Source organism: Pseudomonas sp. V88_4 (assembly GCF_029967985.1).
In the GTDB taxonomy this organism is placed as follows: domain Bacteria; phylum Pseudomonadota; class Gammaproteobacteria; order Pseudomonadales; family Pseudomonadaceae; genus Aquipseudomonas; species Aquipseudomonas glycinae.
This window is the reverse complement of the sequence record NZ_JASCAF010000040.1, coordinates 166,042-220,927: the sequence shown is the minus strand read 5'-3', so window position 1 is coordinate 220,927 and position 54,886 is coordinate 166,042. Positions and strand designations below refer to the sequence as shown.

Sequence of the window (54,886 nt, the reverse complement as noted above, 5' to 3'; positions counted from 1 at the left end):
ACCCGGTGCACCCGGCTGACCGTCACTGCCGTTGCTGCCATCAAAACCGTGTCCCGCCTGACCCCAGGTGCAACCCGGCTCCTGACCGTTAGCGCCATCGAGCCCGACAAAACCCGGCGCACCGGTGCCACCACGGGCATCGACCACCAGTTTGGGCGCATTCAACGCCTTGAATTGCAGGTTCAGATTACGCCCGGCGCGGGCGGCCTTTTCGTACGTGCCCGGTGCACCACGGGCGGTGATCTGGCTGCCCTCGCCGAGTTCGGCGCGGATGACTTTCATATCCAGCGCCTGTTCGCTTGGCACAATGGCAATGCGCGCCTCATGGCCCAGTTGCAATTCGCCGACACTCAGCTCGGTCACGTTCGAGGGAATCAGCAAGGTGCCGTAATCGGCGACCACCAGCTTCTCCAGTTGCAAGGTACTGGCGGTGTTCGGCAGACGCATCAGGGAGTTGGTTTCGACGCTGACCACCTGAGCACAGGCCAGGGGGCTGATGAATGCAGCGAGCAGGCAGAGTTTACGCATGGGAAGCCTCCGGAGCGGCCGGGGCCGGGATGGTTTGCAGGTGGAATACGCCGAACAACAGGATGCGGCCACGATCACGCCAAGGGTGCGGACGGCCCTGGAGGCTGCGGTTGCACAGCAGCACTTCGAGCACATGGATCGCCAGCAGCAGACCGCCGGCCAGATTGACCAGCAGGTGCAGCGGATGAACAAACGGCACCAGCTGATTGGCCAGCACCACGCAGCAGAACAGCAGGGTCAACAATCGCCCCAGCCCACAGAACACCTTCATACGCTCCCCCGTGTTGCGAATTATTCTTTGGGCGCACAGTAACGGCTTCTGCAGGGGATAAGCCAGAGGGAAAAATGAAAAAAACCGATCCACCGCCGGATGGCTGCCGGTTCGACGATGATCATCGACCGACAGCTCTAGCCTGCGGACTACAGACGTATCCTAACGATTGATGTGCAATTCCACCCGACGGTTTTGCGCACGCCCCTCATCCGTGTTGTTATCGGCGACCGGTTCGCTCTCGCCACGCCCTTCACTGGTGAGTTTGTTCGGCGCCAGGCCCTGACTCAGCAAATACTCCGCCACACTGCTGGCGCGGCGCTCCGAAAGTGCCTGGTTATAAGCATCCGAACCCTTGCTGTCGGTGTGACCGATGACCTTGATGCTCACCACGTCGGCATTGCGCAGTTTGTCCATCAGCGTGTCCAGCTGGCTTTTCGCGGCCGGTTTCAGATCGGACTTGTCGAAATCGAACAGCACGTTGCCGGCATCGTTGAGGGTGATGACTTCGGTTTGCGGGGCCGGTTCGGCAGGTTTCTCGGTGACCGGATATTGCGGCAGCGGACAGCCACGGTGGTCGACCGGGGTGTTGGCCGGGGTATCGGGGCAACGGTCGCGGCGATCGAACACGCCGTCGTCGTCTTCATCGCCATCCTGGGCATAGCAGATCAATCCGCCGGTGAGGATCCCCAGTGCAGCGCCACCGCCGGCCCAGCCGCCACTTTCGAGCGCGCCGAGACCGCCGCCGACCAGTCCGCCAATAACGCTGCAGATCGGCCAGGTACGTTGATTGAGGGGAGCGGTGCCATCGCTGTGGGTGGCGCAACCGGTCAACAGGCTGCCCAGCAGCAGAACCGGCAAGACGGACCTTGTAAGAACACTCATCGTTAAAGCTCCTGTGTCACCGGCCCATACCGGTTACACAGGAGTAAAGACCCGCATCTGCGACTGCACAAGCCGCGGATGCGAGGGGGCTAGCGGTTGATTTTGATTTCGGTACGACGGTTCAGCGCGCGACCGTCGGCAGTTTTGTTGTCTGCCACCGGCTGGCTTTCACCGGCACCGGTCACCGACACGAAGCTGCTTTGCGGTACGCCGCTTTCGACCAGGTACTTGACCACCGAGTGCGCGCGGCGATCCGACAGTTTCTGGTTGTAGGCATCGCTGCCGACGCTGTCGGTATGGCCGGTCACGGTCAGTCGCGCCGTGCTGGATTCCTGTTTCAGGCGCGAGGCGACTTTATCCAGGACCAGTTTGTCGGCCGGAGTCAGCGTGGCCTTGTCGAACTGGAAGTGAACATCGCGGATGACAATGGTTTCTTCCTTGACCACTACAGCTTCTTCGACCACTGGCGCAGGGGCTGGTGGAGGGCAGCCGTCAGCATCGACATGTACGCCTTTAGGCGTGCCCGGGCACTTGTCGCGACTGTCCGGCACACCATCGCCGTCTTCATCGCCATCACCGTGAACCCAGCAATAGGCTGCCGCCGTACCGCCGACGAGTAACGCGCCATACCCCGCCCATGCGGAGCTTTCGGTCGCGCCGAGACCCGCACCGACGATACCACCGACTGCCGCACAGGTCGGCCAGTCGGTTTTCTGCAAACCTGCGCAACCAGTCAACACACTGGTTAGCAGAACCAAGGGTAATGCTGTCCGAACTATGCTCATCTAGTTTTCTCCTGAGGGATCGGCTTAGAACCGATTCAGGGAGTAAAGACCGGAGTTTTAATCTCCGCCAGCAATAGGCCATTGCTGTTTGTGCGCCTGTTCACGGGACTTCGACGAATTTGCCGCAAACCCGCAGGACAGAGATCTAGGCCTTGGCGTCCGGGCAGGCTAGTCTTGGCGCTCTGATTGAGGAGCTTCGATGAACGTCGCCATTTCTTCCCGCACGCCGCAGCAGGCATTGGCCGCCCTGCTCGACCGCTACGCCCCGGCACGACTGCTGCTGATCGGCGCCAGCGAGTTCCCGGCGCTGGCTGCCTTTAAGGAAGCGCACCCGGACACCTGCGTCGCGCACGCCGCGCCCGGTGCGTTGCCGGCGGAACTGGCGGCCCGGCGTTTCGACCTGGCGCTGGTGGTCGATTGCCTGGAACATTTGCCCAAGCGCGACGGCCTGAATCTGTTGGGCGGGATCCGCAACCTCAACGCCAGCCGCATCGCCGTGCTGGCGGATCTGCCGGCCAGCGGCTGGCAGGAGACCGATTTTTACTCCCTGGCCCTGCAGGCCAGCGAACGCTTCGCCCGCGACGAGCAGGTACTGACCCTGTTCACTTACGATCTGCTTGACTACAAACAAGTCCCCGACTGGCTCAACTCTCGGTTCTGGGCCAATCCGGAAAACTTCGGGAAATACTGGTGGTAATGCAATGAGTACAGCCATTTGCCCCTGCGGCAGCGGCAACCTGCTGGATGCCTGCTGCGGTCACTATCACGCCGGCCACCCGGCCCCGTGCGCCGAAGCCCTGATGCGCTCGCGCTACAGTGCCTATGTGCTTGGCCTGATCGATTATCTGGTGGCGACCACCCTGCCCGCCCAGCAAGCGGGGCTGGATCGCCAGTCGATCAGCGACTGGAGCGCCCGGAGCACCTGGCTCGGGCTGGACGTGGAAAGCTCGGAAGTGCTCGGCGGCCAGCCGGAACACGCGTTCGTCACCTTCACCGCACGCTGGCATGACGGTCAGGGCGAGCACAGCCACCGCGAGCGCTCGTCGTTCGTGCAGAACAGCGGGCGCTGGTACTTCATCGACCCGACCGTGCAACTGAAGCTGGGCCGCAACGACGCCTGCCCGTGCGCCAGCGGCCAGAAGTTCAAGAAATGCTGTGCGGGGTATTTCGGCAGCTGAAGCTAGACTGGGCAGCAAAGGGAGTTAAACCATGCTCGGTCATTGGCGCACATTTCAGGCTTTCTCACTGCTCATGCTCTTGGGGATCAGCTTCTCGGGGCTCGGCGGCTGCGCGTCCTGGTTCAGCGACGACACCCGCGACCCCGCCGTGCACCTGGTGAAAGTCGAAGTGGTGCGCGCCAAGTTGCTGGAACAGAAATTCATTCTGCACTTTCGCATCGACAACCCCAACGACAGCGACCTGACCGTGCGCGGCCTGGAATACCGCATACACCTGGCCGACATGCTGCTGGCCGAAGGCGAACACGAACACTGGATCACGGTGAACCCCAAAAGCAGCGCGTTTTACAAGGTGCCGATCCGTACCAACCTGTGGCCGAAGGTCAAAGAGGTGGTGAAAATGCTGAAAAACCCCAACCAGCAGATTCCCTATCGACTGGAGGGCGAGATGGAAACCGGTTTATTCATCGCGCACTACGTGCACCTGGCGCGCAATGGCGTGATAATCCCCGCCGATTTGATTACGGAGTGACCCCGATGACCCAGCAACCTCATGTCCATGGCCCTGACTGCAACCACGATCATGACCATCACCACCATGATCACGACCATGGCCATGTCCACGGCCCGAACTGCGGCCACGCTCACCAGGAACCGGTGCGCAACGCCCTGAAAGACGTCGGCCGCAACGATCCCTGCCCATGCGGCAATGGCAAGAAATTCAAGAAGTGCCACGGCGCTTGATGCCTTGGGCGGAGAGCATCTTCGCCTGAGATACCGCCTTCGCGAGCAAGCCCGCTCCCACAAGGATCGCGCTCCATCAGGAGCAACTCGGTCGAATGTGGGAGCTGGCTTGCCAGCGATGAGGCCGGCGCATTCCCCGATCCGTATCAGACTGCCTCAAGAATCCCGGCACTGCTGACCACCGTCGCATACTCCCCGTGCAAATTCCCCAGCGACATCGCATGTACCTCCTCAGCCGAACGCAACGTGCCGAAAAAGTCGGCCTTGTCGAAGGTAAAGCACGCATCCTCCGCCACCCACGCGTCAAACCCCAGATTGCCCGCCGTGCGCGCCGTGGATTCCACCGAGTTGTTCGTCGCCACGCCGACAATGATCAACTGCCCGATCGCCGACTCACGCAACTTCGCCTCAAGCCCTGTGGCACAAAACGCATCCGGTACCTGCTTCTGGATCAGCCACTCGCCGTCCTGCGGCGAAAACCTTTCCTGAAACTCCACCCCTGACTGCTCGGGCCAGAACACCGAATCCGGCGAGCGCGACAAGTGCTGCACATGGATTACGGGACGCCCGCTGCGCCGCCAGAAAGTCAGCAAATCGAAAATCCGCTCTTCGGCCAACGGGTTATTTCTTCGCCCCAGACGCGGCTCCAGAATGCCTTTTTGCTGGTCGATGATGATCAGTGCAGCGTTGGCCTGAAGCTCCATGGCGATTTTTCTCACGCGGGGTCATTGAATTTCCCGTACTTGAGCATCACCTCCTGTGACTAGGCAAGCTATCGAACGCACACAGGACAACCTGAAGCCGGCGTTTGCTGTCCGCACGCAAGCCATTTTCCTGATTTGGAGCTTTCCATGATCGACCTGTATTACTGGACCACGCCCAACGGCCACAAGATTTCCCTGTTCCTCGAAGAGGCCGGCCTGCGCTACAACGTGCACCCGATCAACATCAGCCAGGGCGAGCAGTTCCAGCCGCACTTTCTGAAAATATCCCCGAACAACCGCATCCCGGCCATCGTCGATCATGAGCCGGCTGATGGCGGCGAGCCGTTGTCGCTGTTCGAGTCTGGCGCCATCTTGCTGTACCTCGCGGAAAAGACCGGCAAGTTCCTGCCCAAGGATCTGCGTGGCCGCCAGGTGGCGCTGCAATGGCTGTTCTGGCAAATGGGCGGGCTGGGGCCGATGGCCGGGCAGAACCATCACTTCAGCCAGTTCGCCCCGGAAAAAATCCCCTACGCGATCAAGCGCTACGTCGATGAAACCGCCCGTTTGTACGGGGTGCTGGACAAGCAACTGGCCAACAACGAGTTCGTCGCCGGCAGCGAATACAGCATCGCCGACATGGCGATCTACCCGTGGATCGTCTCCCATAAATGGCAGAGCCAGAACCTGGAAGACTTCCCGAACGTGCAGCGCTGGTTCAATCACATCAAGGATCGCCCGGCGACCTTGAAGGCCTACGCGCTGGTGCAGAAGATCAATCCGCCGAAGGCTTGAGTCACCCGGCCTGATCGTTCCCGTGCGCGGGAACGATCAACGAGAAGAAATAACCGCTCGCCCCGCTTGCGCGGCCCCCTCCTGCTCACTAACGTAGCGGCTTTATTGCGCCCCCAGCCTCTACACCCCCGCAGGAGCTTTGCCATGGCCTCGCCAGCCCTTTCACATTTTCTTCCCCGGTTCGGCGTTGCCGCAGCAGTGGCCGGTGTTCTGAGCCTGACCGGTTGTCAGACCTGGAACGCCCAGGACACCCTCCCGCCGACCTCCGGTGTGCAGCCGCTCAAGGGCCTGGCGCAGAACGTTTCGGTACGCCGCAATGCCATGGGCATGCCGCTGATCGAAAGCAACAGCTTCCACGACGCACTGTTCGCCCTCGGCTATGTGCACGCCAGCGACCGGATCAATCAGATGGTCACCCTGCGCCTGCTGGCTCAGGGCCGTCTGGCGGAAATGTCCGGTTCATCGATGCTCGACGCCGACCGTTACATGCGCGCCGTCAACCTGAAGAAAAGCGCCGGCGAGCTTTACAAGGCCTCGTCGCCACGGCTCAAGCGTTTCTTCGAAGTCTATGCCCGGGGCGTCAACGCCTACCTGTTCCGCTACGCCGACAAATTGCCGGGGGATCTGGCTTCCAGCGGCTACAAGCCTGAGTACTGGAAACCGGAAGATTCGGCGCTGATCTTCTGCCTGCTGAACTTCAGCCAGTCGGCCAACCTGCCGGAAGAAATCGCTTCGCTGGTGCTGGCGCAGACCGTGACCAACGACAAACTGGCGTGGCTGACCCCGTCCGCTCCCGACGAAAACCTGCCGCTGGCCGAGGCCGACAAGCTGCAAGGCATCAAGCTCAACGGGCAGATTCCGGGGCTGACGGAACTGAGCAACGCCAGCGAACAACTGGCCGCCCTCAACCTGCTGGGCACTCAGTCGTCGAACAACTGGGCCATCGCCCCGCAGCGCAGCCGCAGCGGCAAGAGCCTGCTGGCCAGCGACAGCCATGGCCCGCTGGCCGCGCCGTCGCTGTGGAGTTTCGTACAAATTCGCGCACCGAAATACCAAGCCGCCGGCGTAACTGTGGCCGGTCTGCCGATGGTGCTCGGCGGTTTCAACGGCAAAGTGGCGTGGAGCCTGACCAGCGTGCTCGGCGATAACCAGGACCTGTTCCTGGAAAAAATCCGGCGTCAGGGCAGCACGTTGTCCTACGAGGTCAACGGCAAGTGGCAACCGGTTGCGGTGCGCAACGAAACCTACTTCGTCAAAGGCCAGCGGCCGATTCGCGAAGCGGTGTACGAAACCCGCCATGGCGCGCTGCTCAACAGCACCCAGGCTGCCGCTCAGGGCGCAGGCTTTGGCCTGGCCTTGCAGACCCCGAGCTTCACCGACGACAAGTCCCTCGATGCATTTTTCGATCTGAGCCGTGCCCAGAACGTTGAGCGCGCCTCGGACGCCAGCCGGGAAATCCGCGCCATCGCGCTGAATCTGGTGTTTGCCGACGCCAGCAACATTGGCTGGCAAGTCACCGGGCGCTTCCCCAACCGCCGTGAAGGAGAAGGTTTGCTGCCGTCGCCGGGCTGGGAAGGTCGCTACGACTGGGACGGTTACGCCGACCCGATGCTGCACCCGTACGATCAGGATCCGGCCCAGGGCTGGCTCGGCACCGCCAACCAGCGGGTCATTCCCCATGGCTATGGCATGCAACTGTCGAATTCCTGGGCGGCGCCGGAACGCGGCGAGCGCCTGGCCGAACTGGCCGGCAGCGGCAAACATGACGGTCGCAGCGTGATCGCCATGCAGTACGACCAGACCACCACCTTCGCCGCCAAATTGAAGAAAATGTTCGAGGCACCGGGCATGGCGCAGCCGCTGAAACAGGCGATCGACGCCCTGCCGGAAGCCGAGCGCAGCAAGGCGCGCGAGGCCTACACCCGCTTGATGGCGTTCGACGGCAAGCTCAGCCCGACCTCCGCCGACGCGGCGATCTACGAGCTGTTCCTGCAGGAAAGCATGAAGCAGATCTTCCTCGACGAACTCGGCCCGCAAAACAGTCCGGCGTGGAAAGCGTTCATCGCCAATGGCGACTTGTCCTACGCCGCCCAGGCCGATCACTTGCTCGGCCGCGAAGACAGTCCGTTCTGGGACGACGCCCGAACCCCGCAAAAAGAAGACAAACCGACCATCCTCGCCCGCAGCCTGGCGGCAGCGATCAGCGCCGGCGACAGCCAACTGGGCGGCGACCGCCGGGCCTGGCAGTGGGGCAAACTGCACCGTTACGAGTGGAAGAATGCCAACGGCCAGAGCGTTCGCGGCCCAATTGCGGCGGGCGGCGACCACACCACACTCAACACCGCGGCGTTTGCCTGGGGCCAGGACTTCAACACCACGCGTGCGCCGTCGATGCGCTTTCTCGTCGACTTCGGTCAGAGCGAACCGCTGATGGGGCAGAACGGGGCGGGGCAATCCGGGAATCCGGTAAGCCCGAACTACCTGAACGGCATCGATCCGTGGCTCAAAGGCCAGTACATCGGCTTGCCGATGCAGCCGCAGAACTTTGACCGGGTGTATGGCAAGACGCGGTTGACCCTGACTCCCGGGAAATAGGCGCGACTCCCCAAAAGATCAAAAGCCCCCTCACCCTAACCCTCTCCCTCAGGGAGAGGGGACTGATTGGGGGATGCTTGAGCCTTACATCGACCTGACAGTGCGTCTTCGAATCCATAATCGACTGGATTCCACAGGTCGATGTACCTCGCCAGACACCTCCGTAGGCTCCCTCTCCCTACGGGAGAGGGCTGGGGTGAGGGCTGGATTTTCGCGCCAGCCAAATTCTTCGTTCCCACCGCAAAATCAATAGAACTTCTGACTTCGCGCCAACCTCATAGCTAACAAGTCCCTCCATTCCGGTAACGCCATGGACCTTGTTATCGCCCGCCCCGAAGGCCTCTACTGCCCCGCCGGGGATTTCTACATTGACCCGTGGCGACCCGTCGAGCGCTCAGTCATCACTCATGCCCACGGCGATCATGCCCGTGGCGGCAACCAGCATTACCTGGCCACCAGCGCCGGCGAAGGGATTCTGCGTGCGCGTCTGGGCCAGGACATCAACCTGCAAACCCTCGACTACGGCCAGCGCCTGACCCACCACGGCGTCACCTTAAGTTTTCATCCCGCCGGTCATGTGCTCGGCTCGGCTCAGGTGCGGCTGGAATACGGCGGCGAAGTCTGGGTCGCCTCCGGCGACTACAAGATCGAGCCCGACGGAACCTGCGCGCCGTTCGAACCGGTGCGCTGCCACACCTTCATCACCGAATCGACCTTCGGCCTGCCGATCTACCGCTGGCAGCCGCAGGCGCAGGTATTCTCCGAGATCAATCAGTGGTGGCAGGCCAACATCGAGGCCGGCAAGGCCAGCGTGCTGTTCTGCTATTCGTTCGGCAAGGCCCAGCGGATTCTCCACGGCATCGACGAAACCCTAGGTCCGATCCTCAGCCACGGTGCGGTCGAGCCGCTGAACCGCGTGTACCGCGAGGCCGGCGTCTACCTGCCGCCAACGATCTACGCTGGCGAGGTAAAAAAGAACGACCCGATGATGCGCCAGGCGCTGGTCATCGCCCCGCCTTCGGCCGGCGGCAGCAGCTGGATGCGCCGTTTCGGCGATTACAGCGACAGCTTCGCCAGCGGCTGGATGCGCTTGCGCGGCACCCGTCGGCGGCGCGGGGTTGATCGCGGTTTCGTGCTCTCGGATCACGCCGACTGGCCCGGCCTGTTGTGGGCCATCGAACAGACCGGCGCCGAGCGGGTGATGGTCACCCACGGTTCGATTGGCGTGCTGGTGCGCCATCTGCGCGAAAAAGGGCTGGACGCACAAGGGTTCAACACCGAATACGGTGACGATGAGGAAGAGCTTCCTGCCGCCACGCCCGCCGTTGCCGAGGTGCAACCATGAAAGACTTCGCCGGGTTGTACGCCGAACTCGACGCCACCACCTCCAGCAACGCCAAACTGGCGGCCATGCAAACCTACTTCGCCCAGGCGCAACCGCAGGATGCCGCTTGGGCGGTGTACTTCTTGTCCGGCGGGCGGCCGCGGCAACTGGTGCCGGTGCGGATCCTGCGCGATCTCGCGGTCGAAATGTCCGGGTTGGCGCCTTGGCTGTTCGAGGAGAGCTATCAAGCGGTCGGCGACCTGGCGGAAACCATCTCGCTGGTGTTGCCGGAACATCCATACACCTCCGAGGCCGGCCTCGCCGAATGGATCGAAGACAAACTGCTGCCCCTGCGCGGTGAAACCCCGGAATACCTCGCCCGTCAGTTGCCCGCACTGTGGGCGCAACTGGATCGGCCGAGCCTGATGTTGTGCATCAAACTGATCACCGGCAGTTTCCGGGTCGGTGTATCCAAACTGCTGGTGACCCGCGCCCTTGCCTCCATGGCCGGGCTGGACAGCAAACGCGTGGCGCAACGGCTGGTGGGTTATACCGACCTGTCCAACCGGCCGAACGCTGCCAGCTACCTGAAACTGATCGCCCCCGAATCCAGCGAAGAGCACGCCCAACGCGGCGGCCAGCCCTACCCGTTCTTCCTCGCCCACGCGCTGGCGCAACCGGTGGAAACCTTCGAGGCCCTGCTCGGGCCGCCGAGCAACTGGCAGGTGGAATGGAAGTGGGACGGCATTCGGGCGCAAGTGGTCAAGCGCGACGGAAAACTGTGGGTCTGGTCGCGCGGCGAGGAGTTGGTCACCGAGCGTTTTCCCGAATTCGACACGCTGCTGCACGGATTGCCCGACGGCACGGTGATCGACGGCGAGATCGTGGTCTGGAAAAACCGGCGCCCGGTCACCGAAGACGCATTCGACCCACAGTCGACAGAGGCCCCGGCGGTGCAACCGTTCGCGCTGTTGCAGCAGCGGATCGGCCGCAAGTCGCTGGACCGCAAAATCCTCGAAGACGCGCCGGTGGTGATACTCGCCTACGACTTGCTCGAATGGCAGGGCGAAGACTGGCGCAATCAGCCTCAGGCCAAGCGTCGTGAGCAACTGGAGCAGATCATCGCCCGCTGCAACAACCCGGTGCTGCTACCCTCGCCGATCCTGACGGGAGATGACTGGTTCGACCTCGCCCGTCAGCGCGAGGCCTCCAGGCGCCTGGGAGTCGAAGGCATGATGCTCAAGGCACGGGACGCGATGTACGGCGTCGGCCGGACCAAGGACATGGGCGTGTGGTGGAAATGGAAGGTCGATCCATTCAGCGTCGATGCGGTGCTGATCTACGCCCAGCGCGGCCATGGTCGCCGCGCCAGTCTCTACAGCGATTACACCTTTGCGGTGTGGGACGGCCCGCCCGGTGCCAGTGCGCGGGCCCTGGTGCCCTTCGCCAAGGCCTATTCCGGGCTGACCGATGCGGAAATGCGCGAAGTCGACAGCATTGTGCGCAAGACCACCGTGGAAAAATTCGGTCCGGTCAGCAGCGTGAAGCCGAGCCTGGTGTTCGAACTGGGCTTCGAAGGCATCGCCCTCTCCCGTCGGCACAAGAGCGGCATCGCCGTGCGCTTCCCGCGCATGCTGCGTTGGCGCCAGGACAAGACCGTGGAAGAGGCCGACAGCCTGGCGACCTTGCAGAACCTGTTGGTCTGATCCCTTCCCCCGATGCTCCCCCCCCTCACCCCGATCGTTCCCCTGAACCATCCTGGTGCAGCTTTTGCGGCGCGCCCGTTTTCGTGCACTCACCGGCCCCGGCATGCACTTGCTGCACCTTTTAAAACACTTGTTCGGGACTCTGGTTCGGAAATTGCTACTTTCTATAAGTCGTAAGCGCTCCAGTAACAATCATTCCGCGCCACAAGCGCTCATATTGGTTCTTAGGGATTGAATAATGAAAAAAGCATTGCTGACCCTTTCTGCACTGGCGTTGTGCATGGCCGCCGGCTCCGCGCTGGCCAAGGAATACAAAGAACTGCGGTTTGGCGTTGACCCTTCCTACGCACCGTTCGAGTCGAAAGCGGCAGACGGCAGCCTGGTTGGCTTCGACATCGATCTGGGCAACGCGATCTGCGCCGAGCTGAAGGTCAAGTGCAAATGGGTTGAAAGTGACTTCGACGGCATGATTCCGGGCCTCAAGGCCAATAAATTCGACGGTGTGATCTCGTCGATGACCGTTACCGAAGCCCGTGAAAAAGTCATCGACTTCTCCAGCGAGCTGTTCTCCGGCCCGACGGCCTACGTGTCGAAAAAAGGTTCGGGTATCACCGACGACGTCGCTTCCCTGAAAGGCAAAACCGTCGGTTACGAGCAAGGCACCATCCAGGAAGCCTATGCCAAAGCCGTGCTGGACAAGGCCGGCGTGAAAACCCAGGCCTATCAGAATCAGGACCAGGTGTATTCCGACCTGACTTCCGGCCGTCTCGATGCGGGCATTCAGGACATGCTGCAGGCCGAACTGGGCTTCCTGAAGTCGCCGCAAGGCGCTGATTATGAAGTCAGCAAGCCGGTCGACAACCACTTGCTGCCAGCCAAGACCGCTGTCGGTATTAAGAAAGGTAACACCGAGCTGAAAGCGCTTTTGGATAAAGGTATCAAAGCGTTACACGATGACGGCAAATACGCCGAGATTCAAAAGAAACACTTTGGCGATCTGAATCTGTACAGCGGCAAATAATGCCCCGGCGCCCATCCTCGATGGGCGCCTTTTTCATTCAGTCAGGTTGCTGATTTATGTTCGAAACCCTCTTACAAAATCTGGGGCTCTCCGCCTTCAGCCTCAAGGGCTTTGGCCCGTTGCTGTTGGAAGGCACCTGGATGACCATCAAATTGTCGGCGTTGTCGCTGCTGGTGGCCGTGTTGCTCGGCCTGCTCGGTGCCAGTGCCAAGCTGTCAAAAATCAAACTGCTGCGCCTGCCCGCCCAGCTCTACACCACGCTGATTCGCGGGGTGCCGGACCTGGTGCTGATGCTGCTGATCTTCTACAGCCTGCAAACCTGGCTGACGACGCTCACCGATTACCTGGAATGGGAATACATCGAGATCGACCCGTTCAGCGCCGGGGTCCTGACCCTGGGCTTCATTTATGGCGCGTACTTCACTGAAACCTTTCGCGGGGCGATTCTTGCCGTGCCGCGCGGTCAGGTCGAAGCCGCCACCGCCTATGGCCTCAAGCGCGGCCAGCGCTTTCGCTTCGTGGTGTTCCCGCAAATGATGCGCTTCGCCCTGCCGGGCATCGGCAACAACTGGATGGTGATGCTCAAAGCCACCGCGCTGGTTTCGATCATCGGCCTGGCCGATCTGGTCAAGGCCGCACAGGACGCCGGCAAGAGCACCTATCAGCTGTTTTACTTCCTGGTGCTCGCCGCGTTGATTTACCTGCTGATCACCAGTGCCTCGAACTTCATCCTGCGCTGGCTCGAACGCCGCTACGCCGCCGGTGCCCGGGAGGCCGTACGATGATCGAACTCCTGCAGGAATACTGGAAAGCCTTCCTTTATACCGACGGTCAGAACATCACTGGCCTTGCGATGACGATGTGGCTGCTCAGCGCCTCGATCTTCTTCGGTTTCATCGTGTCGATTCCGCTGTCGATCGCCCGGGTCTCGCCGCACTTCTACATTCGCTGGCCGGTGCAGTTCTACACCTACCTGTTCCGTGGCACGCCGCTCTATATCCAGCTGCTGATCTGCTACACCGGGATCTACAGCCTGGCCGCCGTGCGCGCGCAGCCGCTGCTCGACAGTTTCTTTCGTGATGCGATGAACTGCACGATCCTGGCCTTCGCCCTCAACACCTGCGCCTACACCACGGAGATTTTCGCCGGGGCGATCCGCAGCATGAACCACGGTGAAGTCGAAGCGGCCAAAGCCTACGGGCTGACCGGCTGGAAGCTGTATGCCTACGTGATCATGCCGTCGGCGCTGCGCCGCTCGTTGCCGTACTACAGCAACGAAGTGATCCTGATGCTGCACTCGACCACCGTGGCCTTCACCGCGACCATCCCCGACATCCTGAAAGTCGCGCGGGACGCCAACTCGGCGACCTTCCTGACCTTCCAGTCGTTCGGCATCGCCGCGCTGATTTACCTGACCATCACCTTTGCGCTGGTCGGCCTGTTCCGCCTTGCCGAACGCCGATGGCTGGCCTTCCTCGGCCCGACCCACTAGGACCCTTTAGAGATGCGTCATCAGATACACGACCTGCTGGCCCCGCTGCCGGGGACCGCACGACAGATCCACAGTTTTCACTTCGGCCCGGACAAGGCCCAGGGCAAGATTTACATTCAGTCCTCGCTGCACGCCGACGAACTGCCCGGCATGCTCGTAGCCTGGCACCTCAAACAGCGCCTGGCGGAGCTGGAAGCCGCCGGGCGCCTGCGCAGTGAAATCGTGCTGGTGCCGGTGGCCAACCCGGTCGGCCTCGAACAGGTGCTGATGGATGTGCCGCTGGGCCGCTACGAATTGGAGAGCGGGCAGAACTTCAACCGCTGGTTTGTCGACCTCAGCGAAGAAATCGGCAACGAGATCGAAGCGCAACTGAGCGACGACCCGCAGCGCAACCTCGAACTGATCAGGTCCAGCCTGCGCAACGCCCTCGCCCGCCAGACCGCCAGCACCCAACTGCAATCCCAGCGCCTGACCCTGCAACGGCTGGCCTGCGATGCGGACATGGTGCTCGACCTGCATTGCGATTTCGAATCCGTGGTTCACCTGTACACCACGCCCGAGGCCTGGCCGCAGGTCGAGCCGCTGGCGTGCTACATCGAATCCCAGGCGAGCCTGCTGGCCACCGACTCCGGCGGCCAGTCGTTCGACGAGTGCTTCACCCTGCTGTGGTGGCAATTGAAGGAGCGCTTCGGCGAACACTTCGAGATTCCGCTCGGCAGTTTCTCGGTCACCGTCGAATTGCGTGGCCAGGGGGATGTCACCCATCCGCTGGCAAGTCGCGATTGCCAGGCGCTGATCGATTACCTGATCCATTTCGGCGCCATCGTCGGTGAACCCAAAGCCTTGCCGGCCCTGCCACATCCCGCCACACCTCTGGCCGGCGTAGAACCGGTGACCACTCCCGTCGGCGGCCTGCTGGTCTACACCGCCACGCCCGGCCAGCTTCTGGAAGCCGGGCAGAAAATCGCCGAAGTCATCGACCCGATCAATGACCGGGTCACGCCAGTCCATTGCACCGCTTCCGGTCTGCTCTATGCCCGCTCGCTGCGGCGCATGGCCACCGCCGGTATGGTGATCGCCCACGTCGCGGGCGCCGAAGCCTATCGCAGCGGCTATCTACTTTCGCCTTGAGGATGCCTGTCCCATGTACAAATTGACCGTTGAAGGCCTGCACAAAAGCTATGGCGACCATCAGGTGCTCAAAGGCGTGTCGCTCAAGGCCAGGACCGGCGACGTGATCAGCCTGATCGGCGCCAGCGGCTCGGGCAAAAGCACCTTTTTGCGCTGCATCAACTTTCTCGAACAACCCAACGACGGCGCGATGAGCCTCGATGGCCAGGCGATCCGCATGGTCACCGACCGCCACGGCATGCACGTCGCCGATCCCAATGAACTGCAACGCCTGCGCACCCGCCTGGCAATGGTGTTCCAGCACTTCAACCTGTGGAGCCACATGACCGTGCTGGAAAACATCACCATGGCCCCGCGCCGGGTGCTGGGCTGCAGCAAACAGGAAGCCGACGACCGCGCCCGGCGTTATCTGGAAAAGGTCGGCCTGCCGGCGCGGGTGGCCGATCAGTACCCGGCGTTTCTCTCCGGCGGTCAGCAACAGCGCGTGGCCATTGCCCGCGCGTTGGCGATGGAGCCGGAAGTCATGCTGTTCGACGAACCGACGTCGGCACTCGACCCGGAACTGGTCGGCGAAGTGCTCAAGGTGATTCAGGGCCTGGCCGAAGAAGGCCGGACCATGATCATGGTCACCCATGAAATGAGCTTTGCGCGCAAGGTCTCGAGCCAGGTGCTGTTCCTGCATCAGGGGCTGGTGGAGGAAGAAGGCGCGCCGGAAGAAGTGCTGGGCAATCCGAAAAGCGAACGCCTGAAGCAATTCCTCAGCGGCAATCTCAAGTAAAACTATTGCCCGGCCGGCGCGGTCATTGAAGGAACACCTTCAGAGCACACGTCGCCGGCATGGGCACTTCCACCGACTTCGCCAAACACTGGTTCAGCGCCCGCGACTGGAAGCCTTTCGCCTTTCAGAAACAGGTGTGGGCCGCGGTCAAACGGAGCGAGTCCGGCCTGCTGCACGCCAGTACCGGCGCCGGTAAAACCTACGCGGTGTGGTTTGCCGCGCTCAATCGGTTTGCCCGCTCCAGGCCTGCTGCTGAAACCACCCGCAAACGCCCACCGCCGGCCGAACCGCTGACTGTCTTGTGGATCACCCCGATGCGCGCGCTGGCTGCCGACACCGCGCGCGCCCTGCAAACACCGCTGGACGATCTGCAGATTCCCTGGAGCGTCGGCCTGCGCACTGGCGACACCGGCAGCAGCGAACGCGCCCGACAGAACCGGCGCCTGCCCAGCACGCTGATCACCACCCCGGAAAGCCTGACCCTGATGCTCGCCCGGGCCGACGCGCAAACGGCGCTGTCGACGCTGCGTATGGTCGTGGTGGATGAGTGGCACGAATTGCTCGGCAACAAGCGCGGCGTGCAATTGCAACTGGCCCTCGCCCGGTTGCGCCGCTGGCATCCGGGGCTGATCGTCTGGGGCGTTTCCGCGACGCTCGGCAATCAGTCCCACGCCGAACAGGTGCTGATCCCACAGGGCGGTGGCGTGAGTATTCAGGGGCAAAGCGAAAAGTCGCTCAAGGTCGATACCCTGCTCCCACCGGCCATCGAACGATTTCCCTGGGCCGGGCACATCGGTCTGAAGATGTTGCCGCAGGTGGTCGCCGAACTGGACATCTGCGCCAGCAGCCTGGTGTTCACCAACACCCGGGCGCAATCGGAAATCTGGTATCAGGCCTTGCTGGAAGCGCGGCCGGACTGGGCCGGTTTGATTGCCCTGCACCACAGCTCGCTGTCCCGCGACACCCGCGACTGGGTCGAGCAGGCGCTGAAGAACGGTCAACTCAAAGCCGTGGTCTGCACTTCAAGCCTGGATCTGGGGGTGGATTTCCTGCCGGTGGAGCGGGTGCTGCAGATTGGCTCGGCCAAAGGCGTGGCGCGACTGATGCAGCGTGCCGGGCGTTCGGGCCATGCGCCCGGCAGAACGTCGCGGGTCACCCTGGTGCCGACCCACAGCCTGGAGCTGATCGAAGCTGCGGCCGCTGGCGATGCCGTGGCGCAGCGGCGGATCGAACCGCGACTGTCACCGCACAAACCGCTGGATGTGCTGGTGCAGCATCTGGTCAGCATGGCCCTGGGCGGTGGCTTTGTTCCCGATGATCTATACGAAGAAGTCCGTGGTGCCTGGGCCTATCGCGAACTGACACCAGCAGACTGGGCCTGGGCGCTGGCGTTCGTACGCCACGGCGGGATGTCGCTGACGGCGTACCCGGATTACCGCCGGGTCGAGCCGGATGAGCACGGGATCTGGCGCGTTCCCGATGCGCGACTGGCGCGCCGCCATCGGATGAGCATCGGCACCATCGTCAGCGATGCCAGCATTCACCTGAAATTCTGGAGCAAGGGCGGTGGCGGCAAGCAGCTGGGCAGCGTTGAAGAGGGCTTTATCGCCCGCCTCAAGCCCGGCGACGGTTTCCTGTTCGCCGGGCGCTTGCTGGAACTGGTGCGGGTGGAAAACATGACCGCCTACGTCAAACGCAGCACCGCGAAAAAAGCCGCCGTACCGCGCTGGAATGGCGGGCGCATGCCGCTCTCCAATGAATTGGCCGAAGCCGTGGTCAGCCGCTTCAGCGCGGCGGCACACGGTGAGTTTGCCGGCCCGGAAATGCAGGCCTTGCGCCCGCTGCTGGAAACACAGATGCGCTGGTCGGGCTTGCCGACAGACAACAACCTACTGGCCGAAGTGCTGAAATCCCGCGAAGGCTGGCACCTTTTCCTCTACCCGTTTGCCGGACGCCAGGTGCACCTGGGGCTGGCCAGCCTGCTGGCGTGGCGGGTCAGTCAGCGCTTGCCTGTGACCTTCTCGATTGCGGTCAACGATTACGGACTGGAACTGCTCAGCGCCACGCCCGTTGACTGGTCTGTACAGCTGAATCAGGCCCTGCTCAGTCCCGAAGGTTTGTTGAGGGATGTGCTGGCCAGCCTCAACGCGGGCGAACTGGCGCTGCGCAGGTTTCGCGAAATTGCGCGGATTGCCGGCCTGGTGTTCGCCGGCTACCCCGGTGCGCCGAAAAGCACCCGTCAGGTGCAGGCTTCCAGCGGACTGTTTTTTGAAGTGTTCAAACAATACGACGCCGACAACCTGCTACTGGCGCAGGCCGGGGAAGAAGTCCTGAGGGAAGAACTGGATATACGACGACTGGAACAGACACTGGAGCGAATCAACCGGATGAAACTGGACATGCACCTGATCAAACGTCCGACACCGCTCGGCTTTCCATTGCTGGTGGAGCGCATGCGCGAAAGCATGAGTTCGGAAAAACTTGCCGACCGGATCCGGCGCATGGTCGGCGATCTGGAGAAAACCGCCGACCCAGGCCAATCCTGATGAACGCCCCCTACCCCGTGCGTCTGGCAGGCGAAGAACTCTGGTTGCTGCCGGAAAAGGCGCTGTACTGGCCGGCGCAACAGGCGCTGCTGATTGCCGATGTGCATTTCGGCAAGGCGGCCGCTTATCGTCGACTTGGCCAACCGGTGCCGCAGGGCACTACGACGAGCAATATCGCGGTGATCGAGCAATTGCTGGCGAAGCTGCCGTGTCGGCAACTGATCTTTCTGGGGGACTTTCTGCACGGACCTGGCTCCCACGCCCCCGACACCTTGCAGGCTTTGGCGCAGTGGCGGGCGCGTCATGCCGACCTGCCGATGACGCTGATTCGCGGCAATCACGACAAGCGGGCGGGCGATCCGCCGCTAGCGCTGAACATCCGGGTGGTGCCAGAGCCGTTGCTGCTAGGGCCCTTCGCGTTGCAACACGAGCCCGATCCGCACCCTGAGCGGCACGTCCTCGCAGGGCACGTACACCCGGTTTATCGATTGATCGGCAAGGGGCGTCAGCGTTTGCGGCTGGCGTGTTTCAGGCTCGGAGAACGCATCAGCCTGCTGCCGGCCTTTGGTGCCTTCACCGGTGGTTTTCCAGTGGAGAAGGAAGACAGCTGTCGGATCTTTGTCATTGGCGACAACGAAATATGGCCCGTCGGCTGAAGTCCTGTTCAGGATTCAGCCGACGGGCCATGCATTCAATCAAGCGACGGGCGCGGGTGGCGGTTTGTCCGGCAATGTCGGTTCGCCGGGCTCGGTCGGTTCTTCGTTGGGGGTATCGGGATCGGGCTGGTGAGGGATTCCGCCGGCCGTGGTGATGGGTGGGTGTGCCAACAACGACCAGGCCATTACGCCAACCTGATTGGGCTCGAGCCTTGCCAGTTCGGCAGTGATTTGCGGATCGATCTTCATGGAGCACTCCTCGGCGAAGGCCCGTCCCGCTGTTCGCGAAACGGGCAGTACACCTCATAGAGTGTCTACCCGCCGAAGAATTCCCGGTAACTGCCGGATGGACGGATCAGGTACGCGGCAGGGTCACGCCACGCTGGCCCTGGTATTTGCCGGCACGGTCCTTGTAGGACACTTCGCATTCCTCGTCGGATTCGAGGAACAGCATCTGTGCGACGCCTTCGTTGGCGTAGATCTTCGCCGGCAGGTTGGTGGTGTTGGAGAACTCCAGGGTCACCTGACCTTCCCACTCGGGCTCGAGCGGGGTGACGTTGACGATGATGCCGCAACGGGCGTAAGTGCTCTTGCCCAGGCAGATGGTCAGGACGTTGCGTGGAATACGGAAGTATTCAACGGTCGTGGCCAGGGCGAAGGAGTTCGGCGGAATGATGCAGACGTCGCTGTGGACGTCGACAAAACTGCCGGCGTCGAAGTTTTTCGGATCGACGATGGCCGAATTGATGTTGGTGAACACCTTGAAATGATTGGTGCAACGCACATCGTAGCCGTAGCTCGACACACCGTAGGAGATCACACGGCTGTCGTCGCTGCCGCGAACCTGGCGCTCGACGAACGGCTCGATCATGCCGTGTTCCTGCGCCATGCGGCGAATCCACTTGTCCGATTTGATGCTCATGGCGGGTGTCCTGAATAGCGAGGTGGAAAAAATCTGTCCGGCATCTTACCGGGCGCGCCGTCGGGTTCAAAGTCCGCGCTGCAAATCTCGGCGAACGTGCAGGAATTACGCGGCGTGACGACGAACCGTTACACCGTCGATCCCTAAAACAGAGAAACCTTCGCAAGAAGCATTGGCACGTTCCGGAAAAAGGGTTAAGGTGGCGCCACTGTGCTGCTTGTGTCACTGAGAATCTCTACACGATATGTTGAATTTCGATCCAACCATCTACAAGAATTTTTCCTGCTCTTTGCACTCAGTCTCGGCCAGGGTTCTTCCTGAGTCGCAGTTATCTTTGTTCAAGGAGTTACACCATGTCTAATCGCCAAACCGGTACCGTTAAGTGGTTCAACGATGAAAAAGGCTTCGGCTTCATCACCCCACAATCCGGTGACGACCTGTTCGTTCACTTCAAAGCTATCCAATCCGACGGCTTCAAAAGCCTGAAAGAAGGCCAACAGGTTTCTTTCATCGCTACCCGCGGTCAGAAAGGCATGCAAGCTGAAGAAGTACAAGTTATCTAACTTGTAGCTTCTTTAGAAAAAGGCCCCGCCCTCAAAAGCGGGGCTTTTTTGTGGGCGTCGGTTTTTCCGGGCGCAAAAAAAGATCGCAGCCTGCGAGGGCTGCGATCTTTTGCGTTGCTTACCAGGCGACGCCGAAGCCGGCGGTGTAGCGGGTTTTGCTCAGATCCGCGTCCTCGGTGCCGCTGATGATGTCGCGTTCGGCCTTGAGGTTGAGCGAAGCCCAGTCGGTGACCTTGTAGCGCAGGCCCATTTCCGCATCCAGCGCGTAGTCAGCCACGCCGGACAAAGGCTTGCCGACTTCGCCATTGGTGAAGAACTCGACCTTCTTGCCGATCAGGTAGCGGTTGTAGTCCCACTTCATGGCGACCGAATAGAAGTTGTCCTTGCTGCCATCGCGGTACTCGTAATCGGTTCGGTTGAGCAGCGAGCCCAGGGAGAACGCTCCCAGTTCATCGTCCCAGAACTGGTAACCCGGACCGGTACCGACCACGCGCTGACGCGCCAGCTCTTCGATGTGGTCACGCTTGTAGTTCAGGCGGCCCTGCCAGAACCACTTGTCCGTCAGGAAGCGGTCGAGTGCGTACTCGGCGCGCCAGTTGTCGGTGGTGGTCACATCGTCCTGCACTTCGCGGTTGTATTCGCCTTCGGCGGTATGGCGCCAGCGGCCGTGACGAGCAGTGGTCTTGAAGCCGACATCGTAATCATCGGTATCTTTCTCGGCACGCTGGTAGTCGAGCGCCAGATCGACGTTGCCCTTCCACACCAGATCCTCGACCACCGGTTTGGGCTTGAGAATCTGCTGAATGCTCGCCAGTTCCACGGTTTTCGGCGCTTCGCCGTTGGCCAGGGTGACCTTGCCGTCTTCGGCGGCGCTCAGCGACTTGGCCTTCTCGCCGTTGTAGGCGTCCTGTTTGACCAGCAACTCCTGATCACTTTCCAGGGTCTTGACCTGCTTCCAGTCGATGGTGACGGCACCGGCGTACTGGGTCTGGACCAGCAACTTGCCGCCATCGAACAGCGTGATTTTGCCGCTCAGCTTGTCACCGTTCTTCAACCAGACGGTGTCGGCAAGCAAGGGTGTGGACGCACTGAAAACAGCAAGGCACAGCAGGGTTCTGGACAACATAAGCGAATCGAAGACTCAAGTTTGCGAAAAAAGGGTCGGCATTATCCGTAGGAATAATTCCCTGACAAGGAGTGACCCAGCTAATTCTGTTGAGTTCATTTCTCAATTGCCCCTCCACCGATTACGCTTAAGCACATAACGCGATCAAGTTCAGGAACCGCGCACGTGACAGACCCGATGCATGCCTGCGAAAACGATCCGCAAATCCGACGCACGGCACTCTATTCCACCCTCGCCCAAGTGCCTGAAGGCAAAGTCGTCAGCTATGGGCAGTTGGCCGAACTGGCGGGGTTGGGGCGCGCCGCCCGCTGGGTCGGCCGGACCCTGAGCCAATTGCCCGGCGATACCAAACTGCCCTGGCACCGCGTACTCGGCGCCGGCGGTCGGATCAGCCTGCCGGCGGGCAGTCCGTCCGGGGACGAACAGCGGGCGCGATTGCGCATGGAGGGCATCACCATCCTGAACAATCGTGTGGATATTCGGCGCCATGGCTGGCGTCCGGTAGAGCACAGCGGTTAGAGTGCGCGCTTTGTTTTCGCAATCTTGAGGCAGACTTCAGCCCATGCCCCGTAAAACCTGGCGCGCCGCGCTCGCCGCCTATGCCAGTCCTTCGACGCTCGTGCTGTTGTTGCTGGGTTTCGCCGCCGGCCTGCCGTACATGCTGGTGTTCTCGACACTTTCGGTCTGGCTGCGTGAAGCCGGTGTGGCCCGCGAGACGATCGGCTACGCCAGCCTGATCGGTCTGGCCTACGCCTTCAAATGGGTCTGGTCGCCCCTGCTCGACCAATGGCGCCTGCCGTTGCTGGGCAAGCTGGGACGTCGCCGTTCGTGGCTGGTGCTCTCACAGACGCTGGTGATCCTCGGTCTGATCGGCATGGGCTTTTGCGACCCGCAGAAACACCTGTCCTGGCTGATCGCCATCGCGGTGGTCGTTGCATTCGCCTCCGCAACCCAGGATATCGCGGTCGACGCCTATCGCCTGGAAATCGCCGAGGACAACCGCCAGGCCGCGCTCGCCGCCAGTTATATGTCCGGTTATCGGGTTGCAGCGCTGCTGGCGACTGCCGGTGCACTGTTCTTCGCCGAGGGCTTCGGCTCCACCGGTTTCAACTACCAGCACTCTGCCTGGACCGGCACTTACGTGCTGTTCGGCGTCCTGATGGTCCCGGCCCTGCTCACCACCCTGCTGATGCGCGAGCCACCGGTGCCGTTGCGCACCCAGTTGCAGGCCGGGCGCTACACCTTCATGCATCAGTTGATGTCAGTGTTCGTGCTGATCATTTTGCTGGTGTCTGTGCCGGCGATGTTCACCCAGCTCTACAACACCGATTTCGCCAGCGTGCTGTTTGGCAGCATGAGTCCGCTGGACCTGCTGCTGGAAGACCGGGCGTTCCTGCGTGCCATTCTCTATACCACGCTGACCTGCCTGTGCCTTTCGGCCATGGGTCGTCGCGGGCTGGCGCCGGTACTGACACCGGTCAACGACTTCATCCTGCGCTACCGCTGGCAGGCGCTGCTGTTGCTCGGTCTGATCGCCACCTATCGGATGTCCGACACGGTGATGGGCGTGATGGCCAACGTGTTCTACATCGACCAGGGCTTCACCAAGGACCAGATCGCCAGCGTCAGCAAGATCTTCGGTCTGATCATGACCCTCGTTGGCGCCGGCATGGGCGGTCTGCTGATCGTGCGCTTCGGCATCCTGCCGATCCTGTTCATCGGCGGCGCCGCGTCGGCAGCCACCAACCTGCTGTTCCTGATGCTGGCCGACATGGGCCCGAACCTGCAGATGCTGGTGGTGACGATCTCCCTCGACAACTTCAGCTCCGGCCTGGCCACCTCGGCGTTCGTCGCCTACCTGTCGAGCCTGACCAACCTGAAATTCTCCGCCACCCAGTACGCCCTGCTGAGCTCGATCATGCTCCTGCTGCCACGCCTGATCGGCGGCTACTCCGGGGTGATGGTGGAAAAATTCGGATATCACAACTTCTTCCTGATCACCGCGCTGCTCGGCGTTCCGACCCTGGTGCTGATCGCCCTGCACTGGTTCCAGGAAAGCCGCCGAGAAGGCCCGACGCCGACGCCGGAACCTGCACCGACCTCCGTCGTGGAAGAATCGTAAGACATCTCGCACCCGGCGAGAGGGTTTGCGCCGGGGCTGCACTTCTGTACGTCGGCGGATCTCGCCGTTACACTGCTCCGTCATTTCCAGTCATAGCAACCGACAACGGCCAACCATGCGCACCAGTCAATTTTTGCTCGCCACACAGAAAGAAACGCCTTCCGACGCGGTCGTGATCAGCCACCAGCTGATGCTGCGCGCCGGCATGATCCGCAAACTCGCCTCGGGCCTGTACACCTGGCTCCCGATGGGCTTGCGGGTGATGCGCAAGGTGGAAGCCATCGTTCGCGAAGAAATGGACGCCGCCGGCTCTCTGGAAGTGTTGATGCCGAGCACCCAACCGGCCGAGCTGTGGCAGGAATCGGGGCGCTGGGAAGAATACGGCCCAGAACTGCTGCGCATCAAAGACCGCCACGGTCGTGATTTCTGCGCGGGCCCGACCCACGAAGAAGTGATCACCGATCTGATGCGCAACGAGTTGAGCAGCTATAAACAGCTGCCGATCAACCTGTACCAGATCCAGACCAAATTCCGTGACGAAATCCGTCCACGCTTCGGCCTGATGCGCGGTCGCGAATTCATCATGAAGGACGCTTACTCCTTCCATGCGGATCAGGCGTCGCTGCAGATCACCTATGACCGCATGCACGAAGCGTACTGCAACATCTTCACCCGCCTGGGCCTGAAGTTCCGTCCGGTGGAAGCCGACAACGGTTCGATCGGTGGCGCCGGTTCCCACGAGTTCCACGTGCTGGCCGAGTCCGGCGAAGACGATATCGTCTTCAGCAACGGTTCCGACTACGCCGCGAACATCGAGAAGGCCGAAGCCGTGCCGCGTGAAACCTCGCGCGCCGAGCCAAGCGAAGAGCTGCGTCTGGTCGACACACCAGACACCAAGACCATCGCGGCCCTGGTGGAGAAATTCAATCTGCCGATTGAAAAGACCATCAAGACCCTGATCGTGCATGCCGAAGAAGAAGGCAAGCTGATCGCTCTGATCATCCGTGGCGACCACGAACTGAACGAAATCAAGGCTGCCAATCAGCCAGGCGTTGCCAGCCCGCTGGTCATGGCTTCCGATGCCGAACTGCGTGACGCCATTGGCGCCGGCGCCGGTTCCCTCGGCCCGCTGAACCTGCCGCTGCCGATCATCATCGACCGTTCGGTGGAGCTGATGAGCGACTTCGCCATCGGTGCCAACATCGACGACAAGCACTACTTCGGCGTGAACTGGGAGCGTGATCTGCCGGTTCCGACCGTGGCCGACCTGCGCAACGTGGTGGCCGGCGACCCGAGCCCGGACGGCAAGGGCACCCTGGAAATCAAGCGCGGCATCGAAGTCGGACACATCTTCCAGCTGGGCAACAAGTACAGCAAGGCGATGAAGTGTGAAGTGCTGGGCGAGAACGGCAAGCCGGTGACCCTGGAAATGGGTTGCTACGGCATTGGCGTTTCCCGCGTGGTGGCTGCCGCCATCGAGCAGAACAACGACGAGAACGGCATCATCTGGAGCGACGCCCTGGCACCGTTCCAGATCGCCCTGGTGCCGCTGCGCTATGAAACCGAGCAGGTGCGCGAAGCCACCGACAAGCTGTACGCGGAACTGACTGCGGCCGGCTTCGAAGTGCTGCTGGACGATCGCGACAAGAAAACCAGCCCGGGCATCAAGTTCGCGGACATGGAGCTGATCGGCATTCCACACCGGATCGTGGTCAGCGACCGCGGCCTCGCCGAAGGCAACCTGGAATACAAGAGCCGTACCGAAGGCCAGGCGCAAGCGCTGCCGGTTGCCGAGGTGCTGTCCTTCCTTCAGGCCCGTATCCGCCGCTGAAACCAGATAGAGACGTCATGTTCAAGCGAAACACCTTAGGCCTCGGTGGTGCCGCCCTGTGCGGCGCCCTGCTGGTCAGCGGCTGTGCCAATCACATGTCACAACGCAGCGAGCACGAGGAACGTGTCGAGCGCAAACTGCTCGATCACAGCCTGCAGATCGATGTCGGCGAGCCCAAGGTGCTTGAGCTGCCGCAACGGCGCGTGAAGATCAACGAGCAGAAGACTTTCGAAGTCACCGAGTTCGAAGTCACGCGCCATTACGACCGTTACACGCCTTACCAGCCGTGGCGGGAGATCTACGAGATCCCGCTGGGCGCGGTGGCGGTGGTCGGCGGCATCGGCGCGAACGTGGCCAACGTATTTGCCCTCGGCAATCTGCCGGACAGCGTGACACGGGACTGGCTCAGCTACGGTTTCGCCGGGCTCAACCCGTTCATGAACGTGCAATCCAACGGTCGCGCGCAGCAGAACCTGGCTGGCATCGATGAAGTCCAGCGCGACAAGCGCACGGAGTATTCGAGCCTGCCCTGGAGCGAGCGTCCGGTTCAGGTCAAGGCTGGTAAACAGACCTTCGACATGACCACCGATCGCAACGGCGTGCTGCGTCTGAACCTGCTGGACAGCCCGTTCGCCGAAAACGACCTCAATCATGTGGGCAAACTGCAGATCAGCGTCGAAGACGGCAAGGATGACGTGCATTCCGATTCGTCCCTGGCGATAAGCAGTCACCTGCGCGGCAAGCTGCTGGAGGCTCACGGGCTGATCTACGACGATCTGGAAGACGACGAAGTGAGCCAGTGGGTGCACCGGGTCAAGCGCCTGTCGGAACTGGGTCTGGAAGAAGAAGCCAGTGAGCTGGAACAAAGCCTGATCGAACTGACCCGCAACGATCCCGAGTTGCAGGCCGAATTCCTCAAGTCCCTGACCCGGGATGCGGGGCGTCTGGTGGCGGATCCGGGGCCGAACTGAATCCCCTGAAAAATTGCCCGAACCTGCTTCGGGCATTTTTTTATCCGTCTATCGCTCGAACAACTCCATTTGTTCGAACCCGCCGCGCAAATCCTCCAGCCGCACGCCCACTCCTAATAGCCGCACCGGTTTGCCTCCGCGGTTGAACGCCTGGGTCAGCATCAACTGATAACTGCCCAGATCCCGCCCTGCCCCGGCCTGCTCCAGTGTGGTCTGGGTGAAATCGTGAAACTTCACTTTGACGAACGGCTTGCCCGGCCGGTAGCTGCTGTCGATCCGCGCCATGCGGGTTTTCAGGGTTTCCAGCAGTTCCGGAAGCTTGTCGAGGCAGCTGCGCAGATCCGGCAGATCGACGTCGTAGGTGTTTTCGACGCTGATCGACTGACGACGACTGTCGTTGTGCACCAACCGCTCATCAATCCCACGGGCCAGACTCCACAAACGCTCGCCGAAACTGCCGAATTCCCGGACCAGCGCCAGCTTGTCCCACTCGCGCAGTTGCAGACAGTCATTTATGCCGAGCTTGCCCAGCTTGTCGGCCGTGACCTTGCCCACCCCGTGCAACTTGCTCACCGGCAGGCCACTGACGAAGTCTTCGACTTGATCGGGGGTAATCACGAACAAGCCGTTCGGCTTTTTCCAGTCGCTGGCGATTTTGGCCAGAAACTTGTTCGGTGCCACGCCGGCGGAGACAGTGATGTGCAACTGATTGGAAACCCGGCGGCGAATGTCCTGGGCGATCCGCGTGGCGCTGCCGGCAAAATGCGCGCTGTCCGAGACGTCGAGGTAGGCCTCGTCCAAGGAAAGAGGCTCGATCAGGTCGGTGTAATCGCGAAAGATCGTGTGAATTTCCTTCGACGCCTCGCGATAGGCGTCCATTCGCGGCTTGACGATGGTCAGGTCCGGGCACAGCTTCAAGGCATGTCCGGAGGACATCGCCGAGCGAACCCCATAAGCGCGCGCCTCATAGTTGCAGGTGGCGATCACTCCGCGCCGATCCGCCGAGCCACCCACCGCCAACGGCTTGCCGGCGAGGCTCGGGTCATCCCGCATCTCGATGGCGGCGTAGAAACAGTCACAGTCGACGTGGATGATTTTTCGCTGAGTCATGACAGAAAAGGAAACATGGCGAGCCGGACCGGCAGTATCTCACTGACACCTGTATATAGCACCAGTGGTACGAATGTTCTTTTCAGTTTGTAGGAAACGGTGTTTGAATTTATTTCCTCAATCGAAAACCAACCTCCAATAGAGCTGAAACCCTTGCCCTGCCTGACCTGCAGCCTCTGAAAAGACCGTCCGTCAGCGCTAACCGATTGAAGCTGAACAGGTTTTATCCAAATTGAAGGTTGACACCCCCGCGTTCCTCTGTAGAATGCCGCCACACAGACGCGGGATGGAGCAGTCTGGTAGCTCGTCGGGCTCATAACCCGAAGGTCGTCGGTTCAAATCCGGCTCCCGCAACCAAACATCAGAAAAGGCCAATCGAAAGATTGGCCTTTTTTGTGCGCGTCTGTTTTTCGGATCCAGTCGCGCCAAGCGGAAATCGTTCCGATTCCGAAACTTAGCGCTTGCCCTGCGACCGTTTGCCGCGATTGCACACTTATTTGACCCTTCACGGGATTATCGGTTGACACCCCGCCGTTCGCCTGTAGAATGCCGCCACACAGACGCGGGATGGAGCAGTCTGGTAGCTCGTCGGGCTCATAACCCGAAGGTCGTCGGTTCAAATCCGGCTCCCGCAACCAAACATCAAAAAAGGCTACTCGAAAGAGTGGCCTTTTTTGTATCTGTGGAAAAAGTCCTTTCGCAACAATGATCTGTCACTGTGCAGTGAACCGTTCAGGATCGGAAGACCCGCCAAGTTGCGACTATGCTTGAAGTCGCGGGCAAGGCGTCTGCAATCCAGGAGCTGCCCTCGCCGATACCAGGTGAGAGGCGTAGTATTTTGTGATTATTTTTTTCTACAGGGATTGGTAACTTGGCTGGATACCTCCATCCTGTCGCGCACAATCCAAGAGGTGATTGATGCGCGCCAACTCGTCTGATTCACAAGACACCGTCACAGCAAACCCACCGATCAAGCCTGAGCGTTTGCGCCTGCTGGATCGGATCAGCAAATACCGGCAACCGATCGGTCTGGCGGTCACTTTGCTGCTGTTCGCTATTGCGCTGATTGCCTGTCGCCATCTGCTCAGCGAACTCGATCTTGACGCCTTGCACGACTCGATTCTCGACGTGCCGAAACCGGCCCTGCTCGGCGCCCTCGGCGCGACGGTCGTCGGCTTCATCATCCTGCTCGGCTATGAATGGTCGGCCAGTCGTTATGCCCGCGTGACGCTGGCGCCGAAAGTGCTGGCACTGGGCGGTTTCACCGCGTTTGCCATCGGCAACGCCATCGGCCTGTCGATGCTGTCCGGTGGCTCGGTGCGTTACCGTTTATATGCACGACATGGACTGGGCGCTTCCGAAGTCGCGCACATGACCCTGTTCGCCAGCCTGTCGCTGGGCTGCGCCCTGCCGCCGCTGGCCGCGCTTGCGACCCTGAGCAACCTGCCGGCGGCTTCCCAGGCCCTGGGGCTGTCCGAGACCTTGTTGGGCACGATTGCCGGCGTGGTGCTGCTGCTCGGCGCGATCCTGGCCATCGGCATCTATCGCCGTCGCCTGCCGGAACAGCCTTATCCGGACAACCTGCTGGTCCGGGCCGGTCGTCGCACCCTGCGTCTGCCGGGTCGTCGCCTGACGTTCCTGCAATTGGTCATCACTGCCCTCGACGTGGCTGCCGCTGCGACCGTCCTTTATCTGCTGCTACCGGAAGCGCCGCCCTTCGGTGCGTTCCTGCTGGTTTACCTACTGGCCCTGGCCGCCGGCGTACTCAGTCACGTTCCGGGCGGCGTAGGGGTCTTCGAAGCGATTCTGCTGGCCGCGTTCGCCGACAAGCTCGGCGCCGCGCCACTGGCCGCCGCCCTGCTCCTGTATCGCCTGATCTATGTGGTGCTGCCGTTGCTGGTGGCCTGCGTGCTGTTGCTGCTCAATGAAGGCCAGCGCCTGTTTCAGTCGCAGACCATGCGTGCAGCCTCCGGTCTGGCGGCACCGATTCTGGCGGTGCTGGTGTTCCTGTCCGGCGTGGTACTGCTGTTTTCCGGGGCGACGCCGGAGATCGACACCCGTCTGGAACATATCGGCTTTCTGATTCCTCACCGCCTGGTCGACGCCTCACACTTTGGCGCCAGTCTGATCGGCGTGCTGTGTTTGATGCTCGCTCAGGGCCTGCGTCGCCGGTTATCGGCGGCATGGATGCTGACCACCATTCTGTTGCTGGTGGGCGCCCTGCTCTCGCTGCTCAAGGGTTTCGACTGGGAAGAAGCGACCCTGATGACCCTCACCGCCGCGCTGCTGGGGGTTTTCCGTCGTTCGTTCTATCGCCCGAGCCGTCTGACCGAACTGCCGTTCTCGCCGCTGTATCTGGTGGCCAGCCTGTGCGTACTCGGTGCTTCGACCTGGCTTTTGCTGTTTGCTTATCAGGACGTCCCTTACAGCCATCAACTGTGGTGGCAGTTCACCCTCGACGCCGACGCCCCGCGCGGCCTGCGCTCGCTGCTCGGCGCCGCCGTGTTGCTGCTGGTGATTGCCCTGACCTGGCTGCTGCGCACTGCTCGCCCGGTGATTCACCTGCCGACGCCGGATGAGCTGGAACGCGCCTCGAAAATCCTGATGGCCTCCTCGCAACCGGACGGTGGCCTGGCCCTGACCGGTGACAAGGCGTTGCTGTTTCATCCCAACGACGAAGCCTTCCTGATGTACGCCCGTCGCGGCCGCAGCCTCGTGGCCCTGTACGACCCGATCGGCCCCGGCCAGCAACGGGCCGAGATGATCTGGCAGTTCCGCGACCTGTGCGACATCCATCACGCCCGCCCGGTGTTTTATCAGGTGCGCGCCGAGAACCTGCCGTACTACATGGACATCGGCCTGACCGCGATCAAGCTCGGCGAAGAAGCCCGGGTCGATCTGCATCGCTTTGACCTGGAAGCCAAGGGCAAGGAGATGAAGGACCTGCGCTACACCTGGAATCGCGGCACCCGCGATGGTCTGTCGCTGGAAATCCATGAGCCGGGCCAGGCGCCGATGGATGAGCTCAAGGTGATTTCCGATGCCTGGCTGACCGGCAAAAACGTGCGCGAGAAAGGCTTCTCCCTCGGCCGTTTCAGCGACGATTACCTGAAGCATTTCCGCATCGCGGTGATTCGCTTCGAAGGCCGCCCGGTGGCGTTCGCCAACCTGCTCGAGACCTATAGCCATGACCTGGCCAGTCTCGACCTGATGCGCGCGCACCCGGACGCCCCCAAGCTGACCATGGAATTCATGATGGTCGGTCTGATTCAACACTATAAGAGTCACGGATACGCGCGCTTCAGCCTGGGCATGGTGCCGCTGTCGGGGTTGCAACCCCGGCGCGGGGCACCGCTGACCCAGCGACTGGGCTCGATGGTTTTCCGCCGTGGTGAGCAGCTGTACAACTTCCAAGGCTTGCGCCGCTTCAAAGACAAGTTCCAGCCTGACTGGGAACCCCGTTATATGGCCGTGCCCGCCGGACTCGATCCGCTGGTGGCGCTGGCCGACACTGCTGCCCTGATCGCGGGCGGCTTGACTGGATTGGTGAAACGCTGATGATTCAACGCTCCCTGAAGTACATCCTGGTGGCACTGCTGGTGCTGGCCGCGATTGCCGGTGGCGGTTTCTGGTACCTCAAACGCCCGGCACCGGAACCGACCCTCGAACAGCTCAACCCGGCCGACGGTGCTGCCATGACCCGGGTCATCCCCGGCACCAAGCCCAAGGCGCAGGTGCTGGTGGCGGTCAACGACGACCAGAAGCTCAGTGACAAGCAACTGACTACCCTGAGCCGCAGCGCCTCGGCGCAAATTGTACAGGTGATCCTGCCCAAGGACTGCCTGCTGCAAAGCCGCGCCCTGCAGGCCGGCCTGCGCGAACTGAACGGCCCGGCGACGCTGGTCAGCGGCATCGGTCCCGGCGCCGTCCTGGCGTGGCGCTGGCTGTCCGAGCAGAAAGACGACAAGGCTCAGGCCGTCTCCGTCGACCTGGCCCTGGAAAAACCCGGCTGCACTCACCTGCTGCCAAAAGCCGCTGCCCACGGCCACTGGCTGGTGGCGTGGAACGACAACCCGGACGACACCAGCGCCGGTTTCGTGCGCGATCAACCGAACGCCGAAACCAGCATCAGCGACTACGACATCAACCTGCCGCAAGTGCTGAACAACGAACTGCGCAAGATCCTCGTCGGCGGCGACAAGGCCAACGGTGGCCTGCAGATCCCGGTGGTGGAAGTCCCGGCCGGCCAGGCCAAGGACACCGTGACCCTGTTCCTGTCCGGTGACGGCGGCTGGCGCGATCTGGACCGCGACGTGGCCGGCGAAATGGCCAAGATCGGCTACCCGGTGGTCGGCATCGACACCCTGCGCTACTACTGGCAGCACAAAAGCCCGGAACAGAGCGCCCTGGACCTGACCGAACTGATGCAGCACTACCGCCAGAAATGGGGCACCAAGCGCTTCATCCTGACCGGTTACTCGTTCGGCGCCGACGTCCTGCCGGCCATCTACAACCGCCTGCCAGAAACTGAGCAGCAACGCGTTGACGCAATCATCCTGCTGGCCTTCGCCCGCACCGGCAGCTTCGAAATCGAAGTCGAAGGCTGGCTCGGCAACGCCGGCAAAGAAGCCGCCACCGGCCCGGAAATGGCCAAGCTGCCACCGGCCAAGGTCGTGTGCATCTACGGTGAAGAAGAAACCGACGAAAGCGGTTGCACCGACAAAACGGCGGTGGGCGAAGCAGTGAAACTGCCCGGCGGCCACCACTTCGACGAGAACTACCCGGCGCTGGCCAAGCGTCTTGTGGACTTGATCGAGAAGCGCCAGAACACGGCGCAGGTGGCGGAAGAGTGATCTGAAGCGCACCAACGAAAAGCCCCCGCAACTTCGCAGTTACAGGGGCTTTTTCATTTAATGCTTGACTCTTCATGAAACTGAAATCGCCAGGTGTCCACATTCCATAAAACGTGGACACCTGCTTCATTGGCCTTTTCGAGTCGTCAACTCCACATTCATCTGCCGCACCAAAGCCGCGCAAAACCGCCATCAACGTTTAGTTTCGTTTACGTCTGGTGTCGCAATATCAGATGACGTCCGCATACCTTGTAGGCAAACTCCTAATCTCGTGTTTGGGCACTTTGCCGCCCTATTGCGCTGTTTTTCGAAGGGATACTCTCTGGACGCCGCTGACCCTTTCAGCGATCGGGTGTGGTAACCCGGACAAACCAGCGCAACAGCGCCCTCATCTCAATCACAGGCACTTTCATGTCTGTGATTTCGAGTTATGGCAGCTGTGCGTGGGACGCCTTCGGGCGTGCCGGTTTCCTTGGTTCCCGGTTTACCACCCTGCGTACAGCTGCCTCCCTTTCGTGTGGTAACGGAAGTTGCAGCTCCTCGAACCAAGGAGTAACACCATGACCGAAACGAAATCGCCGTCCCCCGCAGAACTGACGACCATCGGTTTCACCTCTTTCCTCTACAGCTCGGATCAGGCGTTACTCAACGTTCGCTCCGGCGTCCCCATCGTCGAAGCACTGTCCCAGGCATCAGACCTGTTGTTCCTCGCCAAATCCTTCGCCGAGGACGCCGCCTACGACAAGGAAAGCGACCGCCACGCCTGGGCCGCGCATTACCTGACGATAATCGGCAAGGCCTTGGTCGACGACGTGATGAAGGCCCTGATGCCGCGACCTGCGCGAACGAAGACCGAATCTGAGGCAGAGCTGCCAGAAAGCATGTAACGGCGCAAAAACGAAAAAGCCCCCGCCAGCCGCAAAGCTGACGGGGGCTTTTCAGTTGCGACGAGGCCTACATCTCCACCTGCGTCCCCAACTCAATCACCCGGTTCAGCGGCAGATTGAAGAAGCGCAGGTTGCCGTTGGCATTCTTCAACATGAACGCAAACAGCGCTTCACGCCAACGGGCCATGCCTTCGAGTTTCGAGGCGATGACCGTTTCGCGGCTGAGGAAGTAGGTGGTGCGCATCGGGCTGAAGTCCAGATCATCCAGATGGCACAGCTTCAGTGCCTGCGGCACGTCCGGTTCGTCGGTGAAGCCGAAGTGCAGGATCACCCGGAAGAAGCCTTCGCCGTGGGCTTCGACTTCGAAGCGCCGGGATGGCGGGACGCGCGGGATGTCTTCGTAGACCACGGTCAGCAGCACCACTTGTTCGTGCAGCACCTGGTTGTGCAGCAGGTTGTGCAACAGCGCGTGCGGCACCGCGTCGGAACGGGCGGTGAGGAACACGGCGGTGCCCTGCACGCGGTGTGGTGGCTGGACGCGGATGCTGCTGATAAAGATCGGCAGCGGCAGCGCGCCTTCGTCGAGGCGCTCGACCAGCAGTTGCTTGCCGCGCTTCCAGGTGGTCATCAGCACGAACAGCGCGATACCGGCGATCACCGGGAAGGCGCCACCCTGGACGATCTTCGGCACGTTGGCGGCAAAGTACAGGCCGTCCACCAGCAGGAAGCCGATCAGCACCGGCACCGCCAGAATCGGTGGCCATTTCCACAGCAGCAGCATGACCGCCGACACCAGGATTGTGGTCATCAGCATAGTGCCGGTTACCGCCACACCATAGGCCGAGGCCAGTGCGCCGGAGGATTCGAAGCCCAGCACCAACAAGACAACGCCGACCATCAGCGCCCAGTTCACCGCGCCAATATAAATCTGGCCCTGCTCGTCGCTGGACGTGTGCTGGATGTACATACGCGGAATGTAACCAAGCTGAATCGCCTGACGAGTCAGGGAGAACGCGCCGGAAATCACCGCTTGGGACGCAATCACCGTGGCCAGGGTCGACAGACCGACCAGCGGAATCAGTGCCCAGCTCGGCGCCAGCAGGTAGAACGGGTTGCGCGCCGCTTCCGGGTTGTCCAGCAACAAGGCGCCCTGACCGAAGTAGTTGAGCACCAGCGCCGGCAGCACCAGCAGGAACCATGCGCGGGCAATCGGCTTGCGACCGAAGTGGCCCATGTCGGCGTACAGCGCTTCGGCACCGGTCAGCGCCAGCACCACGGCGCCGAGGATCGCCACGCCCATGCCGGTATGCACCATGAAAAAGCGCACGGCCCAGATCGGGTTCAGCGCCTTCAGCACTTCCGGGGAATGGCTGATGCCGTACACGCCGAGAGCGCCGAGAACGAGGAACCAGGTGACCATGATCGGCCCGAAGAGAATGCCGATCCGTGCTGTGCCATGGCTCTGGATCAGAAACAACCCGATCAGCACCACCAACGACAACGGCACGACCCAATGGTCGATCCCGTCAAATGCCAGGCCCAGACCTTCGATGGCCGACAGCACAGAGATCGCCGGGGTGATCATGCTGTCGCCATAGAACAGCGCTGCGCCGATCAAGCCGCAGACCACCAGCAGCGAACGCAGTTTCCTGCGTTCCCCCGCTGCCCGCCGTGCCAGCGCGGTGAGCGCCATGATGCCGCCCTCGCCCTGGTTGTCGGCACGCAGCACGAACATCATGTATTTGATCGACACGACCCAGATCAGCGACCAGAAGATCAACGACAGAATGCCCAGCACCCCGTCGTGGTTCACCGGAACGCCGTAACCGCCGGAAAACACTTCTTTGAGGGTGTACAACGGGCTCGTGCCGATGTCGCCGTAAACTACCCCGACCGCCGCGACCAGCATGCTCAGCGGCTTGGTGGCCGAACCTTCGGCGCCTGCCGCGTGACTACTTGCCTGACCCATCCAACACTCCTGATTCCCAGATCGGCTTCTTAGATGAAGCACTATGCTTTGTGTGCAGCATGCGCGTTTTCACGCCCTGTAACAGACGTTTTGTTGACTGTAAAAATTCAGTAAAGCGCAACGGCGCGAAGCATAGCGCAGCACTCGTCGTATTTCCCTGCATAAAGCTGGTCAAGTGCGTTACTCACCGCTAGAATTGCGCACTTTTTGATCAGAGGCGCGCCTTAAGCGCCCATCCGTCGGCTCCTGAATCAGGCAAGCGACGTCACAAAACACCGAGGTTAGACATGTCCACCACTCCTGCGCCGGCCAATCCAAAGGTTGGCTTCGTTTCTCTGGGTTGCCCGAAAGCACTGGTCGACTCCGAGCGCATCCTGACCCAGCTGCGCATGGAAGGCTATGACGTGGTGTCCACCTATCAGGACGCCGACGTGGTCGTGGTCAACACCTGCGGCTTCATCGACTCGGCCAAGGCCGAATCGCTGGAAGTCATCGGCGAAGCGATCAAGGAAAACGGCAAGGTCATCGTGACCGGCTGCATGGGCGTGGAAGAAGGCAATATCCGTGACGTGCACCCGAGCGTGCTGGCCGTCACCGGTCCGCAGCAGTACGAGCAAGTGGTCAACGCCGTGCACGAAGTCGTGCCGCCGAAGCAGGATCACAACCCGCTGATCGACCTGGTGCCACCGCAAGGCATCAAGCTGACCCCGCGCCACTACGCGTACCTGAAGATTTCCGAAGGCTGCAACCACAGTTGCAGCTTCTGCATCATCCCGTCGATGCGCGGCAAACTGGTCAGCCGTCCGGTCGGCGATGTGCTCGACGAAGCCCAGCGTCTGGTCAAATCCGGCGTGAAGGAACTGCTGGTGATTTCCCAGGACACCAGCGCCTACGGCGTTGACGTCAAATACCGCACCGGTTTCTGGAACGGCGCGCCGGTGAAAACCCGCATGACCGAACTGTGCGAAGCGCTGAGCACCCTCGGCGTCTGGGTCCGTCTGCACTACGTTTACCCGTACCCGCACGTCGACGAACTGATCCCGCTGATGGCCGCCGGCAAGATCCTGCCGTACCTGGACATCCCGTTCCAGCACGCCAGCCCGAAAGTCCTCAAATCGATGAAACGCCCGGCGTTCGAAGACAAGACCCTGGCGCGGATCAAGAACTGGCGCGAGATCTGCCCGGACCTGATCATCCGTTCGACCTTCATCGTCGGCTTCCCCGGCGAAACCGAAGAAGACTTCCAGTACCTGCTGGACTGGCTGACCGAAGCCCAGCTCGACCGCGTCGGCTGCTTCCAGTATTCGCCGGTCGAAGGCGCTCCAGCCAACGATCTGGATCTGGAAGTGGTTCCGGACGACGTCAAGCAAGACCGCTGGGAGCGCTTCATGGCGCACCAGCAAGCCATCAGTTCGGCGCGCCTGCAACTGCGCATCGGCCGTGAAATCGAAGTGCTGGTGGACGAAGTCGACGAGCAAGGCGCGGTCGGGCGCTGCTTCTTCGATGCCCCGGAAATCGACGGTAACGTGTTCATCGACAACGGCAGCAACCTGAAGCCGGGCGACAAGGTCTGGTGCAAGGTGACCGACGCCGACGAGTACGACCTCTGGGCCGAACAGATCTAAGCGCGAAAAATACAGAAAGCCCCGCTCTCTTTTACGAGATGCGGGGCTTTTTTACGGCTAGAGTTTGTGAGGGGAAGGACTCCCTCATCCATGACAAAGAGGCTATCGGGCATGCGTCAGCATTCGGTCATCCACACGCCGAAACTCAGCGATTATCAGGAACTGACCCGGGTCTGGGAGGCCTCGGTCCGCGCGACCCACGATTTCCTGCCGGAATCCTACATCGAGCTGCTGAAGAATCTGGTGCTGACCCGCTACCTCGATGCGGTGATGCTGATCTGCACCCGCGACAGCCACCAGCGCATCACCGGGTTTGCCGGGGTCGCGGCGGGCAAGATCGAAATGCTGTTCATCGACCCGGCCCATCGCGGCCAGGGCCTTGGCAAGAAACTGTTGAAGTACGCGATGGAACACCTGAACGCCGACGAACTGGACGTCAACGAACAGAACCCGCAGGCGCTGGGGTTTTACTTCAAGCAAGGGTTCGAGGTGATCGGCCGCTCGGAGGTCGATGGCATGGGCCAGCCGTATCCGTTGTTGCATATGCGTCTGAAACAACCGGAGCAGCGCGCGGTACGCGGCTAAAAGCCACACGGCGCAAATGCAATCGGGCTTAACCGGCCCCAGGCAGGTACAATGCCCACCCCTTTTTTGTTACGGCCCCTGTCATGACTGACCCGATTCGCCTCTCCAAACGCCTCATCGAGCTGGTCGGTTGCTCCCGCCGGGAGGCCGAGCTGTTCATCGAGGGCGGCTGGGTCACCGTGGACGGCGAGGTCATCGACGAGCCGCAGTTCAAGGTCGGCGACCAGAAAGTCGAACTCGACAAGGACGCCAAGGCCACCGCGCCGGAGCCGGTGACTATCCTGCTCAACGTGCCGGCGGGCATGGATGTCGACAGCGCCATGCAGTCGCTGAACGCCGAAACCCTCAGCGAAGAACACCGCTACGGCAAACGTCCGCTGCGCGGACACTTCCTGCGTCTGACCGCCAGCGCCGACCTGCAACCCAAGGCCAGCGGCCTGCTGGTGTTCACCCAGGACTGGAAGGTGTTGCGCAAGCTCACCGCCGACGCGGCCAAGATCGAGCAGGAATACGTGGTCGAAGTCGAAGGCGACATGGTTGCCCACGGCCTCAATCGCCTGCAGCACGGCCTCACCCACAAGGGCAAGGAGCTGCCGCCGGTCAAGGCCAGCTGGCAGAACGAAAACCGCCTGCGCTTCGCCATGAAGAACCCGCAGCCGGGGATCATCGCCCAGTTCTGCGAAGCGGTCGGCCTGAAGGTCATCGGCATCCGCCGGATCCGTATCGGCGGTGTCTCGATCGGCAAGGTGCCGGTCGGCCAATGGCGCTATCTGTCCGGCAAAGAGAAATTCTAAGGCTCGCAAGCCACTCAATATTTCCGGCATCGCGCCCCGCTCGGTGCCCACAGCGAACAATCAGGATTGCACACATGGTTCACAACGACGTTCTGCGCAGCGTGCGCTACATGCTCGACATCAGCGACAAGAAAGTGGTCGAGATCATCAAACTCGGCGGCATGGACGTCACGCTTGCCGATGTCGTGACGTACCTCGACAAGAAAGAAGAAGACGAAGAAGGCTTCGTGCGCTGCCCGGACGAAGTCATCGCGCACTTCCTCGACGGTCTGGTGATCCTCAAGCGCGGCAAGGACGAAAGTCGTCCGCCGCTGCCGATCGAAGTGCCGGTGACCAACAACATCATCCTGAAAAAGCTGCGGGTGGCCTTCGAACTGAAGGAAGACGACATGCACGCGATCCTCAAGGCTGCCGACTTCCCGGTGTCCAAGCCTGAGCTGAGTGCGCTGTTCCGCAAGGTCGGCCACACCAACTTCCGCCCGTGTGGCGATCAGTTGCTGCGCAATTTCCTCAAGGGGCTCACGCTCCGCGTGAGAGCGTAGAAAGCAGCTACAAGTTTCGAGCTGCAAGCTGCAAGCATTTGACTTTGCTTGCAGCTTGAAACTTGTAGCTCGAAGCTGGCCGCATGGCCTAGGGTGTACTGAACCCTAGCCCTCAGGATTCGCCATGCACCCGTATTTCTCCCTGCAAGGCCGCACCGCCCTGGTGACCGGCGGCACCCGTGGTATCGGCAAAATGATCGCCAAGGCCTTTGTCGAAGCCGGCGCCCGCGTATACGTCTGCTCCCGTGACGCGGAAGCCTGTCATCAAACCGCTGAAGAACTCAGTGCTCTGGGCACTTGTCTGGGCATGGCGGCGAACCTGGCGACGGAAGAAGGCGTGAAAGAGCTGGCCGCGCGACTGGGCGAGCAGATCACTCACCTGGACATTCTGGTGAACAACGCCGGCACGACGTGGGGCGCGCCGCTGGAGAGCTACCCGGTCAAGGGCTGGGAAAAGGTCATGCAACTCAACGTGACGTCGGTGTTCAGCTGCATCCAGCAGTTTCTGCCGTTGCTGCGCAAATCCGGGTCGGCGGCCAATCCGGCGCGGATCATCAACATCGGTTCGGTGGCGGGGATTTCTTCCTTTGGTGAACAGGCCTACGCCTACGGGCCGAGCAAGGCCGCCCTTCATCAGCTGTCGCGAATCCTCGCCCGGGAACTGGTGAGCCAGCACATCAACGTCAACGTCATCGCACCGGGGCGCTTTCCGAGCAAGATGACCCAGCACATCGGCAGTGATCAACAGGCGCTGGCCGAAGACACTGCGCTGATCCCGATGAAACGCTGGGGCCGCGAGGAAGAGATGGCGGCGCTGGCGATCAGCCTGGCGAGTACAGCCGGGGCCTACATGACCGGGAATATCATTCCGCTGGATGGTGGGTTCAGCCTCTGATATCGGCGGTGCGGCTATCGCTGGCAAGCCAGCTCCCACAGATTTCGCGGTGTACACATGATGTGAACACTCGAGAATCCTGTGGGAGCTGGCTTGTCGGCCCGCCGTATCGCAGCGATAGCGCCAGATCTGTCAGCACCAGACTTGAAGCCTGCCGGGTTATCATGCCCGCCCTGCTCCGCTTCGAATGCAAACCATGACTTACAGCGTCTCCCCCATCGGCTTCGTCCGCTCCTGCTTCAAGGAGAAGTTCGCCATCCCGCGCCAGCCGCAACTGGCCCCCGCCGCCCGTGGCGTGCTGGAGCTGGTGGCGCCGTTCGATCAGGGCGATGCGGTGCAGGGGCTGGAGCAGGTCAGTCATGTCTGGCTGCTGTTCCTGTTCCATCAGGCGCTGGAAGACAAGCCGCGCCTCAAAGTCCGCCCTCCGCGCCTTGGCGGCAACAAGTCCATGGGTGTGTTCGCCACCCGCGCCACGCACCGGCCGAACGGCATCGGCCAGTCGGTGGTGAAGCTGGACAAGGTCGAGGCCAATCGCCTGTTCATCTCCGGCATCGACCTGCTGGACGGCACGCCGATTCTCGACATCAAACCCTACGTGCCCTACGCCGACATCATCACTGACGCCTCCAACAGCATCGCCAGTGCCGCGCCGCACCTGATCGACGTGCAGTGGACGGAAGCAGCGCTGCAACAGGCGCACACCCACGCTCAGCGCCTTGCCGAGCCGCTGGTCGAGTTGATCGAGCAGTGCCTGGCCCAGGATCCGCGCCCGGCGTACCAGATGCCCGCGCCCGAACGCGAATACGGCGCGCAGTTCTGGGATCTGGATGTGCGCTGGCATTACCCTGTGCCTGAGCAGATCCGCGTCCTGGAAGTGATTCCCGCCGCTGACTGAACCCCGAAAACGAAAAAGCCCGCGCTGCCTTCTCAGGCAACGCGGGCTTTTCTATCGGCATCGTCGGGATTATTTCTCGACGAATGCGCGCTCGATCAGGTAGTCACCCGGCTCGCGCATCCGCGCCGAGATCTTCAGGCCGAAGCTGTCGAGCACTTCGCTGGTCTCGTCGAGCATGCTCGGGCTGCCGCAGATCATCGCGCGGTCGTCCTGCGGGTTGATCGGTGGCAGGCCGATGTCGCTGAACAGCTTGCCGCTGCGCATCAGGTCGGTCAGGCGGCCCTGATTCTCGAACGGTTCGCGAGTCACGGTCGGGTAGTAGATCAGCTTGTCACGCAGCGCTTCGCCGAAGAACTCGTTTTGCGGCAGGTGCTCGGTGATGAATTCGCGGTAGGCGACTTCGTTGACGTAACGAACACCGTGAACCAGGATCACTTTCTCGAAGCGCTCGTAGGTTTCCGGGTCCTGGATCACGCTCATGAACGGCGCCAGACCGGTGCCGGTGCTCAGCAGGTACAGGTGCTTGCCCGGGTTCAGGTCGTCCAGCACCAGGGTGCCGGTCGGTTTTTTCGAGATGATGATCTCGTCGCCTTCCTTCAGGTGCTGCAACTGGGAGGTCAGCGGACCGTCCGGCACCTTGATGCTGAAGAACTCGAGATGCTCTTCCCAGTTCGGGCTGGCGATCGAGTAAGCGCGCATAAGCGGGCGGCCATTGGGCTGTTGCAGGCCGATCATCACGAACTGACCGTTCTCGAAGCGCAGGCCCGGATCGCGGGTGCACTTGAAGCTGAACAGAGTGTCGTTCCAGTGATGAACACTGAGGACACGCTCGTGGTTCATGTTGCTCATGTACGTGGGACTCCTGGAGATTGATCTGCGCCTGCCCGGCTCGTGTTGAAGAATGCCGACGGTGCGCAATTGCATCGCATTCTAATAGCGCCGACAATATCTGTTAACTGGATTATTAAGATAAGGGTTATCGGTTATATCGATATGCGATTTACTCTTCGTCAACTGCAAGTCTTCGTCGCCGTCGCCCAGCAGGAAAGCGTGTCCCGTGCTGCGGGTCTGCTCAACCTGTCGCAATCGGCCGCCAGCACTTCCATCACTGAACTGGAGCGCCAGTCCAGCTGCCAGCTGTTCGATCGCGCCGGCAAACGCCTGAGCCTCAACGCCCTCGGCAAACAGTTGTTGCCGCAAGCGGTGGCCCTGCTCGATCAGGCCAAGGAAATCGAAGACCTGCTCAACGGCAAATCCGGTTTCGGCTCGCTGTCGGTGGGCGCGACCCTGACCATCGGCAATTACCTGGCGACGCTGCTGATCGGCGGTTTCATGCAGCGCCACCCGGAAAGTCAGGTGAAACTGCATGTGCAGAACACTGCCAATATCGTGCAACAGGTCGCTCATTACGAAATTGATCTGGGTCTAATCGAAGGCGATTGCAGCCACCCGGACATCGAAGTGCAGAGCTGGGTCGAGGATGAACTGGTGGTGTTCTGCGCCCCGCAGCATCCGTTGGCCAAACGCGGCAGCGCGACCATGGAGGAACTGACCCATGAAGCGTGGATTCTGCGGGAACAGGGTTCGGGCACGCGGCTGACCTTCGATCAAGCGATGCGGCATCACCGCAGTGCGCTGAACATCCGGCTCGAGCTGGAACACACCGAAGCGATCAAGCGCGCCGTGGAATCAGGTCTGGGTATTGGCTGCATTTCACGGCTAGCGCTGCGGGACGCCTTCCGGCGCGGCAGCCTGGTGCCGGTGGAGACGCCGGATCTGGATCTGGCGCGGCAGTTCTACTTCATCTGGCACAAACAGAAGTACCAGACTTCCGCCATGCGCGAATTCCTCGATCTGTGCCGCGCCTTCACCGCCGGGGTGCAGCGCAGCGACGAGATCGTTCTGCCGAGCATCGCTTAAAGCAGAATCACCGCCCACACCAGGGCGATCATGCTCAGTGCCACGAATTGCGCGGCACTGCCCATGTCCTTGGCATTCTTGGACAGCGGGTGCAATTCCAGCGAGATGCGGTCGATGGCCGCCTCCACCGCCGAATTCAACAACTCGACGATCAGCGCCAGCAGGCACACGGCAATCAGCAACGCCTGCTCGACCCGGCTGACATTGAGGAAAAACGTCAGTGGAATCAGCACCACGTTGAGCAACACCAGTTGGCGGAAAGCCGCTTCGCCGGTGAAGGCGGCGCGCAAGCCGTCCAGCGAGTATCCGGAAGCGTTGAGGATGCGTTTCAGGCCCGTCTGGCCCTTGAAAGGTGACATAAAGTAGATAACCGACCGAAAGGAAGTGGGGAAGCTAGATCAACGAAAGTCAAAAAAGCGTGAAGACGCCAGCACTTACTGGCTCGGAATTGACTCAAGTTGTTGCAGCAGTAAAGCGGCCTGGGTCCGGGTCCGCACGTTCAACTTGCGAAAAATCGCCGTGACGTGGGCCTTGATGGTCGCTTCGGACACATTCAGCTCGTAGGCGATCTGCTTGTTCAGCAAACCCTCGCAGACCATGGTCAACACCCGGAACTGCTGTGGCGTCAGGCTGGCGAGGCCATCGCTGGCAGCCTTGGCTTCATCCGAAACGCTGACCGCTTCGAACGCCTGGGGCGGCCAGAACACGTCGCCGTCCAGCACTTTGCGCACCGCTTCCTGAATCACGCTCAGGTCGCTGGACTTGGGAATGAAACCACTGGCACCGAATTCCCGGGACTTGACCATCACCGAGGCTTCTTCCTGGGCCGAAACCATCACCACCGGAATCTGCGGGTACTGACCGCGCAGCATCACCAGCCCGGAAAACCCGAAAGCGCCCGGCATGTTCAGGTCCAGCAGCACCAGATCCCAGTCAGCCTTCTCGGTCAGGCGGGCTTCCAGTTCGGCGATGCTCGCCACCTCCACCATGCGTACATCCGGGCCAAGGCCCATCGTCACTGCTTGATGCAGCGCGCTACGAAAGAGAGGGTGATCATCGGCAATCAGGATGTCGTATGTGGCCATTTTTCAAATGATCCTGTTTTTGATGGCGGGCCCGGGCATTCGGGCCTTGCCAAAGCAACTCGAGACACCGCCCGGCGGCGGTATCCACAGGGGCACGTTCAACGCCAATCACGAACAAAAAACGGCGTTTCAAACCTTGGCCGCACCCCAATCGGCGCCAAGCATGACCAGCCAGGCCGGGGTGGTCAAGCCACGCGGCCACTGCTTTAGCAGTATGGGCCAGGATCAGGCCGGTAATGGCGCCGCGTTTCGGATATAGGGCAGCAATTCAGCGTGGGCCGGCGTCGACACATTGACGTCCAGTTGCTGCTTGGCCCCCAGGTAATGCTGGCTGAACACATCGAAATAGGCATCCAGCGCCGACGCGGCGTCCGAATCGCCGGCCAGTTCCAGGCACAGCGCCGCCACTTCGGCGGTGCACAGGTGCTCGCTGCGGGTTGATCGGCGCAGGCGATAGCGCGACAGCTTGTCGGGCAACAGGCTGAGGATCGGCAAACGGTCGAAATACGGGCTCTTGCGGAAAATCTTCCGGGCTTCGGTCCAGGTCGCGTCCAGCAGGATGAACAACGGACGCTTGCTGCTATCGAGATCCACGGTATTGGTCACCCGCGAAGGTTCGACGTACTCGCCGGGGAACACCAGATACGGCTGCCATTGCGGGTCGTTCAGCAGCGCCAGCAGTTGTTCGTCGGGTTCAGTTCGCGACCAGATGAAGGCATGGTTGTCGCGCACGATGTCGGCGATCAACCAGCCGGTATTGCTGGGCTTGAACACTTCCTTGCCGGTCATGATCAGGCAAACACCCGAACGCGTATCGACGGTCGGCCGCCAGGCGCACAGGCAATGGCTGATGATCACCCGGCAATCGCGGCAGCGCGGGGAGCGAAAACCACGGGCCTGGATCGGCTTGATGCCCTCGTCCTCGCGCTGATCGCGCAGGCGGGCCACGGCGTTGGGGGCATGATTCATCGCAGACGGCACCGGCAGGCAGGAAAACTCGACACGAACGACACTCGGCAGGGCAATAAAGGCCGGCAGTTTACCAGAGCGACGGGCACAAGCCTGTACCCTCCCGACCGGCTCCCCTATAATTCGCCGCCACTGAACGCACAGTCTCGTGGCTGGTCGAACCACCAGTCACTGAACCAGGAGAGTTTCATGCTGCGCCTTATCGTTCCCACCGCTGCCATTCTGCTGGCCTCGTCCTTCAGCGCTCAGGCTGCATCCCTGAGTGAGCAGAATCTGAACCGAGAGCTGCGCAATGTCGCCGCACAAAGCAGCGTCGGCACGCCACGGGCGATCAACGAAGACATTCTTGATCAGGGCTACACCGTCGAAGGCACCACGCTGATCAACCACCTGAGCGTGCAAAAGAGCCACGCCGACAAAATGCGCGCCGATCCCAAAGCCGTGTATTTCCAGCTGGGGGCCTCGGTCTGCAACAACCCGTCGTACCGCAAGCTGATGGCCAAGGGCGCGATCATGCGTTATGAATTCACCGAAGTGAAAACCAATAAGGCGATCGGCTCCGCCAGCTACCAGGAATCGGACTGCCCGAAAGCGGCTCCAGCGAAGAAGAAGTAATCATCTCGACGTGGCGCGCCGCTGTTCATCCTCGGCGCGCAGTTCGGCCAGCAAGGCCTGCAAGTAACGCGAGCGGCGATCCCCTCCCGCCAGGCGTCGGCAGCACTCCTCTTCGAGACTCACATGGTTGGTCTCGGCTGATGCTTTCAACAATCGATACAGCTGCGCATCGATCTCCAGAATGACTCTGGTCATGTGTCCTGCCTCCTTGCCACCCGCAAATCCTTGAATAGCGTGCACCTTGCGTACGCTCGTTGACGCAAAGTTGTCGTACGGCGCCTTTAACTTAGTAAATCAGAGCATTCAGCCCTCGACGTGGCATCGGACGAGCGGTGAAAACACTTCGCAAAGTGACAATAAGCAGTTGCCAGCAAAGACTTTGCGGCGCGATGTTCAATGAGCGAAAAATGCTTTGAGGGTCTAGATTCAACGTATTCCCGATCTTTTATTAACGGCAGGAAAGGAGCTGCCGGCTGTTTGTTTTCTTGCAGCGCGGCACTGACGCCGCACGTCAGGGCCGAAAGCTCTGTGCAGAAGGAGAAGTTGCATGCCTTACCAACCGAATGACCTGCTCAGCCGTCATTTTCAGGAAAGCGGCCACGACCTCATCAGCAAGGTCGAAGAACAACTCAACCTGGTGTCACCCAATAGCCCGAATTCCCCCATCTACCGCGACATGATCCTGACCGTGCTGCGCATGGCCCAGGAAGACCATAACCGCTGGAACGCCAAGATCACCCTGCAAGCCCTGCGCGAACTGGAGCAGGCCTTTCGCACCCTTGAACAGTTCAAGGGGCGACGCAAGGTCACGGTGTTCGGCTCGGCTCGAACCCCGGTCGAACATCCCCTTTACGCTATGGCTCGGGAACTCGGGGCCTCGCTGGCTCGCTCGAACATGATGGTCATCACCGGTGCCGGCGGCGGAATCATGGCCGCCGCCCATGAAGGTGCCGGCCGCGATCACAGCCTGGGGTTCAACATCACCCTGCCCTTCGAACAACATGCCAACCCCACCGTGGACGGTACCAATAACCTGCTGCCGTTCCATTTCTTCTTCACCCGCAAGCTGTTCTTCGTCAAGGAAGCCGATGCGCTGGTGTTGTGCCCCGGCGGGTTCGGCACCCTGGACGAAGCCTTGGAAGTGCTCACGCTGATCCAGACCGGCAAAAGCCCTCTGGTGCCGGTGGTTCTGCTGGACGCACCGGGCGGAACGTTCTGGCAAGGCGCGCTGGACTTCATCCGCCAGCAACTGGAGGAAAACCGCTACATCCTGCCGACCGACCTGAAGCTGATGCGCCTGGTCTACAAAGTTGAAGAGGCGGTGGAGCAGATCAACCAGTTCTACGGCAACTTCCATTCAAGCCGCTGGCTCAAGCGCCAGTTTGTCATTCGCATGAATCACAAACTTAGCGATCAGGCCCTCGACCATATGCAGGAGGCTTTTGCCGATCTGTGCCTGAGCGATCAGTTCCATCAACACGCCTACGCTGGCGAAGAACACGACGAGGCTCAATTCAGTCACCTGACGCGCCTGGCATTCGCGTTCAATGCCCGAAACCACGGGCGTCTGCGGGAGCTGGTGGACTACATCAATCTGCCGAAAAACTGGGCCCAGTCAAAACCCCAGACCGCGCAACGCAGCCGCGAACCGTCGAAGGTAACGTGAAGGCAAAAAAAACGGCCCGCTATCGAAATAGCGGGCCGTTTTTGATTTTTCCGTTGGGCTGGAGCGATTTAATCGTCCATCCCTCTGCCGCTGAACAAGCGGTTGATCATCTCCATCGAGAATCCCCGGTACGCCAGGAATCGACCTTGTCTGGCGCGTTCCTTGGCATCGCCGGGAAGTTGTCCGGAGAACTTCCGTTGCCACGTGTCCGTTAGCTGCTCCTGCCAGTTGATGCCGCTCTCGCGCAAGGCGAGTTCGATATCGGCGCGTTGCAAACCGCGCTGGCTCAGTTCTTCGCGAATCCGCAGAGGGCCGTAACCGGAGCGGGCGCGATAGGAAACAAAGCTTTCAAGATAGCGGGCTTCGGAAAGCAGCCCTTCTTCCGTCAATCGGTCGAGGGCTGTTTCGATCATCTCGGGGGGAGCGCCACGCTGACGCAGTTTGCGCGTCAGCTCGACTCGACCGTGCTCGCGGCGTGCGAGCAGGTCCATGGCGGTTCGCCGCACCGCGACGAGGGTATCGAGTACGGCGGTTGTCATCGGTGCAATCAGATATCAGCGTCAGCCAGGTCGTCTTCGGTCTCTTTGACCGCAGAGGCCTTGGAATCAGCAATCACAGCTGGCGACAGCAGTTTGTCACGCAGTTGCTTCTCGAGCTTGGCCGCGACTTCCGGGTTGTCCGCCAGGAACTTGGCCGAGTTGGCCTTGCCCTGACCGATCTTGGTGCCTTCGTAGGCATACCAGGCGCCGGACTTCTCGACAAAACCGTGCAGTACGCCCAGGTCGATCATCTCGCCGTTCAGGTAGATACCCTTGCCGTAGAGAATCTGGAACTCGGCCTGACGGAACGGCGAAGCCACCTTGTTCTTCACAACCTTGACGCGGGTTTCGCTGCCGACCACTTCGTCGCCTTCCTTCACCGCGCCGGTACGGCGGATGTCGAGACGAACCGAGGCGTAGAACTTCAGCGCGTTACCACCGGTGGTGGTTTCCGGGCTACCGAACATCACGCCGATCTTCATGCGGATCTGGTTGATGAAGATCACCAGGCAGTTGGCGTTCTTGATGTTACCGGTGATTTTACGCAGCGCCTGGGACATCAGACGGGCTTGCAGGCCCACGTGCATGTCACCCATTTCGCCTTCGATTTCTGCCTTCGGTACCAGAGCGGCCACGGAGTCGACGATGATTACGTCAACGGCGTTGGAGCGCACCAGCATGTCGGTGATTTCCAGGGCCTGCTCGCCGGTGTCCGGCTGGGAAACCAGCAGGTCGTCGACGTTGACGCCCAGCTTGCCGGCGTACTCTGGGTCGAGGGCGTGTTCGGCGTCGACGAAGGCGCAGGTCGCACCGGCTTTTTGAGCCTGGGCGATCACGGACAGCGTCAGTGTGGTTTTACCGGAAGATTCAGGACCGTAGATTTCAACAATACGGCCTTTTGGCAGGCCGCCGATGCCGAGTGCGATGTCCAGACCCAGAGAGCCGGTGGAAATGGCCGGGATCGCCTGACGGTCCTGATCGCCCATACGCATTACGGCACCCTTGCCGAATTGACGTTCGATCTGACCCAGGGCCGCAGCCAAGGCTTTCTTCTTGTTGTCGTCCATTAAAGTCCTCACGTAATCAATAAGGCCTGACGGCCAACACCTGTATAAGTAGCCAGTATTATTCCACAGCGTTCACGGATCGCCTACCCCTGATTTTCGATTTCTCGTGCCGCTAGTCGCAGCAAGCCCTCTAGCGCGGCCTTCACCGTTTGTCGGCGGACTTCGTCGCGGTTACCGGCGAAGTGCTGAACCTCACTGGAAACCGCGTCACCCACGCCCCAGGCCAGCCAGACGGTGCCCACCGGTTTGTTCGGCGAACCACCGTCCGGCCCGGCCACGCCGCTGACCGCCACGGCAAACCGCGCCAGGCTTTTTTCCTGGGCGCCGCGCACCATGGCCTCGACCACTTCGCGACTGACCGCACCCACAGTGCCGAACAGCTCCGTCGGTACATTCAGTTGCTGGGTTTTCTGGCGGTTGGAGTAGGTCACGTAACCCGCCTCGAACCACGCCGAACTCCCAGGAATGCGGGTGATCGCTTCGGCAATCCCGCCACCGGTACAGGACTCGGCCGTAGTGACGTGGGCATTGAGCAACTGCAGACGTCGGCCAAGTTCGGCCGCCAGTTGAGTGATTTCTTTCACGGCGCGCTCCGGATCGGATGGAATGGCTACCACCGTACACGAGCCGGTTGCGCTTTCAATACACAAGCTTATTCAAAATGTGCAGGCGCCAGCGCTCTGATATAGGCCTGACAGGCCTGCAAGGCAATCAGTCCGCGATCGCCTTCGCCGGTGATGGCGACAATTCGTCGAGCATGCGCCGGGTCAAGTCGGGCGCGTACGGCTGCATGATCCACGCCGCCGGCGCCGGAGGCGGCTGGCACACCACAGCCTTGGGCAGCGTCGCCTGCGTCGATGAGGACTGACAGGCGCAGATCAGCAGTGGCAAGGCGATCGCGCAGGCGATCCTGATCACGTTGGGCATCGTTCAGTGCTCGATAATGGGTTTGTTCGCTGGCCGTGAGGCGTTGCTCCAGGGCCAGACGCTTGTCCTGCTCGGCCTGTTGCGCGGTGGCAGAGGCCGAAGTCAGTTGATTGAGGATTTCGGCATGCAACCGCGCCTGTTCGGCCAGTTGGCGACCGTAGCGCCAATCCTGAAACTGCCAGGCCAGCGCCGCCGCCCCTGCGGCCAGCAGCACCAGGCCGATCAGCCGCCAGACGCTCAGACCGAAGGCTGGCATAGCACCGCCCTCGCCCGCCCCCAGAGTTCCAGGCGATCCTGCAAGCCGTTCAACCCGCCGTTGATCCGTCGGGTAATGCTGTTGAACTCATCACGGTCGGCCAGCGCGTTCAGGCCGTTCTGCGCCCAGAACCATGCGGCAGACTCGGCCGCCCATTGCGGTTGTTCCAGCAGTTCCGGCAGCGCCAGCAAGCGCTCGTCACCGAACAGCCCAAGGCTGCACTGGCGATAGTTGGTGCGGCCGGTGATCTGGATCAGCCCGCGCCCGCGATACTTCTGCCCGTCGCCATCGGCCTCGGGCGTGTTGCCCAGACGCAAGGCCAGCGTGCCGGTGTCGTATTTGCTCAGGTATTGGTTGTTGCCCAGTTCACGCACGTACTGCAATTGCCCCGACTCGTGTCCGATCTGGGCGAGAAACGCGGCAATACGCTTGGGCGTGTCGATGCGATGGCGCGCCATGGCGTCGTTGAGCGGTGAAACAAAAACGCCCGCTTGGCGGCGGGCGTTGGGCATGATGTTGAGTAGGTTGTCTTCAGTGATTTGCATGATGCTCGATCCTCCCTGGATACGCCGATTGAATCACGGTTGGCGACCAACGCCCCCCAGCCATTTTTTTGCCAGAGTTGTCAGGGTGCTGTTCGGTGCAGATTCCTCAAATGCTTCATTCAAGGGCAACACCTGGCCACCGGACAAAAGCCACGCTTGATATTCCAGCCAATCCCTATTGGCAGGATCCTGTGGAACATATGCCAGGTCGCTCAGACGAAGAACGCCGTTGGCGGTCAATTGATAACTCATGGTTTCTCCTAAAATTCGGCGTCGGCAGTCCATTCGATCTGCAAGGTCTGACCGGGCAAGCTGCCGACCGGGGTAACGGTGGCAAACGAAATGGCACGCTCCGTCAATCCCTGCACAATACTGCCGGTACATGGCCCCACGGCCTGATTCCACACCTGATTGCTGGTATTGCCAGGGCAATACATGACGACGGTAGGTAACACCCTCTTTTGCACCAACATGCCTGTCGTCATAGCAAACTGACCGCTATTGGCAGGCGCCGCTTGCGTGAACGTTGAAATGCAGGTGCTAGAGCCATTGTTCGCCCGTACCGGCAACGAAGTGGCAAAGGACTTCTCGAAGTAACGCTGGCAAAGCATCAACTCTTCAGCCACTGGACGATACTCGAAAGGTGTGGATACCGGTCCTTCCTCCATTTGGATCTGCGCCAGATCCACGGTCTGCAGCACATTCAAAGGCAGGTCAAACGCAAGCCTCAGAAAGTTGCTGGCGCCCAGCATTTTCCCGGCAATGCCCGAGACTTGAAACGTTGCGCTGTACTTCTTCCAAGATGTGCCCAACTGGAAAACATCGATGGTTTTTTCAACAGATTCGGAGCCTGCAGAACCGAAGTTCTGAGTAACCGACACTCTTAACGGCCGGGCCGCATCGGACCGAGCCCAGAATGTAACGGTGGCGTTTTTACCTGCCAGGGTTCGTACCGACTCAATAGCTTGGGAGATTCTGTGTACCGTGGCTCCGGCTCCTGCCTGGGTTTGTTGCCACCGCAGGAAAAACCGCGGCTCGTCGGCGACTTCCGTTTGACCGGGTGCAAAACCCTGCTGAGATATGGCGACTCCTGCACTGCCATTCCAGTCGCAACGAAAACGATCAGCCACATAGCCGCCAATGTTTGGCCCGAGGTTGGTTGGACCGCGTTGCCAGATATCAAACCCGCCATTGATCAGTACGTTCCGGCGATACACCTGCACCGGAAATTGTTGCAGCGGATCGGGCTTTGCCAATTGACGAATCGCCTGCGCCAGTTGATCGGTCTGCTCCTCATCCGGCGTCAGGCCGGCGGCCGTGATCGCGTTGAGAATCTCCTGCGTCACACTGTTGCCCCAATTGGCCGGGATCAACGATCCCGGTTTTCCGGCAATCGGGTCTTCATCGACGAATTTGCCATTCTCCAGGCCTGAGCCGGGAACGCTTTTCGGGTAATCCATTTCCGTTTCCTTTATCTGCTAGAGCGCCGAAGCCAACCAGCGCGGCGCTACCGGACGATGCTCGCTGAACGGGAAAAACGAGGCCTGGGGCCAGTCGCGCAGCGCTCGCCGAAACGTTTGCAGTTCGGCGTATTGCTCGGTGGTCAGCGTGGTGCCGCCGCCGTCCTCCAGCTCATCGCGATCACGGGCCACCAGGCCGTCGGTCGCGGCCAGTTGCGCCGTGCGCCAATGGCGTTCGATATCGGCGGCTTCTTCGGGACTCGGTGGCGGCGGATCCACCAGAATCGGAAACCCGTTGCTGTTGTTGACGCCAATCACCTTTGGCGAGACAGCCAATTGCTGCAACAGGGAGATCCAGTACGCCTGAGGAATTTCGATCACATCCTCGGGAATGTCCGAGGTGTTGATACCGGGTACATAAACGGCCCGGGTAGTTGCGCTGAAAAACACATTGAACGGGTTCATTCAGTAGCCCTTTGCAAAATAATAGATACCCCAGTTTGCCGAGACGGCCCCGTTATAACTGCGGACCTTCAAACGGCATCCGGTTCGGCTTTCCGATCCCGCGTACTGAACGACCATGGCTCCATCGCCGCCCGAATGGATGGCGACAATCGATGAAAAGGCGGTCGGGAATGCGATCGGAAAGGTCACATAGACATCGCCATTGGAATCGGTCGTCCCAACTCCCCATTGATCGATGTTGCCGCTGGGAAAGCGCTGGTAACCGACATTGCCGTAGACGCCGGAATGGGCCGTCGCATACCGGTCGCTGACCGATCCGCCATACAGTCGCCACTGTCCGGTCAACTTGACCAGTTGCGCCGAATCACCGAGGCCAAGCTTGAGTGCGCCGATGGTGCCGTTGCAGGTTTCAATGGCTTCATTGCCGGTGGGACTGATCGTCAGAACGCCATTCCCGGCGTTGAGGATATGCAGGGTCCCGGCATGAGGAATATTGGCAACGGAAGGCAGGGTCGCCGTAATCGACGTGGCGCTGGAAAAACTGGCCACGCCGCCCACGCTGGCCGCTGTCAAAGTCGTACTCGTCGGATAGGAGGCGAAACCGGAAAACTGCAGACCGCTGCGGCTCACGAAAGCGGTAGTGGCGACCGACTGACTGTTGTCGAACTGCGGCGCGGTCGCAAACAGTTTGTTGCTGCGCAATGCCGTCAGCACTTGGTCGGTTCGAGTATCGGACGGGGTGAGGCCAGCGGTCTGGATGACGGTCAGCAGCTCCTGAGTGATGCCGTTGCCCCAGCTGGCCGGGATCAAGGATCCCGGCTTGCCGGTGACCGGATCTTCATCGACAAACCTGCCGTTCACCAGACCTGCGCTGGGAACACTATTGGGGTAGTCCACGGTTTATCTCCTTATCTGAATTCATGGGTTGTGTGAGGGCTTCAGCCAATGTCCGTGGCCAGCCACTGGGGCGCTGACGGCCGTAAAACGGAGGACGGAAATGCGTCGGCACCTGGCCAGTCGCGCATGGCCTGGCGGTACTCGAGCAACTCCAGATACTGCTGGGCCTTGAGCGTTGTTCCGCGTCCCAGTTCCTGCTCGTCGCGGTGGCGGGTGACGAGCCATTCGCTGGCTGCCAGTACGGATTGGCGCCAGGCGCGCTCTTGCGCCAGAGGCTCTTTTTCTTCGACGGTGAATGCCTGAACGACAACAGGACTTTGCAGTTCGCGCGAAGGCTCGATAGCGGAGGGCGCATCGGCCATCGGCGCGCCGATTTCGACCTCGACACCTTCGGGCACCTGTACCATCGCCGCGACGAAAGCAGGCGCAAACAGTTGCTCGATCGCATAGTCACCGGTGTCGATCACTTCGACCGCGACACCGTTCTCAATACGTGCATAACGGGCCATTACTCGTACTCCCAGATTTCACAAAAGGCATTGCCGCCGACGCCGCTCACGACAGATGCGGAAGCATTGGTCGAGCAGGAACCGCTGCCTCCCGAGCCGCGAACACCGGGCGTACCATTGCTGTTCACACCTATCAGCGGTGCACCACCATCAAACGGGCTTGGGCCTCCGCCCCCGCAGAGCACACCCCAATTGGCGTTGTACATCGCATAGGTGCCGGGGATGCCACGAGCGCTGCAGAGGTTGCCGCCCGTAACGACCTGCCCGCCCGGGCCGCCTTGTACGAAGCCGGACGCAGTGGCGGACGTCAGGACTGTAATCGTCTGCCCGCCCATGCCACCCGAAACACTCAGGTAGGATCCGAAAGAAGCGCCGCCGCCCGCCTGGCCAGCCGCGTTACGCGGGGCACCGCCGGCGCCCAGGGTGACCGGAACACCTGCGAGCATTTCCGGCGTAACGTCGTACAGACTTTCCCCGTAAGCGCCCGCCCCGCCACCGCCGCCAATGCCTTGATAAGTGGCCGGGATAGGGGCACATCCGCCCCCCGATCCACCCGCCCCGACCAGCCGAACGCGAATCCGTTTGGCCCTCGGGTTCGGCTTGTAAACTGTGATCCCGACCGTCTCGATCTGCCTGACCGCCAACAACCGCCCCACCGCATCGGTGATGCCGTAGCCCGCCAGCGTGGTCGGGGTGTTCTTCAATTTGGTGAAGTCGACGAGAGCGCCAATGGCCGTTGCCAACTGATTGGTCTTGCTCTCGTCCGGCGTCAGTCCGGCGGCCTTGATGGCGTTGAGAATTTCTTGCGTGACACTGTTGCCCCAGGCGGCGGGGATCAATGATCCGGGCGTGCCGGCAACCGGGTTTTCATCGATAAAACCGCCGTTGACCAGGCCGACGCCGGGGATGCTGTTTGGATAATCCATTGCACGGTTCCCTGTGCTGCAGTCAGTTGGTTACGGTTGCGCCGGGCACTGCCGGCCATATGACTTCGCCGGGGAAGCCGGCCTGTTTTTCGATGCGGTTCAGCTCGACGCTGTAGAGCTTCCACTCGAGCAATTGCAGTTGCTCTTCGTGGCTGGCATCGCCGATGTCCTCGGCGTATTGCAGGGGGGCGATGCGCAGGACAGCGTCGCGCAG

Annotated in this window: 60 protein-coding genes and 2 tRNA genes (2 of these 62 running past the window's edge); 35 read left to right on the top strand and 27 right to left on the bottom strand. The window is 61.1% G+C overall.

Translation table 11 applies throughout. The features are described 5' to 3' along the window. From QLG12_RS16305 to QLG12_RS16290, 4 genes are all read right to left on the bottom strand, one after another. Positions 1-528, bottom strand: the 5' portion of a protein-coding gene (locus tag QLG12_RS16305) for a collagen-like protein (protein ID WP_197868676.1). It extends 231 nt beyond the left edge of the window; 528 of the gene's 759 nt are visible here — the first part of the coding sequence; its start codon is at positions 526-528; its stop codon lies off the left edge, out of view. Then, positions 521-799, bottom strand: a complete 279-nt coding sequence (locus QLG12_RS16300) for a DUF1145 domain-containing protein (RefSeq protein WP_197868677.1) — start codon at positions 797-799, stop codon at positions 521-523. The genes QLG12_RS16305 and QLG12_RS16300 overlap by 8 nt, the downstream gene beginning before the upstream one ends. A gap of 162 nt (positions 800-961) precedes the next feature. Continuing rightward, complete coding sequence (locus QLG12_RS16295) at positions 962-1,684, bottom strand: OmpA family protein (RefSeq protein WP_236194272.1); 723 nt, start codon at positions 1,682-1,684, stop codon at positions 962-964. An 89-nt stretch (positions 1,685-1,773) separates the two neighbouring features. Further along, positions 1,774-2,469 carry an OmpA family protein gene (locus QLG12_RS16290; RefSeq protein WP_282474909.1) on the bottom strand — a complete coding sequence of 232 codons (696 nt, stop codon included), beginning with the start codon at positions 2,467-2,469 and terminating at the stop codon, positions 1,774-1,776. A 199-nt stretch (positions 2,470-2,668) separates the two neighbouring features. Here QLG12_RS16290 and QLG12_RS16285 point away from each other — a divergent pair, with 199 nt between their 5' ends. The 4 genes from QLG12_RS16285 to QLG12_RS16270 are packed head-to-tail and all read left to right on the top strand — an operon-like array spanning position 2,669 to position 4,391. Beyond that, the gene (locus QLG12_RS16285; protein WP_011332778.1) at positions 2,669-3,166 is read left to right on the top strand and encodes a DUF6231 family protein; all 498 of its coding nucleotides are present in this window, start codon (positions 2,669-2,671) and stop codon (positions 3,164-3,166) included. Between the two features lie 4 nt (positions 3,167-3,170). After that, positions 3,171-3,647, top strand: coding sequence for a YchJ family protein (locus QLG12_RS16280; RefSeq protein ID WP_085655634.1), 477 nt, complete (start codon positions 3,171-3,173; stop codon positions 3,645-3,647). A 31-nt stretch (positions 3,648-3,678) separates the two neighbouring features. Then, positions 3,679-4,179 (top strand): LEA type 2 family protein, encoded by a 501-nt coding sequence (locus tag QLG12_RS16275; RefSeq protein ID WP_236194271.1) that lies wholly within the window; start codon positions 3,679-3,681, stop codon positions 4,177-4,179. A gap of 5 nt (positions 4,180-4,184) precedes the next feature. Next, on the top strand, positions 4,185-4,391 hold the full coding sequence (locus tag QLG12_RS16270; RefSeq protein ID WP_007955014.1) for an SEC-C metal-binding domain-containing protein: 207 nt from the start codon (positions 4,185-4,187) through the stop codon (positions 4,389-4,391). A gap of 146 nt (positions 4,392-4,537) precedes the next feature. On the opposite strand, the gene QLG12_RS16265 is transcribed toward QLG12_RS16270, so the two are convergent. Beyond that, positions 4,538-5,095, bottom strand: a complete 558-nt coding sequence (locus QLG12_RS16265; protein ID WP_282474969.1) for a cysteine hydrolase family protein — start codon at positions 5,093-5,095, stop codon at positions 4,538-4,540. Between the two features lie 147 nt (positions 5,096-5,242). Between QLG12_RS16265 and QLG12_RS16260 the strand changes: the two genes are divergently transcribed. From QLG12_RS16260 to pdeM, 11 genes are all read left to right on the top strand, one after another. Beyond that, entirely contained in the window at positions 5,243-5,887 is a 645-nt protein-coding gene (locus tag QLG12_RS16260) for a glutathione binding-like protein (RefSeq protein ID WP_282474908.1), read from the top strand. A gap of 144 nt (positions 5,888-6,031) precedes the next feature. Continuing rightward, positions 6,032-8,482, top strand: coding sequence for a penicillin acylase family protein (locus tag QLG12_RS16255; protein ID WP_282474907.1), 2,451 nt, complete (start codon positions 6,032-6,034; stop codon positions 8,480-8,482). Positions 8,483-8,792: 310 nt separating this feature from the next. Beyond that, positions 8,793-9,827, top strand: a complete 1,035-nt coding sequence (locus QLG12_RS16250; RefSeq protein WP_197868684.1) for a ligase-associated DNA damage response exonuclease — start codon at positions 8,793-8,795, stop codon at positions 9,825-9,827. Continuing rightward, positions 9,824-11,512, top strand: coding sequence for an ATP-dependent DNA ligase (locus QLG12_RS16245; protein WP_282474906.1), 1,689 nt, complete (start codon positions 9,824-9,826; stop codon positions 11,510-11,512). The genes QLG12_RS16250 and QLG12_RS16245 overlap by 4 nt, the downstream gene beginning before the upstream one ends. A 238-nt stretch (positions 11,513-11,750) precedes the next feature. Further along, complete coding sequence (locus QLG12_RS16240) at positions 11,751-12,533, top strand: transporter substrate-binding domain-containing protein (RefSeq protein ID WP_011332769.1); 783 nt, start codon at positions 11,751-11,753, stop codon at positions 12,531-12,533. A gap of 56 nt (positions 12,534-12,589) precedes the next feature. Then, positions 12,590-13,318, top strand: coding sequence for an ABC transporter permease (locus QLG12_RS16235; RefSeq protein WP_011332768.1), 729 nt, complete (start codon positions 12,590-12,592; stop codon positions 13,316-13,318). Further along, a complete protein-coding gene (locus QLG12_RS16230; RefSeq protein WP_011332767.1) occupies positions 13,315-14,025 on the top strand; it encodes an ABC transporter permease in 711 nt (236 codons plus the stop codon). Before QLG12_RS16235 ends, QLG12_RS16230 begins: the two co-directional genes overlap by 4 nt. 12 nt (positions 14,026-14,037) lie before the next feature. After that, complete coding sequence (locus tag QLG12_RS16225; protein ID WP_282474905.1) at positions 14,038-15,156, top strand: succinylglutamate desuccinylase/aspartoacylase family protein; 1,119 nt, start codon at positions 14,038-14,040, stop codon at positions 15,154-15,156. A gap of 13 nt (positions 15,157-15,169) precedes the next feature. Further along, positions 15,170-15,934, top strand: a complete 765-nt coding sequence (locus QLG12_RS16220; protein WP_064382916.1) for an ATP-binding cassette domain-containing protein — start codon at positions 15,170-15,172, stop codon at positions 15,932-15,934. 59 nt (positions 15,935-15,993) lie between these two features. Next, complete coding sequence (locus QLG12_RS16215) at positions 15,994-18,480, top strand: ligase-associated DNA damage response DEXH box helicase (RefSeq protein WP_282474904.1); 2,487 nt, start codon at positions 15,994-15,996, stop codon at positions 18,478-18,480. Then, positions 18,480-19,136, top strand: coding sequence for a ligase-associated DNA damage response endonuclease PdeM (pdeM, locus tag QLG12_RS16210; RefSeq protein WP_011332764.1), 657 nt, complete (start codon positions 18,480-18,482; stop codon positions 19,134-19,136). Before QLG12_RS16215 ends, pdeM begins: the two co-directional genes overlap by 1 nt. A 39-nt stretch (positions 19,137-19,175) precedes the next feature. On the opposite strand, the gene QLG12_RS16205 is transcribed toward pdeM, so the two are convergent. Further along, positions 19,176-19,385: a hypothetical protein gene (locus QLG12_RS16205; protein ID WP_011332763.1), complete on the bottom strand. Its 210-nt coding sequence runs from the start codon at positions 19,383-19,385 to the stop codon at positions 19,176-19,178. A 106-nt stretch (positions 19,386-19,491) separates the two neighbouring features. Beyond that, complete coding sequence (gene dcd / locus QLG12_RS16200; protein WP_007954988.1) at positions 19,492-20,058, bottom strand: dCTP deaminase; 567 nt, start codon at positions 20,056-20,058, stop codon at positions 19,492-19,494. A gap of 353 nt (positions 20,059-20,411) precedes the next feature. Here dcd and QLG12_RS16195 point away from each other — a divergent pair, with 353 nt between their 5' ends. Next, the gene (locus tag QLG12_RS16195; protein ID WP_002554837.1) at positions 20,412-20,621 is read left to right on the top strand and encodes a cold-shock protein; all 210 of its coding nucleotides are present in this window, start codon (positions 20,412-20,414) and stop codon (positions 20,619-20,621) included. 118 nt (positions 20,622-20,739) lie between these two features. On the opposite strand, the gene QLG12_RS16190 is transcribed toward QLG12_RS16195, so the two are convergent. Further along, positions 20,740-21,747 (bottom strand): DUF481 domain-containing protein, encoded by a 1,008-nt coding sequence (locus QLG12_RS16190; RefSeq protein ID WP_197868689.1) that lies wholly within the window; start codon positions 21,745-21,747, stop codon positions 20,740-20,742. A 177-nt stretch (positions 21,748-21,924) separates the two neighbouring features. Here QLG12_RS16190 and QLG12_RS16185 point away from each other — a divergent pair, with 177 nt between their 5' ends. From QLG12_RS16185 to QLG12_RS16170, 4 genes are all read left to right on the top strand, one after another. After that, positions 21,925-22,266: an MGMT family protein gene (locus tag QLG12_RS16185; RefSeq protein WP_170929714.1), complete on the top strand. Its 342-nt coding sequence runs from the start codon at positions 21,925-21,927 to the stop codon at positions 22,264-22,266. Positions 22,267-22,309: 43 nt separating this feature from the next. Further along, on the top strand, positions 22,310-23,869 hold the full coding sequence (locus QLG12_RS16180; RefSeq protein WP_197868690.1) for an AmpG family muropeptide MFS transporter: 1,560 nt from the start codon (positions 22,310-22,312) through the stop codon (positions 23,867-23,869). A gap of 115 nt (positions 23,870-23,984) precedes the next feature. Further along, the gene (locus QLG12_RS16175) at positions 23,985-25,700 is read left to right on the top strand and encodes a proline--tRNA ligase (RefSeq protein ID WP_197868691.1); all 1,716 of its coding nucleotides are present in this window, start codon (positions 23,985-23,987) and stop codon (positions 25,698-25,700) included. A gap of 17 nt (positions 25,701-25,717) precedes the next feature. Beyond that, a complete protein-coding gene (locus tag QLG12_RS16170) occupies positions 25,718-26,671 on the top strand; it encodes a hypothetical protein (protein ID WP_197868692.1) in 954 nt (317 codons plus the stop codon). 48 nt (positions 26,672-26,719) lie between these two features. On the opposite strand, the gene dinB is transcribed toward QLG12_RS16170, so the two are convergent. Further along, a complete protein-coding gene (gene dinB / locus QLG12_RS16165) occupies positions 26,720-27,781 on the bottom strand; it encodes a DNA polymerase IV (protein ID WP_064379074.1) in 1,062 nt (353 codons plus the stop codon). 280 nt (positions 27,782-28,061) lie between these two features. On the opposite strand from dinB, the gene QLG12_RS16160 reads away from it, so the two are divergent. The 5 genes from QLG12_RS16160 to QLG12_RS16140 all read left to right on the top strand — a co-directional run bounded on the left by QLG12_RS16160 (position 28,062) and on the right by QLG12_RS16140 (position 33,521). Next, positions 28,062-28,138, top strand: a tRNA-Met gene (locus QLG12_RS16160). Positions 28,139-28,342: 204 nt separating this feature from the next. Beyond that, a tRNA-Met gene (locus QLG12_RS16155) sits at positions 28,343-28,419 on the top strand. 280 nt (positions 28,420-28,699) lie between these two features. Further along, a complete protein-coding gene (gene mprF / locus QLG12_RS16150; RefSeq protein ID WP_085655596.1) occupies positions 28,700-31,339 on the top strand; it encodes a bifunctional lysylphosphatidylglycerol flippase/synthetase MprF in 2,640 nt (879 codons plus the stop codon). Then, a complete protein-coding gene (locus tag QLG12_RS16145) occupies positions 31,339-32,634 on the top strand; it encodes a virulence factor family protein (RefSeq protein WP_197868694.1) in 1,296 nt (431 codons plus the stop codon). Before mprF ends, QLG12_RS16145 begins: the two co-directional genes overlap by 1 nt. Positions 32,635-33,194: 560 nt before the next feature. Further along, positions 33,195-33,521 carry a DUF3077 domain-containing protein gene (locus QLG12_RS16140; RefSeq protein ID WP_197868695.1) on the top strand — a complete coding sequence of 109 codons (327 nt, stop codon included), beginning with the start codon at positions 33,195-33,197 and terminating at the stop codon, positions 33,519-33,521. 67 nt (positions 33,522-33,588) lie between these two features. Here the strand turns inward: QLG12_RS16140 and QLG12_RS16135 are convergent, their stop codons facing one another. Continuing rightward, positions 33,589-35,490, bottom strand: a complete 1,902-nt coding sequence (locus QLG12_RS16135; protein WP_197868696.1) for a potassium transporter Kup — start codon at positions 35,488-35,490, stop codon at positions 33,589-33,591. 287 nt (positions 35,491-35,777) lie between these two features. Here QLG12_RS16135 and rimO point away from each other — a divergent pair, with 287 nt between their 5' ends. From rimO to tsaA, 6 genes are all read left to right on the top strand, one after another. Continuing rightward, complete coding sequence (rimO, locus tag QLG12_RS16130) at positions 35,778-37,115, top strand: 30S ribosomal protein S12 methylthiotransferase RimO (protein WP_011332753.1); 1,338 nt, start codon at positions 35,778-35,780, stop codon at positions 37,113-37,115. A gap of 111 nt (positions 37,116-37,226) precedes the next feature. Next, entirely contained in the window at positions 37,227-37,700 is a 474-nt protein-coding gene (locus QLG12_RS16125; protein ID WP_064593881.1) for a GNAT family N-acetyltransferase, read from the top strand. An 83-nt stretch (positions 37,701-37,783) separates the two neighbouring features. Further along, positions 37,784-38,494, top strand: coding sequence for an rRNA pseudouridine synthase (locus tag QLG12_RS16120; RefSeq protein ID WP_011332751.1), 711 nt, complete (start codon positions 37,784-37,786; stop codon positions 38,492-38,494). A 74-nt stretch (positions 38,495-38,568) separates the two neighbouring features. After that, positions 38,569-39,036, top strand: a complete 468-nt coding sequence (locus QLG12_RS16115) for a DUF1456 family protein (RefSeq protein ID WP_282474903.1) — start codon at positions 38,569-38,571, stop codon at positions 39,034-39,036. 124 nt (positions 39,037-39,160) lie between these two features. Next, complete coding sequence (locus QLG12_RS16110; protein WP_197868697.1) at positions 39,161-39,931, top strand: SDR family oxidoreductase; 771 nt, start codon at positions 39,161-39,163, stop codon at positions 39,929-39,931. 196 nt (positions 39,932-40,127) lie between these two features. Next, positions 40,128-40,826: a tRNA (N6-threonylcarbamoyladenosine(37)-N6)-methyltransferase TrmO gene (gene tsaA, locus QLG12_RS16105; protein ID WP_282474902.1), complete on the top strand. Its 699-nt coding sequence runs from the start codon at positions 40,128-40,130 to the stop codon at positions 40,824-40,826. A 69-nt stretch (positions 40,827-40,895) separates the two neighbouring features. Here the strand turns inward: tsaA and fpr are convergent, their stop codons facing one another. Continuing rightward, entirely contained in the window at positions 40,896-41,675 is a 780-nt protein-coding gene (gene fpr / locus QLG12_RS16100; RefSeq protein WP_003222277.1) for a ferredoxin-NADP reductase, read from the bottom strand. A gap of 144 nt (positions 41,676-41,819) precedes the next feature. On the opposite strand from fpr, the gene QLG12_RS16095 reads away from it, so the two are divergent. Continuing rightward, positions 41,820-42,746, top strand: coding sequence for a LysR family transcriptional regulator (locus QLG12_RS16095; RefSeq protein ID WP_011332748.1), 927 nt, complete (start codon positions 41,820-41,822; stop codon positions 42,744-42,746). Here QLG12_RS16095 and QLG12_RS16090 read toward each other — a convergent pair. Together QLG12_RS16090 and erdR are read right to left on the bottom strand one after the other, a co-directional pair. Next, positions 42,743-43,105, bottom strand: a complete 363-nt coding sequence (locus QLG12_RS16090) for a diacylglycerol kinase (RefSeq protein ID WP_003222276.1) — start codon at positions 43,103-43,105, stop codon at positions 42,743-42,745. The two genes, QLG12_RS16095 and QLG12_RS16090, sit on opposite strands and share 4 nt — an antisense overlap. Before the next feature lie 75 nt (positions 43,106-43,180). Further along, positions 43,181-43,831, bottom strand: a complete 651-nt coding sequence (erdR, locus tag QLG12_RS16085; RefSeq protein WP_085712904.1) for a response regulator transcription factor ErdR — start codon at positions 43,829-43,831, stop codon at positions 43,181-43,183. Between erdR and QLG12_RS16080 the strand changes: the two genes are divergently transcribed. Next, complete coding sequence (locus QLG12_RS16080; protein WP_139831636.1) at positions 43,824-44,090, top strand: hypothetical protein; 267 nt, start codon at positions 43,824-43,826, stop codon at positions 44,088-44,090. The two genes, erdR and QLG12_RS16080, sit on opposite strands and share 8 nt — an antisense overlap. Here the strand turns inward: QLG12_RS16080 and QLG12_RS16075 are convergent. Further along, a complete protein-coding gene (locus QLG12_RS16075) occupies positions 44,057-44,800 on the bottom strand; it encodes a tRNA-uridine aminocarboxypropyltransferase (protein WP_085655601.1) in 744 nt (247 codons plus the stop codon). The genes QLG12_RS16080 and QLG12_RS16075 overlap by 34 nt on opposite strands. Positions 44,801-44,989: 189 nt before the next feature. Between QLG12_RS16075 and QLG12_RS16070 the strand changes: the two genes are divergently transcribed. Beyond that, positions 44,990-45,415 carry a PA3611 family quorum-sensing-regulated virulence factor gene (locus tag QLG12_RS16070; RefSeq protein WP_197868699.1) on the top strand — a complete coding sequence of 142 codons (426 nt, stop codon included), beginning with the start codon at positions 44,990-44,992 and terminating at the stop codon, positions 45,413-45,415. Here the strand turns inward: QLG12_RS16070 and QLG12_RS16065 are convergent, their stop codons facing one another. Continuing rightward, a complete protein-coding gene (locus QLG12_RS16065; protein ID WP_197868700.1) occupies positions 45,416-45,610 on the bottom strand; it encodes a hypothetical protein in 195 nt (64 codons plus the stop codon). 352 nt (positions 45,611-45,962) lie between these two features. Between QLG12_RS16065 and QLG12_RS16060 the strand changes: the two genes are divergently transcribed. Further along, positions 45,963-47,081, top strand: a complete 1,119-nt coding sequence (locus QLG12_RS16060; protein ID WP_282474901.1) for a TIGR00730 family Rossman fold protein — start codon at positions 45,963-45,965, stop codon at positions 47,079-47,081. 68 nt (positions 47,082-47,149) lie between these two features. On the opposite strand, the gene recX is transcribed toward QLG12_RS16060, so the two are convergent. From recX to QLG12_RS16000, 12 genes are all read right to left on the bottom strand, one after another. After that, positions 47,150-47,620 carry a recombination regulator RecX gene (recX, locus tag QLG12_RS16055; protein WP_039771298.1) on the bottom strand — a complete coding sequence of 157 codons (471 nt, stop codon included), beginning with the start codon at positions 47,618-47,620 and terminating at the stop codon, positions 47,150-47,152. A gap of 8 nt (positions 47,621-47,628) precedes the next feature. After that, positions 47,629-48,687, bottom strand: coding sequence for a recombinase RecA (gene recA, locus QLG12_RS16050; protein ID WP_003222269.1), 1,059 nt, complete (start codon positions 48,685-48,687; stop codon positions 47,629-47,631). Between the two features lie 83 nt (positions 48,688-48,770). Continuing rightward, the gene (locus tag QLG12_RS16045) at positions 48,771-49,271 is read right to left on the bottom strand and encodes a CinA family protein (RefSeq protein ID WP_197868702.1); all 501 of its coding nucleotides are present in this window, start codon (positions 49,269-49,271) and stop codon (positions 48,771-48,773) included. A 68-nt stretch (positions 49,272-49,339) separates the two neighbouring features. Beyond that, positions 49,340-49,870 (bottom strand): lysis system i-spanin subunit Rz, encoded by a 531-nt coding sequence (locus QLG12_RS16040; protein ID WP_197868703.1) that lies wholly within the window; start codon positions 49,868-49,870, stop codon positions 49,340-49,342. Next, positions 49,852-50,415 (bottom strand): glycoside hydrolase family 19 protein, encoded by a 564-nt coding sequence (locus tag QLG12_RS16035; RefSeq protein WP_197868704.1) that lies wholly within the window; start codon positions 50,413-50,415, stop codon positions 49,852-49,854. The genes QLG12_RS16040 and QLG12_RS16035 overlap by 19 nt, the downstream gene beginning before the upstream one ends. A gap of 33 nt (positions 50,416-50,448) precedes the next feature. Continuing rightward, positions 50,449-50,667: a hypothetical protein gene (locus tag QLG12_RS16030; protein WP_197868705.1), complete on the bottom strand. Its 219-nt coding sequence runs from the start codon at positions 50,665-50,667 to the stop codon at positions 50,449-50,451. Positions 50,668-50,675: 8 nt separating this feature from the next. After that, a complete protein-coding gene (locus tag QLG12_RS16025) occupies positions 50,676-51,875 on the bottom strand; it encodes a carbohydrate-binding protein CenC (RefSeq protein WP_197868706.1) in 1,200 nt (399 codons plus the stop codon). Positions 51,876-51,893: 18 nt separating this feature from the next. Continuing rightward, complete coding sequence (locus tag QLG12_RS16020) at positions 51,894-52,340, bottom strand: phage tail assembly chaperone (protein ID WP_197868707.1); 447 nt, start codon at positions 52,338-52,340, stop codon at positions 51,894-51,896. Next, positions 52,341-53,237, bottom strand: coding sequence for a phage tail protein (locus QLG12_RS16015; protein ID WP_282474900.1), 897 nt, complete (start codon positions 53,235-53,237; stop codon positions 52,341-52,343). A gap of 41 nt (positions 53,238-53,278) precedes the next feature. Further along, on the bottom strand, positions 53,279-53,746 hold the full coding sequence (locus QLG12_RS16010; RefSeq protein ID WP_282474899.1) for a phage tail assembly chaperone: 468 nt from the start codon (positions 53,744-53,746) through the stop codon (positions 53,279-53,281). Continuing rightward, positions 53,746-54,672: a hypothetical protein gene (locus QLG12_RS16005; protein ID WP_197868710.1), complete on the bottom strand. Its 927-nt coding sequence runs from the start codon at positions 54,670-54,672 to the stop codon at positions 53,746-53,748. Before QLG12_RS16005 ends, QLG12_RS16010 begins: the two co-directional genes overlap by 1 nt. A gap of 22 nt (positions 54,673-54,694) precedes the next feature. Further along, on the bottom strand, positions 54,695-54,886 hold the end of the coding sequence (locus QLG12_RS16000) for a tail fiber assembly protein (protein ID WP_197868711.1). It continues 375 nt past the right edge of the window; 192 of the gene's 567 nt are visible here — the last part of the coding sequence; its start codon lies off the right edge, out of view — the gene reads right to left on this strand; the stop codon is at positions 54,695-54,697.

Excerpts from the sequence above, each read along its gene's own strand:
- recX (WP_039771298.1), bottom strand. The coding sequence starts at position 47,620 with ATGACAACCGCCGTACTCGATACCCTCGTCGCGGTGCGGCGAACCGCC.
- QLG12_RS16225 (WP_282474905.1), top strand. The coding sequence starts at position 14,038 with ATGCGTCATCAGATACACGACCTGCTGGCCCCGCTGCCGGGGACCGCA.
- QLG12_RS16240 (WP_011332769.1), top strand. The coding sequence starts at position 11,751 with ATGAAAAAAGCATTGCTGACCCTTTCTGCACTGGCGTTGTGCATGGCC.
- QLG12_RS16220 (WP_064382916.1), top strand. The coding sequence starts at position 15,170 with ATGTACAAATTGACCGTTGAAGGCCTGCACAAAAGCTATGGCGACCAT.
- rimO (WP_011332753.1), top strand. The coding sequence starts at position 35,778 with ATGTCCACCACTCCTGCGCCGGCCAATCCAAAGGTTGGCTTCGTTTCT.
- QLG12_RS16035 (WP_197868704.1), bottom strand. The coding sequence starts at position 50,415 with ATGCAAATCACTGAAGACAACCTACTCAACATCATGCCCAACGCCCGC.
- mprF (WP_085655596.1), top strand. The coding sequence starts at position 28,700 with ATGCGCGCCAACTCGTCTGATTCACAAGACACCGTCACAGCAAACCCA.
- recA (WP_003222269.1), bottom strand. The coding sequence starts at position 48,687 with ATGGACGACAACAAGAAGAAAGCCTTGGCTGCGGCCCTGGGTCAGATC.
- QLG12_RS16290 (WP_282474909.1), bottom strand. The coding sequence starts at position 2,469 with ATGAGCATAGTTCGGACAGCATTACCCTTGGTTCTGCTAACCAGTGTG.
- QLG12_RS16030 (WP_197868705.1), bottom strand. The coding sequence starts at position 50,667 with ATGAGTTATCAATTGACCGCCAACGGCGTTCTTCGTCTGAGCGACCTG.
- QLG12_RS16110 (WP_197868697.1), top strand. The coding sequence starts at position 39,161 with ATGCACCCGTATTTCTCCCTGCAAGGCCGCACCGCCCTGGTGACCGGC.
- QLG12_RS16300 (WP_197868677.1), bottom strand. The coding sequence starts at position 799 with ATGAAGGTGTTCTGTGGGCTGGGGCGATTGTTGACCCTGCTGTTCTGC.
- QLG12_RS16195 (WP_002554837.1), top strand. The coding sequence starts at position 20,412 with ATGTCTAATCGCCAAACCGGTACCGTTAAGTGGTTCAACGATGAAAAA.
- QLG12_RS16135 (WP_197868696.1), bottom strand. The coding sequence starts at position 35,490 with ATGGGTCAGGCAAGTAGTCACGCGGCAGGCGCCGAAGGTTCGGCCACC.
- QLG12_RS16270 (WP_007955014.1), top strand. The coding sequence starts at position 4,185 with ATGACCCAGCAACCTCATGTCCATGGCCCTGACTGCAACCACGATCAT.
- QLG12_RS16245 (WP_282474906.1), top strand. The coding sequence starts at position 9,824 with ATGAAAGACTTCGCCGGGTTGTACGCCGAACTCGACGCCACCACCTCC.
- QLG12_RS16005 (WP_197868710.1), bottom strand. The coding sequence starts at position 54,672 with ATGGATTATCCAAACAGCATCCCCGGCGTCGGCCTGGTCAACGGCGGT.
- pdeM (WP_011332764.1), top strand. The coding sequence starts at position 18,480 with ATGAACGCCCCCTACCCCGTGCGTCTGGCAGGCGAAGAACTCTGGTTG.
- QLG12_RS16095 (WP_011332748.1), top strand. The coding sequence starts at position 41,820 with ATGCGATTTACTCTTCGTCAACTGCAAGTCTTCGTCGCCGTCGCCCAG.
- QLG12_RS16185 (WP_170929714.1), top strand. The coding sequence starts at position 21,925 with ATGCATGCCTGCGAAAACGATCCGCAAATCCGACGCACGGCACTCTAT.
- QLG12_RS16175 (WP_197868691.1), top strand. The coding sequence starts at position 23,985 with ATGCGCACCAGTCAATTTTTGCTCGCCACACAGAAAGAAACGCCTTCC.
- QLG12_RS16235 (WP_011332768.1), top strand. The coding sequence starts at position 12,590 with ATGTTCGAAACCCTCTTACAAAATCTGGGGCTCTCCGCCTTCAGCCTC.
- QLG12_RS16070 (WP_197868699.1), top strand. The coding sequence starts at position 44,990 with ATGCTGCGCCTTATCGTTCCCACCGCTGCCATTCTGCTGGCCTCGTCC.
- dinB (WP_064379074.1), bottom strand. The coding sequence starts at position 27,781 with ATGACTCAGCGAAAAATCATCCACGTCGACTGTGACTGTTTCTACGCC.
- QLG12_RS16120 (WP_011332751.1), top strand. The coding sequence starts at position 37,784 with ATGACTGACCCGATTCGCCTCTCCAAACGCCTCATCGAGCTGGTCGGT.
- QLG12_RS16190 (WP_197868689.1), bottom strand. The coding sequence starts at position 21,747 with ATGTTGTCCAGAACCCTGCTGTGCCTTGCTGTTTTCAGTGCGTCCACA.
- dcd (WP_007954988.1), bottom strand. The coding sequence starts at position 20,058 with ATGAGCATCAAATCGGACAAGTGGATTCGCCGCATGGCGCAGGAACAC.
- QLG12_RS16215 (WP_282474904.1), top strand. The coding sequence starts at position 15,994 with ATGGGCACTTCCACCGACTTCGCCAAACACTGGTTCAGCGCCCGCGAC.
- QLG12_RS16250 (WP_197868684.1), top strand. The coding sequence starts at position 8,793 with ATGGACCTTGTTATCGCCCGCCCCGAAGGCCTCTACTGCCCCGCCGGG.
- erdR (WP_085712904.1), bottom strand. The coding sequence starts at position 43,831 with ATGGCCACATACGACATCCTGATTGCCGATGATCACCCTCTCTTTCGT.
- QLG12_RS16010 (WP_282474899.1), bottom strand. The coding sequence starts at position 53,746 with ATGGCCCGTTATGCACGTATTGAGAACGGTGTCGCGGTCGAAGTGATC.
- QLG12_RS16275 (WP_236194271.1), top strand. The coding sequence starts at position 3,679 with ATGCTCGGTCATTGGCGCACATTTCAGGCTTTCTCACTGCTCATGCTC.
- QLG12_RS16285 (WP_011332778.1), top strand. The coding sequence starts at position 2,669 with ATGAACGTCGCCATTTCTTCCCGCACGCCGCAGCAGGCATTGGCCGCC.
- QLG12_RS16090 (WP_003222276.1), bottom strand. The coding sequence starts at position 43,105 with ATGTCACCTTTCAAGGGCCAGACGGGCCTGAAACGCATCCTCAACGCT.
- QLG12_RS16170 (WP_197868692.1), top strand. The coding sequence starts at position 25,718 with ATGTTCAAGCGAAACACCTTAGGCCTCGGTGGTGCCGCCCTGTGCGGC.
- QLG12_RS16040 (WP_197868703.1), bottom strand. The coding sequence starts at position 49,870 with ATGCCAGCCTTCGGTCTGAGCGTCTGGCGGCTGATCGGCCTGGTGCTG.
- QLG12_RS16020 (WP_197868707.1), bottom strand. The coding sequence starts at position 52,340 with ATGAACCCGTTCAATGTGTTTTTCAGCGCAACTACCCGGGCCGTTTAT.
- fpr (WP_003222277.1), bottom strand. The coding sequence starts at position 41,675 with ATGAGCAACATGAACCACGAGCGTGTCCTCAGTGTTCATCACTGGAAC.
- QLG12_RS16025 (WP_197868706.1), bottom strand. The coding sequence starts at position 51,875 with ATGGATTACCCGAAAAGCGTTCCCGGCTCAGGCCTGGAGAATGGCAAA.
- QLG12_RS16260 (WP_282474908.1), top strand. The coding sequence starts at position 5,243 with ATGATCGACCTGTATTACTGGACCACGCCCAACGGCCACAAGATTTCC.
- QLG12_RS16115 (WP_282474903.1), top strand. The coding sequence starts at position 38,569 with ATGGTTCACAACGACGTTCTGCGCAGCGTGCGCTACATGCTCGACATC.
- QLG12_RS16065 (WP_197868700.1), bottom strand. The coding sequence starts at position 45,610 with ATGACCAGAGTCATTCTGGAGATCGATGCGCAGCTGTATCGATTGTTG.
- QLG12_RS16205 (WP_011332763.1), bottom strand. The coding sequence starts at position 19,385 with ATGAAGATCGATCCGCAAATCACTGCCGAACTGGCAAGGCTCGAGCCC.
- QLG12_RS16075 (WP_085655601.1), bottom strand. The coding sequence starts at position 44,800 with ATGAATCATGCCCCCAACGCCGTGGCCCGCCTGCGCGATCAGCGCGAG.
- QLG12_RS16255 (WP_282474907.1), top strand. The coding sequence starts at position 6,032 with ATGGCCTCGCCAGCCCTTTCACATTTTCTTCCCCGGTTCGGCGTTGCC.
- tsaA (WP_282474902.1), top strand. The coding sequence starts at position 40,128 with ATGACTTACAGCGTCTCCCCCATCGGCTTCGTCCGCTCCTGCTTCAAG.
- QLG12_RS16295 (WP_236194272.1), bottom strand. The coding sequence starts at position 1,684 with ATGAGTGTTCTTACAAGGTCCGTCTTGCCGGTTCTGCTGCTGGGCAGC.
- QLG12_RS16060 (WP_282474901.1), top strand. The coding sequence starts at position 45,963 with ATGCCTTACCAACCGAATGACCTGCTCAGCCGTCATTTTCAGGAAAGC.
- QLG12_RS16230 (WP_011332767.1), top strand. The coding sequence starts at position 13,315 with ATGATCGAACTCCTGCAGGAATACTGGAAAGCCTTCCTTTATACCGAC.
- QLG12_RS16280 (WP_085655634.1), top strand. The coding sequence starts at position 3,171 with ATGAGTACAGCCATTTGCCCCTGCGGCAGCGGCAACCTGCTGGATGCC.
- QLG12_RS16125 (WP_064593881.1), top strand. The coding sequence starts at position 37,227 with ATGCGTCAGCATTCGGTCATCCACACGCCGAAACTCAGCGATTATCAG.
- QLG12_RS16140 (WP_197868695.1), top strand. The coding sequence starts at position 33,195 with ATGACCGAAACGAAATCGCCGTCCCCCGCAGAACTGACGACCATCGGT.
- QLG12_RS16145 (WP_197868694.1), top strand. The coding sequence starts at position 31,339 with ATGATTCAACGCTCCCTGAAGTACATCCTGGTGGCACTGCTGGTGCTG.
- QLG12_RS16265 (WP_282474969.1), bottom strand. The coding sequence starts at position 5,095 with ATGGAGCTTCAGGCCAACGCTGCACTGATCATCATCGACCAGCAAAAA.
- QLG12_RS16180 (WP_197868690.1), top strand. The coding sequence starts at position 22,310 with ATGCCCCGTAAAACCTGGCGCGCCGCGCTCGCCGCCTATGCCAGTCCT.